At 73.1% G+C, this 51,770-nt stretch carries 54 protein-coding genes; 31 read left to right on the plus strand and 23 right to left on the minus strand.

The window, feature by feature from the left end:
• Positions 1 to 135 precede the first annotated feature (135 nt).
• On the minus strand, positions 136 to 357 hold the full coding sequence (locus tag ACZ3IL_RS21780) for a hypothetical protein (protein ID WP_467392380.1): 222 nt from the start codon (positions 355 to 357) through the stop codon (positions 136 to 138).
• 12 nt (positions 358 to 369) lie between these two features.
• Entirely contained in the window at positions 370 to 1,638 is a 1,269-nt protein-coding gene (locus tag ACZ3IL_RS21785) for an inorganic phosphate transporter (RefSeq protein ID WP_467392382.1), read from the minus strand.
• Between the two features lie 304 nt (positions 1,639 to 1,942).
• Between ACZ3IL_RS21785 and ACZ3IL_RS21790 the strand changes: the two genes are divergently transcribed.
• Together ACZ3IL_RS21790 and ACZ3IL_RS21795 are read left to right on the plus strand one after the other, a co-directional pair.
• Positions 1,943 to 3,070 carry an alpha/beta hydrolase gene (locus tag ACZ3IL_RS21790; RefSeq protein ID WP_467392384.1) on the plus strand — a complete coding sequence of 376 codons (1,128 nt, stop codon included), beginning with the start codon at positions 1,943 to 1,945 and terminating at the stop codon, positions 3,068 to 3,070.
• Between the two features lie 121 nt (positions 3,071 to 3,191).
• On the plus strand, positions 3,192 to 4,595 hold the full coding sequence (locus ACZ3IL_RS21795) for a hypothetical protein (RefSeq protein ID WP_467392386.1): 1,404 nt from the start codon (positions 3,192 to 3,194) through the stop codon (positions 4,593 to 4,595).
• 67 nt (positions 4,596 to 4,662) lie between these two features.
• On the opposite strand, the gene ypfJ is transcribed toward ACZ3IL_RS21795, so the two are convergent.
• Positions 4,663 to 5,553 (minus strand): KPN_02809 family neutral zinc metallopeptidase, encoded by an 891-nt coding sequence (ypfJ, locus tag ACZ3IL_RS21800; protein WP_467392388.1) that lies wholly within the window; start codon positions 5,551 to 5,553, stop codon positions 4,663 to 4,665.
• Between the two features lie 273 nt (positions 5,554 to 5,826).
• On the opposite strand from ypfJ, the gene ACZ3IL_RS21805 reads away from it, so the two are divergent.
• The 3 genes from ACZ3IL_RS21805 to ACZ3IL_RS21815 all read left to right on the plus strand — a co-directional run bounded on the left by ACZ3IL_RS21805 (position 5,827) and on the right by ACZ3IL_RS21815 (position 8,964).
• Positions 5,827 to 7,425, plus strand: a complete 1,599-nt coding sequence (locus tag ACZ3IL_RS21805) for an ABC-F family ATP-binding cassette domain-containing protein (RefSeq protein ID WP_467392390.1) — start codon at positions 5,827 to 5,829, stop codon at positions 7,423 to 7,425.
• Positions 7,426 to 7,812: 387 nt separating this feature from the next.
• Entirely contained in the window at positions 7,813 to 8,034 is a 222-nt protein-coding gene (locus tag ACZ3IL_RS21810) for a helix-turn-helix domain-containing protein (RefSeq protein ID WP_006123601.1), read from the plus strand.
• Between the two features lie 129 nt (positions 8,035 to 8,163).
• Entirely contained in the window at positions 8,164 to 8,964 is an 801-nt protein-coding gene (locus ACZ3IL_RS21815; RefSeq protein ID WP_467392391.1) for an enoyl-CoA hydratase/isomerase family protein, read from the plus strand.
• Between the two features lie 66 nt (positions 8,965 to 9,030).
• Here the strand turns inward: ACZ3IL_RS21815 and ACZ3IL_RS21820 are convergent, their stop codons facing one another.
• A complete protein-coding gene (locus ACZ3IL_RS21820) occupies positions 9,031 to 9,705 on the minus strand; it encodes a hypothetical protein (protein ID WP_467392393.1) in 675 nt (224 codons plus the stop codon).
• A gap of 92 nt (positions 9,706 to 9,797) precedes the next feature.
• Here ACZ3IL_RS21820 and ACZ3IL_RS21825 point away from each other — a divergent pair, with 92 nt between their 5' ends.
• From ACZ3IL_RS21825 to amaP, 5 genes are all read left to right on the plus strand, one after another.
• Complete coding sequence (locus tag ACZ3IL_RS21825) at positions 9,798 to 10,283, plus strand: Asp23/Gls24 family envelope stress response protein (RefSeq protein WP_467392395.1); 486 nt, start codon at positions 9,798 to 9,800, stop codon at positions 10,281 to 10,283.
• An 84-nt stretch (positions 10,284 to 10,367) separates the two neighbouring features.
• On the plus strand, positions 10,368 to 10,553 hold the full coding sequence (locus tag ACZ3IL_RS21830; RefSeq protein WP_467392397.1) for a hypothetical protein: 186 nt from the start codon (positions 10,368 to 10,370) through the stop codon (positions 10,551 to 10,553).
• Between the two features lie 6 nt (positions 10,554 to 10,559).
• Positions 10,560 to 10,940: an Asp23/Gls24 family envelope stress response protein gene (locus tag ACZ3IL_RS21835; protein WP_467392399.1), complete on the plus strand. Its 381-nt coding sequence runs from the start codon at positions 10,560 to 10,562 to the stop codon at positions 10,938 to 10,940.
• A complete protein-coding gene (locus tag ACZ3IL_RS21840; RefSeq protein ID WP_467392401.1) occupies positions 10,937 to 11,557 on the plus strand; it encodes a DUF6286 domain-containing protein in 621 nt (206 codons plus the stop codon). The genes ACZ3IL_RS21835 and ACZ3IL_RS21840 overlap by 4 nt, the downstream gene beginning before the upstream one ends.
• Before the next feature lie 51 nt (positions 11,558 to 11,608).
• On the plus strand, positions 11,609 to 12,196 hold the full coding sequence (amaP, locus tag ACZ3IL_RS21845) for an alkaline shock response membrane anchor protein AmaP (RefSeq protein ID WP_467392403.1): 588 nt from the start codon (positions 11,609 to 11,611) through the stop codon (positions 12,194 to 12,196).
• 103 nt (positions 12,197 to 12,299) lie between these two features.
• Here the strand turns inward: amaP and ACZ3IL_RS21850 are convergent, their stop codons facing one another.
• From ACZ3IL_RS21850 to ACZ3IL_RS21870, 5 genes are all read right to left on the minus strand, one after another.
• A complete protein-coding gene (locus ACZ3IL_RS21850) occupies positions 12,300 to 13,055 on the minus strand; it encodes an SDR family oxidoreductase (protein ID WP_467392405.1) in 756 nt (251 codons plus the stop codon).
• 4 nt (positions 13,056 to 13,059) lie between these two features.
• Positions 13,060 to 14,850, minus strand: coding sequence for a glycoside hydrolase family 15 protein (locus ACZ3IL_RS21855; protein WP_467392407.1), 1,791 nt, complete (start codon positions 14,848 to 14,850; stop codon positions 13,060 to 13,062).
• Between the two features lie 113 nt (positions 14,851 to 14,963).
• Entirely contained in the window at positions 14,964 to 15,788 is an 825-nt protein-coding gene (locus ACZ3IL_RS21860; RefSeq protein WP_467392409.1) for an SURF1 family cytochrome oxidase biogenesis protein, read from the minus strand.
• Positions 15,789 to 15,869: 81 nt separating this feature from the next.
• Complete coding sequence (locus tag ACZ3IL_RS21865) at positions 15,870 to 16,103, minus strand: hypothetical protein (RefSeq protein WP_467392411.1); 234 nt, start codon at positions 16,101 to 16,103, stop codon at positions 15,870 to 15,872.
• A gap of 63 nt (positions 16,104 to 16,166) precedes the next feature.
• Positions 16,167 to 17,132 (minus strand): DEDDh family exonuclease, encoded by a 966-nt coding sequence (locus ACZ3IL_RS21870; RefSeq protein ID WP_467392413.1) that lies wholly within the window; start codon positions 17,130 to 17,132, stop codon positions 16,167 to 16,169.
• Between the two features lie 182 nt (positions 17,133 to 17,314).
• On the opposite strand from ACZ3IL_RS21870, the gene ACZ3IL_RS21875 reads away from it, so the two are divergent.
• Together ACZ3IL_RS21875 and ACZ3IL_RS21880 are read left to right on the plus strand one after the other, a co-directional pair.
• Complete coding sequence (locus ACZ3IL_RS21875) at positions 17,315 to 18,205, plus strand: sterol desaturase family protein (protein ID WP_467392415.1); 891 nt, start codon at positions 17,315 to 17,317, stop codon at positions 18,203 to 18,205.
• A complete protein-coding gene (locus tag ACZ3IL_RS21880; RefSeq protein WP_467392417.1) occupies positions 18,202 to 18,858 on the plus strand; it encodes a lysoplasmalogenase in 657 nt (218 codons plus the stop codon). The genes ACZ3IL_RS21875 and ACZ3IL_RS21880 overlap by 4 nt, the downstream gene beginning before the upstream one ends.
• Positions 18,859 to 19,011: 153 nt before the next feature.
• On the opposite strand, the gene ACZ3IL_RS21885 is transcribed toward ACZ3IL_RS21880, so the two are convergent.
• Both ACZ3IL_RS21885 and ACZ3IL_RS21890 read right to left on the minus strand, forming a co-directional pair.
• Complete coding sequence (locus ACZ3IL_RS21885; protein ID WP_467392419.1) at positions 19,012 to 20,307, minus strand: CoA transferase; 1,296 nt, start codon at positions 20,305 to 20,307, stop codon at positions 19,012 to 19,014.
• Positions 20,308 to 20,382: 75 nt separating this feature from the next.
• On the minus strand, positions 20,383 to 21,924 hold the full coding sequence (locus tag ACZ3IL_RS21890) for a S8 family peptidase (protein ID WP_467392421.1): 1,542 nt from the start codon (positions 21,922 to 21,924) through the stop codon (positions 20,383 to 20,385).
• A gap of 271 nt (positions 21,925 to 22,195) precedes the next feature.
• Between ACZ3IL_RS21890 and ACZ3IL_RS21895 the strand changes: the two genes are divergently transcribed.
• From ACZ3IL_RS21895 to moaA, 3 genes are all read left to right on the plus strand, one after another.
• Positions 22,196 to 22,570, plus strand: a complete 375-nt coding sequence (locus ACZ3IL_RS21895; protein ID WP_467392423.1) for a DUF485 domain-containing protein — start codon at positions 22,196 to 22,198, stop codon at positions 22,568 to 22,570.
• Entirely contained in the window at positions 22,567 to 24,192 is a 1,626-nt protein-coding gene (locus tag ACZ3IL_RS21900; protein ID WP_467392425.1) for a solute symporter family protein, read from the plus strand. The genes ACZ3IL_RS21895 and ACZ3IL_RS21900 overlap by 4 nt, the downstream gene beginning before the upstream one ends.
• A gap of 164 nt (positions 24,193 to 24,356) precedes the next feature.
• Positions 24,357 to 25,346: a GTP 3',8-cyclase MoaA gene (moaA, locus tag ACZ3IL_RS21905; RefSeq protein ID WP_467392427.1), complete on the plus strand. Its 990-nt coding sequence runs from the start codon at positions 24,357 to 24,359 to the stop codon at positions 25,344 to 25,346.
• Between the two features lie 85 nt (positions 25,347 to 25,431).
• On the opposite strand, the gene ACZ3IL_RS21910 is transcribed toward moaA, so the two are convergent.
• Both ACZ3IL_RS21910 and ACZ3IL_RS21915 read right to left on the minus strand, forming a co-directional pair.
• Positions 25,432 to 25,668 carry a hypothetical protein gene (locus ACZ3IL_RS21910; protein ID WP_467392429.1) on the minus strand — a complete coding sequence of 79 codons (237 nt, stop codon included), beginning with the start codon at positions 25,666 to 25,668 and terminating at the stop codon, positions 25,432 to 25,434.
• 174 nt (positions 25,669 to 25,842) lie between these two features.
• Positions 25,843 to 26,193 (minus strand): DUF3099 domain-containing protein, encoded by a 351-nt coding sequence (locus ACZ3IL_RS21915; protein WP_467392431.1) that lies wholly within the window; start codon positions 26,191 to 26,193, stop codon positions 25,843 to 25,845.
• A gap of 169 nt (positions 26,194 to 26,362) precedes the next feature.
• Between ACZ3IL_RS21915 and ACZ3IL_RS21920 the strand changes: the two genes are divergently transcribed.
• Positions 26,363 to 26,638, plus strand: a complete 276-nt coding sequence (locus tag ACZ3IL_RS21920) for a GlsB/YeaQ/YmgE family stress response membrane protein (RefSeq protein WP_467392433.1) — start codon at positions 26,363 to 26,365, stop codon at positions 26,636 to 26,638.
• Between the two features lie 87 nt (positions 26,639 to 26,725).
• On the opposite strand, the gene tyrS is transcribed toward ACZ3IL_RS21920, so the two are convergent.
• The 3 genes from tyrS to ACZ3IL_RS21935 form a co-directional block, all read right to left on the minus strand.
• Complete coding sequence (gene tyrS / locus ACZ3IL_RS21925; RefSeq protein WP_467392435.1) at positions 26,726 to 27,994, minus strand: tyrosine--tRNA ligase; 1,269 nt, start codon at positions 27,992 to 27,994, stop codon at positions 26,726 to 26,728.
• Positions 27,995 to 28,049: 55 nt separating this feature from the next.
• Positions 28,050 to 29,441, minus strand: a complete 1,392-nt coding sequence (locus ACZ3IL_RS21930; RefSeq protein WP_467392437.1) for a metallopeptidase TldD-related protein — start codon at positions 29,439 to 29,441, stop codon at positions 28,050 to 28,052.
• A gap of 91 nt (positions 29,442 to 29,532) precedes the next feature.
• Positions 29,533 to 31,056 carry a TldD/PmbA family protein gene (locus ACZ3IL_RS21935; RefSeq protein ID WP_467392439.1) on the minus strand — a complete coding sequence of 508 codons (1,524 nt, stop codon included), beginning with the start codon at positions 31,054 to 31,056 and terminating at the stop codon, positions 29,533 to 29,535.
• A 441-nt stretch (positions 31,057 to 31,497) separates the two neighbouring features.
• Here ACZ3IL_RS21935 and fabG point away from each other — a divergent pair, with 441 nt between their 5' ends.
• The 3 genes from fabG (at position 31,498) to ACZ3IL_RS21950 (ending at position 33,588) form a co-directional block, all read left to right on the plus strand.
• Positions 31,498 to 32,217: a 3-oxoacyl-[acyl-carrier-protein] reductase gene (gene fabG, locus ACZ3IL_RS21940; RefSeq protein WP_467392441.1), complete on the plus strand. Its 720-nt coding sequence runs from the start codon at positions 31,498 to 31,500 to the stop codon at positions 32,215 to 32,217.
• A gap of 5 nt (positions 32,218 to 32,222) precedes the next feature.
• Positions 32,223 to 32,999, plus strand: a complete 777-nt coding sequence (gene fabI / locus ACZ3IL_RS21945; RefSeq protein ID WP_467392443.1) for an enoyl-ACP reductase FabI — start codon at positions 32,223 to 32,225, stop codon at positions 32,997 to 32,999.
• A gap of 175 nt (positions 33,000 to 33,174) precedes the next feature.
• A complete protein-coding gene (locus ACZ3IL_RS21950) occupies positions 33,175 to 33,588 on the plus strand; it encodes a hypothetical protein (RefSeq protein ID WP_467392445.1) in 414 nt (137 codons plus the stop codon).
• Here ACZ3IL_RS21950 and ACZ3IL_RS21955 read toward each other — a convergent pair.
• Positions 33,503 to 34,246 (minus strand): FadR/GntR family transcriptional regulator, encoded by a 744-nt coding sequence (locus tag ACZ3IL_RS21955; RefSeq protein ID WP_467392447.1) that lies wholly within the window; start codon positions 34,244 to 34,246, stop codon positions 33,503 to 33,505. The genes ACZ3IL_RS21950 and ACZ3IL_RS21955 overlap by 86 nt on opposite strands.
• Before the next feature lie 63 nt (positions 34,247 to 34,309).
• Here ACZ3IL_RS21955 and ACZ3IL_RS21960 point away from each other — a divergent pair, with 63 nt between their 5' ends.
• From ACZ3IL_RS21960 to ACZ3IL_RS21975, 4 genes are all read left to right on the plus strand, one after another.
• The gene (locus tag ACZ3IL_RS21960) at positions 34,310 to 35,722 is read left to right on the plus strand and encodes a CynX/NimT family MFS transporter (RefSeq protein ID WP_467392449.1); all 1,413 of its coding nucleotides are present in this window, start codon (positions 34,310 to 34,312) and stop codon (positions 35,720 to 35,722) included.
• A 48-nt stretch (positions 35,723 to 35,770) separates the two neighbouring features.
• On the plus strand, positions 35,771 to 35,887 hold the full coding sequence (locus ACZ3IL_RS21965; RefSeq protein WP_467392451.1) for an SGM_5486 family transporter-associated protein: 117 nt from the start codon (positions 35,771 to 35,773) through the stop codon (positions 35,885 to 35,887).
• A 304-nt stretch (positions 35,888 to 36,191) separates the two neighbouring features.
• Positions 36,192 to 36,398 carry a hypothetical protein gene (locus ACZ3IL_RS21970; protein ID WP_467392453.1) on the plus strand — a complete coding sequence of 69 codons (207 nt, stop codon included), beginning with the start codon at positions 36,192 to 36,194 and terminating at the stop codon, positions 36,396 to 36,398.
• Between the two features lie 35 nt (positions 36,399 to 36,433).
• Positions 36,434 to 36,952 carry a SixA phosphatase family protein gene (locus ACZ3IL_RS21975; RefSeq protein WP_467392455.1) on the plus strand — a complete coding sequence of 173 codons (519 nt, stop codon included), beginning with the start codon at positions 36,434 to 36,436 and terminating at the stop codon, positions 36,950 to 36,952.
• A 223-nt stretch (positions 36,953 to 37,175) separates the two neighbouring features.
• On the opposite strand, the gene serB is transcribed toward ACZ3IL_RS21975, so the two are convergent.
• Entirely contained in the window at positions 37,176 to 38,390 is a 1,215-nt protein-coding gene (gene serB / locus ACZ3IL_RS21980) for a phosphoserine phosphatase SerB (protein WP_467392457.1), read from the minus strand.
• A 230-nt stretch (positions 38,391 to 38,620) separates the two neighbouring features.
• On the opposite strand from serB, the gene ACZ3IL_RS21985 reads away from it, so the two are divergent.
• Complete coding sequence (locus tag ACZ3IL_RS21985) at positions 38,621 to 41,266, plus strand: ABC transporter ATP-binding protein/permease (protein WP_467392459.1); 2,646 nt, start codon at positions 38,621 to 38,623, stop codon at positions 41,264 to 41,266.
• A 67-nt stretch (positions 41,267 to 41,333) separates the two neighbouring features.
• Here the strand turns inward: ACZ3IL_RS21985 and ACZ3IL_RS21990 are convergent, their stop codons facing one another.
• Positions 41,334 to 42,107, minus strand: a complete 774-nt coding sequence (locus ACZ3IL_RS21990) for a transglycosylase SLT domain-containing protein (protein WP_467392461.1) — start codon at positions 42,105 to 42,107, stop codon at positions 41,334 to 41,336.
• A gap of 436 nt (positions 42,108 to 42,543) precedes the next feature.
• Here ACZ3IL_RS21990 and ACZ3IL_RS21995 point away from each other — a divergent pair, with 436 nt between their 5' ends.
• Together ACZ3IL_RS21995 and ACZ3IL_RS22000 are read left to right on the plus strand one after the other, a co-directional pair.
• The gene (locus tag ACZ3IL_RS21995; protein ID WP_467392463.1) at positions 42,544 to 43,689 is read left to right on the plus strand and encodes a GAF domain-containing sensor histidine kinase; all 1,146 of its coding nucleotides are present in this window, start codon (positions 42,544 to 42,546) and stop codon (positions 43,687 to 43,689) included.
• Positions 43,682 to 44,326: a response regulator gene (locus ACZ3IL_RS22000; protein WP_467392465.1), complete on the plus strand. Its 645-nt coding sequence runs from the start codon at positions 43,682 to 43,684 to the stop codon at positions 44,324 to 44,326. The genes ACZ3IL_RS21995 and ACZ3IL_RS22000 overlap by 8 nt, the downstream gene beginning before the upstream one ends.
• 124 nt (positions 44,327 to 44,450) lie before the next feature.
• Here the strand turns inward: ACZ3IL_RS22000 and ACZ3IL_RS22005 are convergent, their stop codons facing one another.
• Complete coding sequence (locus ACZ3IL_RS22005) at positions 44,451 to 45,242, minus strand: hypothetical protein (protein WP_467392467.1); 792 nt, start codon at positions 45,240 to 45,242, stop codon at positions 44,451 to 44,453.
• 132 nt (positions 45,243 to 45,374) lie between these two features.
• Here ACZ3IL_RS22005 and ACZ3IL_RS22010 point away from each other — a divergent pair, with 132 nt between their 5' ends.
• The 4 genes from ACZ3IL_RS22010 to ACZ3IL_RS22025 all read left to right on the plus strand — a co-directional run bounded on the left by ACZ3IL_RS22010 (position 45,375) and on the right by ACZ3IL_RS22025 (position 48,605).
• Complete coding sequence (locus ACZ3IL_RS22010; protein WP_467392469.1) at positions 45,375 to 46,172, plus strand: ABC transporter ATP-binding protein; 798 nt, start codon at positions 45,375 to 45,377, stop codon at positions 46,170 to 46,172.
• Positions 46,173 to 46,275: 103 nt separating this feature from the next.
• Positions 46,276 to 46,707, plus strand: coding sequence for an NfeD family protein (locus ACZ3IL_RS22015; protein WP_467392471.1), 432 nt, complete (start codon positions 46,276 to 46,278; stop codon positions 46,705 to 46,707).
• Between the two features lie 93 nt (positions 46,708 to 46,800).
• Positions 46,801 to 47,739 carry an SPFH domain-containing protein gene (locus ACZ3IL_RS22020; protein ID WP_467392473.1) on the plus strand — a complete coding sequence of 313 codons (939 nt, stop codon included), beginning with the start codon at positions 46,801 to 46,803 and terminating at the stop codon, positions 47,737 to 47,739.
• Between the two features lie 98 nt (positions 47,740 to 47,837).
• The gene (locus tag ACZ3IL_RS22025) at positions 47,838 to 48,605 is read left to right on the plus strand and encodes a sulfite exporter TauE/SafE family protein (protein WP_467392475.1); all 768 of its coding nucleotides are present in this window, start codon (positions 47,838 to 47,840) and stop codon (positions 48,603 to 48,605) included.
• Between the two features lie 105 nt (positions 48,606 to 48,710).
• On the opposite strand, the gene ACZ3IL_RS22030 is transcribed toward ACZ3IL_RS22025, so the two are convergent.
• The 3 genes from ACZ3IL_RS22030 to ACZ3IL_RS22040 form a co-directional block, all read right to left on the minus strand.
• A complete protein-coding gene (locus ACZ3IL_RS22030) occupies positions 48,711 to 49,217 on the minus strand; it encodes an HNH endonuclease (RefSeq protein ID WP_467392477.1) in 507 nt (168 codons plus the stop codon).
• A gap of 154 nt (positions 49,218 to 49,371) precedes the next feature.
• Positions 49,372 to 49,911: a YbhB/YbcL family Raf kinase inhibitor-like protein gene (locus ACZ3IL_RS22035; RefSeq protein WP_467392479.1), complete on the minus strand. Its 540-nt coding sequence runs from the start codon at positions 49,909 to 49,911 to the stop codon at positions 49,372 to 49,374.
• Between the two features lie 68 nt (positions 49,912 to 49,979).
• Complete coding sequence (locus ACZ3IL_RS22040; RefSeq protein ID WP_467392481.1) at positions 49,980 to 50,762, minus strand: sporulation protein; 783 nt, start codon at positions 50,760 to 50,762, stop codon at positions 49,980 to 49,982.
• 87 nt (positions 50,763 to 50,849) lie between these two features.
• Between ACZ3IL_RS22040 and ACZ3IL_RS22045 the strand changes: the two genes are divergently transcribed.
• Positions 50,850 to 51,512 carry a DNA-3-methyladenine glycosylase gene (locus tag ACZ3IL_RS22045; RefSeq protein WP_467392483.1) on the plus strand — a complete coding sequence of 221 codons (663 nt, stop codon included), beginning with the start codon at positions 50,850 to 50,852 and terminating at the stop codon, positions 51,510 to 51,512.
• Positions 51,513 to 51,770: the final 258 nt, after the last annotated feature.

Below are 51,770 nucleotides of genomic sequence, written 5' to 3' on the forward strand. Positions count from 1 at the left end.
CCCACCCCGCCCCCGACACGGGCTCCCCCCCCCCCTTCCCCGTGGGGGGCCACTGTGGGGGCTCGCCCCCCACCCCGCAACCGGGGCGGTCCGCACCCGGAGGTGCGGACCGCCCGGCCGGCGGAGCGGGGAGCGTCAGGCGACGATCAGGTGGATGCCGTACGCCACGGCCGCGAGGCACAGTCCGAAACAGGCGTAGGCGCCGGTGCGGGCCAGGACGCCGGAGCCTCCCCGCGCGGCGGCCTCCTCCTGCTTGGCGAGGCCGACGACGCCGAGGGCGAAGAGGCCCACCAGGGCGACGGTGGCCACGAGGCTGACTCCGAAGACGGAGCCGAGGGCTGCCCAGTCGATCTTCATGTCGTTCGTTCCTTAGACCGTCGCGGCCGGGGCCGGGGGAGCGGTCGGGTCGGTGGGGGCCGGGGCGGGGATGGTGGCCTTGAGGTCCTCGTCGGTGACGGCGGCGACGGAGCCGGCCGGCGGCGGGACGACGGCCGCGATGGCGGTGGTCACCACGCCCGCGGGCTCGTCGGCGTCGAGGTCGTCGGCCGTGACGTTGTGCTGGTCGACCGGCTTGCGGCGGGAGAGCGACCAGATCACGGCCGATCCGGCGATCAGCAGGACCGCGACGGCGGCGATGCCCCAGGGGCCCTGCTGGGTGAGGAACTCGGCGCCGGCGCCGACCACGCCCGCGGCGGGCAGGGTCAGGCCCCAGGCGACGAACATCCGGGTCGCGGTCGACCAGCGGACGACACCGCCCTTGCGGCCGAGGCCCGCGCCCATCACGGCACCCGAGCAGGACTGGGTGGTGGAGAGGGAGAAGCCGAGGTGCGAGGAGGCCAGGATGACCGTGGCGGCGCCGGTCTGGGCGGCGAAGCCCTGCTGCGGCCGGAGGTCGGTGAGGCCCTTGCCCATGGTGCGGATGATGCGCCAGCCGCCGAGGTAGGTGCCGAGGGCGATCGCGACGCCGGCGGAGACGACGACCCAGAACGGCGGGTTGGAGCCGGGGGCGACGACGCCCTGGGTGACCAGGGCCAGGGTGATGATGCCCATGGTCTTCTGGGCGTCGTTGGTGCCGTGGGCGAGCGAGACGAGACCGGCGGAGGCGATCTGGCCGGCCCGGTAGCCCTTGGCGGTGTGCTTCTCGTCGGTCTTCGCGCCGATCCTGTACGTCAGCCTCGTGGCCAGCATCGCGGCGAGACCGGCGACGACGGGCGCGGCGACGGCGGGGATGAGGACCTTGGTGACGATGGTGGAGCCGTTCACGGCCGACCAGCCGGCCGACATGACCGCGGCGCCGATGAGGCCGCCGAAGAGGGCGTGGGAGGAGCTGGACGGGAGTCCGAGCAGCCAGGTCAGCAGGTTCCACAGGATGGCGCCGACCAGCGCGGCGAAGATGACCTCGGTGCGGATGCCCTCTTCGTTGATGATCCCGCCGGAGATCGTCTTGGCGACCTCCACCGACAGGAACGCGCCGACGAGGTTCAGCACGGCGGACATGGCCACCGCCGTCTTGGGCTTGAGCGCACCGGTCGAGATGGTCGTGGCCATCGCGTTGGCGGTGTCGTGGAAACCGTTCGTGAAATCGAACACGAGAGCTGTCACGACCACAATGGCGAGCAGCAGCGTGATGTGTTCCATTTACCCAGGCAATCGTTTGACGTCAGTGGCTCGTCGAACGTAAGCAACCTGGATGAACGGAAGATGAACTGGGGCGGGCGGCGTGGTGTCCCTATCCGGTGCCGGGAGATTCCGCTTACGGCCCGGAGGGGCCCCCGGGGCGCCTCCCGCGGCGCGGGCGCCCGCGCCTCCCGGGGGCGGCGGTCCCGCCCCCGGGGCCCGCGCCCCGCCCCGGGCGATCCGTCCGGGTCCGTACGGGTCGCCCTTTTCGTCCCGCTCCGCCCGTCGGGTGGCAGTCCGCCCCCTCCCTGCGGACACTGGGAGCGTGCGCCCGGTTACAGCGACGGCAACGGCCGTCACCACCCTCATCGGTGTCGGCGCGGCCGCGGTGGCGGCCGCCCGGTACGCCAGCGACCTCGCCCTCAAGGTGCCGTCCGAACGGCCCCTGCCCGGTGATCCGAGACTGACCGTGCACGCCACGGCCCCCGACCGGATCACCCTCACCCGCAGCCTCGCCTCGCTGCGGCCCGGCACGTACGGCATGGAGGCCCCCGGCCTGCACGCCGTCCTCGGCCCCGTCCTCGGCCACGCCCCGCACACCGCCGACACCGTCGTCCGGCGCCTGGAACGGGTCGAGCTGGGCACCCCCGGCCCCGGCGCCCGCGTCCGGCTCACCCCCGCCCTGCACCGGGGAACGCCGACGACCGCCCTCGGGCTCGCCCACGAGGACGTGGAGATCCCGGGCGAACTCGGCCCCCTGCCCGCCTGGCTCGTGCCCGCCCCGCGCTCCTTCTGGGTGATCGCCCTGCACGGCCTCGGCGCCACCCGCGAGCACCCGCTGAACGTCGTCCCCTTCTACCACCGGCGCCAGATCCCCGTCCTCGTCCCCACCTACCGCGGCGACGCGGGGGCGCCCGCCGCCCCCGGCGGCCTCAGCCACCTCGGCGACTCCGAGTGGCGCGACGCCGACGCCGCCCTCCGGTACGCCGTCCGCCGGGGCGCCGAGAAGATCGTCCTGCACGGCTGGGGGACCGGGGCGTGGATGGCCCTGCGCGCCGCCGCCGAGTCGGGGGTGCGCGACCGGATCGCCGGCCTCGTCCTCGACTCCCCCGTCCTGGACTGGGAGGTCACCCTCCGCACCCTCGCGGCGGCCCGCCACGTCCCCGGCCCCCTGGCCCCGTTCGCCGTCCGGGCCGCCGAGGGCAGGACCGGCCCGCACGGCGACCGCCTCCGCGCCGTCTCGGCGCCGGGCGCCCTGCTCGCCCCGGTCCTCCTCTTCCACGGCCCGGGGGACACCGTCGCCCCCTGGGAGCCGTCCGTCGACCTCGCGGCCCGCCACCCCGGCCCGATCAGCCTCCGGACCGTCCGGGACGCCCCGCACGCGGCCATGTGGAACCCCGACCCGTCCCGCTACGAGGAGTCCCTCCGCCGCTTCCTCACCCCCCTGCTCTGAGGCCGGCCCGCCCGGGGCGGCCCCGGCCCGGGACCCGCCCCGGGACGGGTCCCCGCCCCGGTTCCGGCAGGCCGGACGATTCCGATTGGGCTTTCGGGCCGTCAGCGGGAAGACTGCCCCCGTGACGTCTCGAAAGCCCGATGAACCATTGGCGCGCAACTCCAGACTCCGACTCGTCCGCCCTCGGGCGCTGGCCACCGCCCGACGGGCCGTGACGAACCGGCGCACCCGGCCGGCGCCGAGGCCGCCCGAGGGCACCCCGCCCCGCGCGGAACTCGCCCGCCAGGCCCGGCACGTCCTCGCCGACGCCGTACGGATCGCCCGCTGGGCCGCCGCCGAGTGCGCCACCGCGCCGGCCGCCGGCCCCGGGGCCGTCCCCGTCCGGGAACGGGCCGCCGCCGCACTGGACCTGACGCCCGGACAGGTCCGGGCGGGCTGGGACCGCGCCCGGCTCGCCGGACTCGTCGAACTCCACGGCGACACCGCCCGCCCCGGCTGGCGGCTGCGGGCCTGGGACCGCGACGACTCCGCCGTCCTGCGCGGCTGGGTCGCCCTCTTCGACGCCTGGTCCCTGGTGCACCCGGCCCCCGAGGGGGTCGCCCCGGGCTCCGTCGCCGAGGTCGTCGAGGCCCTTCCGCAGGTCCTCTCGCTGCTCCAGCTCTCCCAGGGCCCGGTCCCCTTCCCGGCCCTCCTCGACCTCCTCGGCCAGCGGGTCGTCGAACTGCGCGGGGAGCGCTGCGAGGTCCCGGCGCCCGAACAGGCGCCGGAGGACCCCGCCGAGGGGGACACCGACGGACTTCCCGCCCTCCTCGACTGGGCCCTGGAGGGCCTGGCCGCCGTCGGCGCCCTCACCCTGGACTCCGGCGCGGACGGGCGTCACGCCACCCTGACCCCGCTCGGCAACTGGGCCGTGTGGGTCAAGCTGGAGCAGATCTGCGTCGCCGCGCAGAGCCCCGCGGGCAACATCGAGCGGTCCGCCGAGGACATGCTGCGCGGTTGCGCCCGGCTCACCCCGGGCCCGGCCCGCGACGAGTACCGCGCCTGGCTCGCGGCCCGCACCCTCTCCAGTGCCGTGAGCGAGCTCCTCGCCGTCGCCCGGGGCGAGGACGCCCTGCTGCGCGGCCTCGCCTTCGAGGCACTCCGGGTCGTCGGGGCCCCCGCCGAGGCCGAGGTGCGGGCCGGCGCCGCCGAGCCCTCGCTGCGCCCGTACGCGCTGCTCTGGCTCGCCGAGTACGAGGGGGCCGACCCCGACGACGCCCAGGAGGTGCTGACCCGCGAGGAGGCGACCTGGCTCTGGGTGGACACCGCCGCGGCCGTCGCCGACCACGGGGAGAGCGCGCTGCTCGTCCGCCACCTCGACACCGCCGTGCAGGGCACCGTCCCCGCGCTGCTCGACGAGGTCAGGGCGGTCGGTCACCCCCGCACCGTCCAGGTCCTGGTCGCCCTCGCCGCCGCCCACCCGGACCCGGCCCTGGCCAAGGCGGTCCGCAGGGCCGCCTTCCAGGTCCACACCGGGGGAGCGTGAGGCGCGGCCGCCGGGGGACGGAAGGGGCCCGGCGCGGCCGCTCCGCCGCGCCGGGCCCCGCGTCCGGTCAGCGGAAGGTGTCGCAGCGGGCCATGTCGCCGCTCCGGTAGCCCTCGTAGAACCACTGCTGCCGCTGCGCCGCCGAACCGTGGGTCCAGCTCTCCGGCGTCACCCGGCCCTGGAACTTCTCCTGGATGCGGTCGTCGCCCACCGCGGCCGCCGCGTTCAGGCCGTCCTGGATGTCCTGGTCGGTGAGCTTCGTCAGCAGGGGCCTGCCCGTCTTCTCGTCGGGCGTGGTCGTCGCGTGCCGCGCCCACACGCCCGCGTAGCAGTCGGCCTGCAGCTCGACCCGGACGGAGTTGGAGTTCTCGCCGGTCCGGCCGTCCTGGGCCCGGTCCAGCGTCCCCATCAGGTTCTGGACGTGGTGGCCGTACTCGTGCGCCACCACGTACGCCTGGGCGAAGGGGCCGCCGCTCGCCCCGAACTTGGTGCGCAGCTCGTCGAAGAAGTCCAGGTCGAGGTAGACCTGCCGGTCGCCGGGGCAGTAGAACGGGCCCACCGCCGAGGTCGCGGTGCCGCACGCGGTCCCGACCCGCTGGGTGAACAGTTCGGTGGGGGCCGTGGTGTAGCGGCCGCCCCGGCGCGGGTACTCGCCCCGCCAGTAGTCCTGCACGCTGTTGACGACCGCCACGATCCGGCAGTCCTCGCGCGCGTTGGCGTCGGAGCCCTTCTTGCAGGTCCGGCTCACCTGCGCCGCCGAGGAGGAGGTCGCGGCCGGCTGGTCGCCCCCGTCGGAGAGTCCCAGCTGGTCCGGGCCCACGCCGAAGAACAGCCCCAGGACCAGCGCGACGAGGCCGACGATGCCGCCGCCGATGGTCGCCCCGCCGCCCGGGATGCGACTGCCCCGGACGTCGTTGACCTCCGAGGTGTCCAGATCGGCGTCGTCGTCGAACTGCACGGTCCACCACCCTCCACGTGTCCGCGGGGGCGGTGACCGCCCCCGCGCCGAGTATCGGACGCCCTTCTACCCCCCGCCCCTTCTGCGATGCGCCGGTGGGACCCCGGAAGACACCGGGCGCGCCCCCGGGCCCAGGGGGGCGCGCCCGCGCGGCCGAAAACCAGTTGCATGGGCCCGTTAGACTGGCCGTATGGCCATTCTCCCCGTGCATTAGCGGCGTCGAAGCCCTCCACCCCGTCCTTCCGCCGTTCCCCACCGCTCTGGAGTCTGTCCGTGATCACCGCTTCCGGCATCGAGCTGCGCGCCGGTGCCCGTGTCCTCATCGAGTCCGCTTCCTTCCGCGTCGCCAAGGGCGACCGCATCGGCCTGGTCGGCCGCAACGGAGCGGGCAAGACCACCCTCACCAAGTGCCTCGCGGGCGAGGGACAGCCCGCCGCGGGGACGATCACCCGCTCCGGTGAGGTCGGCTACCTGCCGCAGGACCCGCGCACCGGCGACCTCGACGTCCTGGCCCGCGACCGCATCCTCTCCGCCCGGGGTCTCGACACCCTCCTCAAGAAGATGCGGATGAACGAGGAGCGCATCGCCACCGGCTCCGGCGCCACCCGCGAGAAGGCCCTGCGCCAGTACGAACGCCAGGAGACCGAGTTCCTGACCAAGGGCGGGTACGCGGCCGAGGCCGAGGCCTCCACCATCGCCGCCGCCCTCGGCCTGCCGGACCGCGTCGTCGGCCAGCCGCTGCACACCCTCTCCGGTGGTCAGCGCCGCCGCGTCGAGCTCGCCCGCATCCTCTTCTCGGACGCCGACACGCTCCTCCTGGACGAGCCGACGAACCACCTCGACGCCGACTCCATCGTCTGGCTGCGCGACTACCTGAAGACCTACCGGGGCGGCTTCATCGTCATCTCCCACGACGTCGACCTGGTCGAGACCGTCGTCAACAAGGTCTTCTACCTGGACGCCAACCGCTCCGTGATCGACGTCTACAACATGGGCTGGAAGCTCTACCAGCAGCAGCGCGAGGCCGACGAGAAGCGGCGCAGGCGCGAACGCCAGAACGCCGAGAAGAAGGCGGCGGCCCTCAACTCGCAGGCCGACAAGATGCGCGCCAAGGCGACCAAGACCGTCGCCGCGCAGAACATGGCCAAGCGCGCCGAGCGGCTCCTCTCCGGCCTGGAGGCGGTGCGCGCCTCCGACAAGGTCGCCAAGCTCCGCTTCCCCGAGCCGGCGCCCTGCGGCAAGACCCCGCTGACGGCCGAGGGGCTCTCCAAGTCGTACGGCTCCCTGGAGATCTTCACCGACGTGAGCCTGGCGATCGACAAGGGCTCGCGCGTCGTCATCCTCGGCCTCAACGGTGCCGGCAAGACGACCCTGCTGCGCCTCCTCGGGGGCGTCGAGCAGCCCGACACCGGCGAGGTCACCCCGGGCCACGGCCTGAAGCTCGGCTACTACGCGCAGGAGCACGAGACGCTCGACCCCGACCGGACCGTCCTGGAGAACATGCGCTCGGCCGCGCCCGACCTGGACCTGGTCGAGGTGCGCAAGACGCTCGGCTCCTTCCTCTTCTCGGGCGACGACGTCGACAAGCCGGCCGGGGTGCTCTCCGGCGGCGAGAAGACCCGGCTGGCCCTGGCGACCCTGGTCGTCTCCTCGGCGAACGTGCTGCTCCTGGACGAGCCCACCAACAACCTGGACCCGGCCAGCCGCGAGGAGATCCTCGGCGCGCTGCGCACGTACAAGGGCGCCGTGGTCCTCGTCACCCACGACGAGGGCGCCGTCGAGGCGCTCGACCCGGAGCGGATCATCCTGCTCCCGGACGGCGTCGAGGACCTGTGGGGCGCGGACTACGCGGACCTGGTGGCCCTCGCCTGATTTTCCGGGAGGCCCGGGGGACGGCTCGACGGGCCTCCCGCCGGGTCCTCCGGAGCCGGAACGATCACCGGGGACTGGATCATTCGGCTCATGGACGGTCCTTCATCTGAGTGAGGACGTCTCGTACCCGCCGGCGCGGTGCCCTGCCGAATCCTTCCGGCGGGCCCGCGCCGTACGTGTGTCCCCGCCCCCGCGCTGACCTGGCACTTCCTCCCGCGTCCGGAGCGAGAAGGCCCGCTCGATCATGCGGAACGTGAGCTTCCGGTCGTGATGATGCCGTACTCGTCCGCCGACGAAGCGGCACGGACCTCGTCGAATGGGTGGCCAGGACGGACGCGAGGGGTGATCATGAGAAGTCCAGAGCGCACTTCCCATGAGGAGGCACGGGTGGCCGAGACTCTGAAGAAGGGCAGCCGGGTGACCGGCGCCGCGCGCGACAAGCTCGCGGCAGACCTGAAGAAGAAGTACGACTCCGGTGCGAGCATCCGGGCGCTGGCCGAGGAAACCGGCCGCTCCTACGGATTCGTCCACCGGATGCTCAGCGAGTCCGGAGTCACGCTGCGCGGACGCGGCGGAGCGACACGGGGCAAGAAGGCGGCCTCGGCCTGACGCCGGGGCGGCCCGACCGGGCCACCGGGTCCCCCGGTGGCCACCCGGTCGGCGCTGCCTCCGGCCAGGTGGTTACTGTGCAGTCACTTAGCATCTGACGCAGTGCTGCACCGGAACCGGAGGCGCTCCATGACCACGTTCGACGACTCTGAGCCCGTACTCGACAAGGACGGTGTGCGGCTCACCGTCGAAGACGCCGTTGCCACGGTGACCCTGACCAACCCGGCGAAGCGCAACGCCCAGTCTCCCGCTCTGTGGCGGGCGTTGACGGAAGCCGGACGGTCGCTGCCGGGCAGCGTGCGGGTCGTCGTCCTGCGCGGAGAGGGCGTGTCCTTCTCCGCGGGGCTCGACCGGCAGGCGTTCACGCCCGAGGGCTTCGACGGGGAGCCGTCCTTCCTCGACCTGGCCCGCGGTTCCGACGAGGACCTCGACGCGGTCATCGCCGAGTACCAGGAGGCGTTCACCTGGTGGCGCCGCGGCGACATCGTGTCGATCGCGGCCGTCCAGGGGCACGCCATCGGCGCGGGCTTCCAGCTCGCCCTCGCCTGCGACCTGCGGATCGTCGCCGAGGACGTGCGGTTCGCCATGCGCGAGACCAGCCTGGGCCTCGTCCCGGACCTCACCGGCACGCACCCGCTCGTCTCGCTCGTGGGCTACGCCCGCGCCCTCGAGATCTGCGCCACCGGCCGCTTCGTGGAGGCGGACGAGGCCGAGCGCATCGGCCTGGCCAACCTGGCCGTGCCCGCCGGTGAGCTCGACGCCGCCGTGCGGGACCTCTCCGCCGCCCTGCTCGCGGCGCCCCGTGACGCGGTCAACGAGACCAAGGCGCTCCTCCGGGGCGTCTCCGGCCGCTCCTACGAGGAGCAGCGCGCGGCCGAGCGCGCCGCCCAGGCCCGCCGTCTGCGCGACCTCGCGGGCCTCGGCGACTGACGACCCTCCGGGCCCGGCGCGCGGCCGGTGCCGCGCGCCGGGGCGCGGCACCGGCCGGCACGCCGCTCAGCGCAGTTCCGACACCAGCACCGTGACCGCGGCCGCCCCTTCGGCGGCCGCGGTCGCGGCGTTCCGGGCGGCACGGGCCACGTCCAGCGGGCGGCGGCCCGCCGTCACGGCCAGTTCGACCCGGAGCCCGTCCCCGCTCCGCCGCACGGGCGGACCCAGCGCGTCCGTCACGCCCGCCACGCCCTCGACCCGCAGGACCGCCAGGGCCACCGGGTCGTCCGTCGCGGGCGAGGGCCGGCCCGGCGGGGGAGCGGCCGGTTCCCCGCCCGGCGGCGCGTCGAGCAGGTCCGTCACCCGCAGGTCCACGGCGGTCACCGCGAGCCCGATTCCGTCCGCCGCCGCCCCGAGCAGGGCCGCCCGCAGTTCCTCGGTCAGCTCCGGAAGCGGCCGGCCCGACACCGCCCCGAAGTGCGCGGTGATCCGCAGCGCACCGGGCGGCACCGCGCCCGGTGGCACCGGAAGCGGTTCGGGACCCCGCTCCCCGTCGGGATCGGGGCCGACCCGGAGCGTGCCGGGCACCACCCCCCTCACCGTCGCGGCGGTCCGGTCGAGAACCTGCCGTACCGCGCGTTCCGTGATCCAGGCGCCGTCCTCCGCCGTTCCCAGCGGCAGCAGCCTGCCCGGTGCGAGGCGGTCCCGGACCGCCGCCGTCCAACCCTCAGCCGTCGTCATTCCCCCAGACTGCCGCATTACCCGAGCGAATCGGGGAAACCGGCCTTAATGTGAGCGAAGAACCCCGAAATAACCCAGAAGGGGCGAAACCCATGACGGACACCACGCACTCCGGCGGCTCCACGACCGACGAGACGCGCCGCTCTCCCCTGGTCAAGCGGAGCGGTTCCGCCGCCACCCGGGGCAAGACGACCATCGCCGACGGGGTGGTGGAGAAGATCGCCGGCCTCGCGGCCCGGGACGTCGACGGCGTCCACGACATGGGCAGCGGCTTCTCCCGCACCTTCGGCGCCGTACGCGACAAGGTCCCCGGGGGCGGCAGCAAGTCGAACGTCACCCGAGGCGTGAAGGCCGAGGTCGGCGAGGTGCAGACCGCGCTCGACCTGGAGATCGTGATCCAGTACGGCTACGCCATCTCCGACGTCGCGGGTGGTGTCCGGGAGAACGTCATCAACGCCGTGGAACGGATGACCGGCCTGGAGGTCGTGGAGGTCAACATCGCCGTCAGCGACGTGAAACTGCCCGACGACGACGATGACGACGACAGCGGCGACGAGGACCAGCGTCGTCTCCAGTGAGCGGCAACCTCCGGCGGACACCCCCGACAGCGCCTCCGGCGAACGCCGGAACCCGGTGATCAGGGCCAGGAAAGGGACTCGTACATGAGCATGGCGGTGGTCGGCCTGCTGGCCGGCATGGCTCTCGGCTTCGCCGGGTACTTCGGCGGCTTCGGAGCGTTTCTGCTGATCGCGGCCCTCGGAGCGATCGGCTTCGTGGCCGGTCGCTTCCTCGACGGGGACCTCGAACCCGGCGATCTGTTCCGGGCGCGCGGCGACCGGCGGCGGTGACTCGGGGTGTCGACGGAGCTGGCAGCGACCCCGGCGGCGGACGCGGCACGGGACCCGGTGCGTGACCGGGGAGCGACCGACGTCGCCGACCGGGTGGTCGCGAAGATCGCCGCCAGGGCGGCCCGGGAGGCCCTGGGCGCCGTTCCGAGGGGCGGCTCGAAGCCCCACGCCTCGGTCGACGTCCACCGGAACGCCGCCCGGATCGCGATCGACCTCGAACTCGACTACCCCTCCGACATCGGCCGCCGGTGCGGCGCCGTCCGGAGCAGGGTCCGCAGCCGGGTGGAACACCTGGCGGGCATGGAGGTCCACGAGGTGACCGTCCGCGTGGAGCGCCTCCACTCCGCGCTCACCCGCGACGACTCACCGAAGGGCCGCCTGTCATGACCACCACCCAGGAACGGGCCCCTTCCCCCGCCGGGTCCGAAGAGCCAGGCACCCCTCCTCCCGCCCCCGCGGCCCGCGCCCGCCGCTTCTGGTCGGTGCGGCGCGTCCCGGCGGCCCTGCTCGCCGCCGTCGTCCTCGGCGGGGCGGGCCTCCTCCTCTACGACGTGGCGGCCGTACGGGCCGACCACCCCGCCATGGCCTGGCGCAAGGCGACGGCCGACGGCCTCGCGACCCGCCCGCTCGACTCGGCGTGGGTCCTCGCGGGCGCCTCCGTCGCCGCGCTCCTCGGCCTCTGGCTCCTGCTCCTGGCCCTCACCCCCGGGCTGCGGTCCGTCCTCCCGATGCGCCGCGAGCACACCGACGTGCGGGCCGGGCTCGACCGCGACGCCGCCGCCCTCGCCCTGCGGGACCGCGCCATGGAGGTCTCCGGCGTCCGCTCCGCCCGGGTGCGCGTCCGCCGCTCCCGGGCCACCGTCCGGGCGGTCTCGCACTTCCGGGCCCTCGACGAGGTCCGCGCCGACCTGGAGCGGGCGGTGGGCGCCGGCATCCGCGACCTCGGCCTCGCCCGCCCGCCCGTGCCGAAGGTCCGGGTGACCCGGCCGCCCGAGAAGGGATGAGCCGATGACCCCCCGGGACAAGACGCCGACACCCCAGGAAAGGACCGCCAGGTGACCGTCGTCCTCCGCCGAGTCAACCGTGTCCTGCTCGGACTCGCCGGGCTGATCCTCGTCCTCCTCGGCGGGTCCGTCCTCGCGGCCGCCGCCCGGCTGTCCGTACCGTCCTGGTGGCCCTGGTCGGGCCCCTCCGACGTGCTGCTCACCACCGCCGACCGGCAGCGCTGGCGGGACGAGGGCTGGTGGTGGCCGGTGGTCATCGCCGTCCTCGGCGTGATCGTCCTGCTCGCCCTCTGGTGGCTGATCGCCCAGTTCCGCCGGGCCCGGCTCTCCGAGGTCGTCGTCGACAGCGGCGACGGCGAGGAGGCGAGCCTGCGCGGCCGGGCCCTGGAGGACGTCCTGGAGGCGGACACCGCCGACCAGGACGGCGTCGCCCGCGCCCGGTTCTCCCTCACCGGCCGCCGGGACGCCCCGCGCGCCCGGGCACGGCTCCAGCTCGAACCGCACGCCTCGCCGGGCGACGTGCTCACCACCCTCAGCACCCGGGCCCTCGCCCACGCCCGCACCGCGACGGGCCTGTCGTCCCTGCCCACCGAGGCGCGTCTGCGCGCGGTGAAGCACCGGGCCCGCCGGGTCTCCTGAGGCCGGCGGCGGACCGGCCGCCGGGCCCGCCGGGGCCGGGTGGGGAAGGGCCGGGCGGGGACGGACCGAAAAAGCCGGAGAGGGCCGGGAAGAACCGGGCGGTTCAGAAGCCGCTGCGGGCCCCGCCGTCCACCGGCAGCATCAGGCCCGTCAGGTACGAGGCGGCCGGCGACAGCAGGAACGCCGCCGTCCGCCCGAACTCCTCCGGCGTGCCGTACCGGCGCAGCGGGATCGCCGCCTCGTTCGCCGCGCGGGCCGCCTCCGCGTCCCCGGAGAGCGCGTCCAGGGAGCGCACCCGGTCCGTGTCGATCCGGCTCGGCAGCAGTCCGACCACCCGCACCCCGCGCGGCCCCAGGTCGTTGGCCAGGGACTTGGCGAAGCCGGCGAGCCCCGGGCGCAGCCCGTTGGAGAGGGCCAGGCCGGGGATCGGCTCGTGGACCGAGCCGGACAGGACGAAGCCGATCACCCCGCCCTCGCCGAGCGCCTCGGCCGCCGCGCGGGCCAGCCGGACCGCCCCCAGGAAGACGGTGTCGAAGGCGGCGGCCCACTGCTCGTCGGTGTTGTCCGCCGCGAAGCCGGGCGCCGGGCCGCCGACGCTGATCAGGACGCCGTCGAAGCCGCCGAACCGGGACCGCGCCTCCGCGATCAGCCGGGCCGGGGTCCCCGGGTCGGCGTTGTCGGCCGCGATCCCGGCCGCGCCCGGTCCCAGCGCCTCCACGGCCCCGGCGACCGTCTCCTCCTCGCGCCCGGTCACCAGCACCTTGGCGCCCTCCGCGAGCAGCGCTTCCGCCGAGGCCCGGCCGAGCCCCCGCGTCGCGCCGGTCACCACGTACACACGGTCCTTCAGTCCAAGATCCATGGCCCTATCCTGCCGGGTCCTCCTCCTCCCCGGCCAGCGCGAACGCCGTGCCCACCAGGCCGATGTGGCTGAAGGCCTGCGGGAAGTTGCCGAGCTGGCGCCCGGTCGCCGGGTCGTACTCCTCCGCGAGGAGACCCACGTCGTTGCCGAGCCCGACGAGCCGCTCGAACAGCTCGCGCGCCTCCTCGGTCCGCCCGGTCAGGCGCAGCGCGTCCGCCAGCCAGAACGAGCAGACCAGGAAGGTGCCCTCCTGTCCCGGCAGCCCGTCCACCGCCGTCGAGTCGGCGCTGTACCGCCGCACGTAGCCGTCGTGCGTCAGCTCCGCCCTGACCGCGTCCACCGTGCCCACCACCCGGGGGTCCTCCGGCGGCAGGAAGCCGACCTGGGGGATGAGCAGGGTGGCGGCGTCCAGCTCCCGCGAACCGTAGGACTGGGTGAAGGTGTTGCGCACCGGGTCGTACGCCTTGTCGCACACCTGGGCGTGGATGTCGTCCCGCATGGCCCGCCACCGCGCCGCGTCCCCCGGCAGCGAGGGGTCGGCCTCCAGGGTGCGCACGGCCCGGTCGGCGGCCACCCAGGCCATCACCTTGGAGTGGGTGAAGTGGCGGCGCGGCCCGCGCACCTCCCACAGGCCCTCGTCGGGCTCCCGCCAGGTCGACTCCAGGAACCCCAGCAGGCTCAGCTGGAGGTTCCAGGCGTGCCGCTCCGCCGGGATGCCGGCCTCCCGCGCGCGGTTGAGCGAGTCCATGACCTCGCCGTACACGTCGAGCTGGAACTGGTCCACGGCCGCGTTCCCGGTCCGCACCGGCGCCGAGCCGGCGTACCCCCGCAGCCACGGCAGGGTCGTCTCGGGCAGCCGTCTCTCCCCGGCCGGGCCGTACATGATCTGGAGGTCGGCCGGGTCGCCGGCGACCGAGCGCAGCAGCCAGTCCCGCCAGGCGGCCGCCTCCTCCACGTAGCCGGCGGCGAGCAGCGCGCCGAGGGTGAGGGAGGAGTCGCGCAGCCAGCAGGAGCGGTAGTCCCAGTTCCGCACGCCGCCGATCTCCTCCGGCAGGGAGGTGGTGGGGGCGGCGACGATCCCACCGGTGGGGGCGTAGGTCAGCGCCTTGAGGGTGATCAGGGAGCGCAGCACCGCCTCGCGGTGGGGGCCCCGGTAGGTGCAGCGGGCCGACCACTCCCGCCAGTCCGCGAGCGACTGCTCCAGGGCCTCGAAGGGGTCGACCAGAGGGGGGCGCGGCTTGTGCGAGGGGTGCCAGGTCAGGACGAACGCCACCTTCTGGCCGGCGGTGACGGTGAAGGCGGAGCAGGTGGAGAACTGCTGGCCCCAGGTCTTCACGTGCGGCTCGCTGCGCAGCCAGACCGCGTCCGGTCCGGCGACCGCCACCCGGTGCCCGTCGGACCGGCGCATCCAGGGCACGACCGAGCCGTAGTCGAAGCGGAGCCGCAGGACGGCGCTCATCTCGACGCTGCCGCTGATCCCCTCGACGATCCGCATCACGTCGGGGTACGTGTCCCGCTGCGGCATGAAGTCGACGACCTTGACGGTGCCGGTGCGGGTCTCCCAGTAGGTCTCCAGGACGAGGGAGTCCCCGGCGTACCGGCGGGAGGCGCAGGTGGTGGCGCCCTTGGGGGCGATCCGCCAGTGGCCGTTCTCCTCGTCGCCGAGGACGGCGGCGAAACAGGCGGCCGAATCGAACCGGGGCAGACACAGCCAGTCGATCGATCCGTCGCGGCCGACGAGGGCGGCGGTCTGGAGATCGCCGATGAGGGCGTAGTCGTCGATGTGTTGCGTCACGCTCGGGCTTTTCCCTGATGCGGCGACGGTCAATCAGCGGGGGCGCGGCGGCGTCCCACCGGTGGGCCGGCGGACGGACCGGCGGGTGGGGCGGCGGCGGGGAGCCGGTCCGGTCAGCGGGACGGAACGGCCCCGGCGGTGTCCGGCTCCGGTGCCCCGGAGGGGTCCGGTCCGGGGGCGTCCGGGGCGGCCGCCTCCTCCCGGTCGCGCTTCTCCCGGCGCACCAGGATCACCCAGCCGACGGGCACCCCGGCCGCGAAGAGCCACCACTGCACGGCGTACGCCATGTGGGAGCCGATGGAGTCGTGGTCGGGCGCGGGGACCGGCTCGATGGTGCCGCCGGCCGGTGCGGGCGCGATCTGCTCGACGTAGCCGCCCAGGACCTCGCGGCCGATCAGCCCGGCCTGCTGCCGGCTGTTGATCAGCATGACCTGCCGCTCGGGCAGGCCCTTCAGGTCCTTGATGCCGCTGGCGCCGGTCGTCTCGTCCGCCTTGAGGCGGCCGGTGATCGTGACCTCGCCCCGGGGGGCCGGCGGCACCGGCGGGTAGGAGCGCTGGTCGGCGGCGGCCGGCACCCAGCCGCGGTTGACCAGGAGGACCCGGCCGTCGCGCAGGACCAGGGGGGTCAGGACGTGCACGCCCACCCGGTCGTCGGAGGAGGTGCGGCGGCGGACGACCACCTCGTGGGCGGTGTCGAAGGTGCCGGTGGCGGTGACCGGGCGCCAGTAGACGGCGCGCGGGACGGTGCGGCCGGGAGAGGTGAGCTCCTCGACCGGGACGGGCTTCGCCGCGATGCTGTCCGCGATCAGGGCGTTCTGGGCGGTCCGGCGTTCGTGCCGGTGGAACTGCCAGAAACCCAGCTCGATCATCGTCGGGACGAGGACCAGAGCCACGAGGGTGAGGATCACCCACTGCCGGGACAACAGGAAGCGGTACACCCCATGACGGTACAACTCGGCCCACGGGGTGTACGCGCGGGGGGTTCGGCCCCGTCGGGGGCCGTCTCGGGAAACGTTTCCTCACACCTTGTCGACGATGCCCACCTTCCCCTCCGCGCGGGCGCAGTGGCCGCCGCAGTACCAGTTGCCCCCGACCTCGACGCCCTGTCCGATGATCTGGACCCGGCAGTGCTCGCAGATCGGCGCCATGCGGTGGATGGCGCAGGCGAAGCAGTCGAAGACGTGGACCGCGCCCTGGGCGTGGACCTCGAAGGACATCCCGTAGTCGTTTCCGCAGACCTCACAACGTGCCATGCGCCACAGGGTGGGGTCCCCGGCGGGCGGACGCGGTCCGGCGCGCCCGCCCGGGCGCGGACGTCACCCGTCTGCCGGGGCCACGTCCCGCAGGAGCTGGGTGTAGGCGGCCTCGTCCACGACGGGCGTGCCGAAGGACCTGGCCTTGAGGGTCTTGGAGGTGGCGGAGTCCGGGTCGTTGGTGACCAGCAGGCTCGTCAGCCGGGAGACGCTGCCGGACACGTGGAGGCCGGCCTCCGCGGTGCGGTCCTCCAGGAGCTCGCGGTCGATGGAGGTGTCCCCGGAGAACGCCACCCGCATGCCCTGCTTGAGCGGCTTGTCCGCCTCGTACCGGCCGGGGTTGGGGTACGGGCAGGCGGGCCGCTTCCGCGAGGGGCGCCAGCTGTTCGCCCGGGAGGGGTACGGGGCCGGGACCGCCGGGGAGGAGTTCCACTCCGTCAGCGGACGGCACTCCAGGAGCGGCAGCCGCACGCCCCGCTCCGCCGCCGCGTGCAGGCTCGGCCGGAACGCCTCGGCGAGCACCCGGGCGTCGTCGAGGGCGTGGTGCGCGCGCCGCTGCACGACGCCGAAGTGCGCGGCGAGCGACTCCAGCTTGTGGTTGGGCAGCGGCAGCGACAGCTCCTTGGCGAGCGCGATCGTGCACAGGCGCTGGCGCACGGGGGCGGTGGACCGCGCACGCGCGTACTCCCGGGCGATCATCTGCCAGTCGAAGATCGCGTTGTGCGCGACGAGCACCCGCCCGTCGAGCCGGGCCGCGAACTCGGGCGCGATCTCCGCGAAGAGCGGCGCGCCCTCCAGGGCGTCGCCGGTCAGCCCGTGGATCCACACCGGGCCGGGGTCGCGCTCGGGGTTGACGAGCGTGTACCAGTGGTCCTCGACGTTCCCCCGGGCGTCCAGCCGGTAGACGGCAGCCGACACTATCCGGTCGTCGCGGGCGAGGCCGGTGGTCTCCACGTCGACGACCGCGTACCCCTGCGGGTAGGCGGCCGGCCACGCTGCTGCTGTCGTGAGGTCGTCGGGCATGGTCATTGAGGATACGGGCCGGGACCGACACTCCTCTCCCCGGTGCCCCCGCGCACCCCCTTCCCCCGGCGGCGGTGGCCCGGATTCCCCTTGTCGGAAGGTGCCAAAGCCCGCTGACAACCCGTCTCACATACTTGTTGGTAACAACGTCTAGCCGCGCCCCGGCCCCCGCCTCTACCGTCGACGGCATGCCGAACCTGCCCGATGTCGTGCTCTGGTCCATACCGGCGTTCGTCCTGCTCACCGTCGTGGAGATGATCAGTCACCGCCTCCGTCCGGACGAGGAGGCCGCCGGGTACGAGGCCAAGGACGCCGCCACCAGCGTCGGCATGGGCCTGGGGAGCCTGGCCTTCGACGCCCTGTGGAAGATCCCCGTGGTGGCGATCTACACCGCCGTCTACGAGCTGACCCCGCTCCGCGTGCCCGTCCTCTGGTGGACCCTCCCGCTCATGCTGCTCGCGCAGGACTTCTTCTACTACTGGCAGCACCGTGGACACCACGTCGTCCGCGTCCTCTGGGCCTGCCACGTCGTCCACCACAGCAGCCGCAGGTTCAACCTCACCACCGCCCTGCGCCAGCCCTGGACCAGCGTGACCTCCTGGCCGTTCTACCTGCCGATGATCGCCCTCGGCGTGCACCCGGCGGCCGTCGCCTTCTGCTACTCGGTCAACCTCGTCTACCAGTTCTGGATCCACACCGAGCGCGTCGGCACGCTGCCCCGGCCCTTCGAGTACGTCTTCAACACCCCCTCCCACCACCGCGTCCACCACGCCTCCCAGGGCGGCTACCTGGACCGGAACTTCGGCGGCATCCTGATCGTCTGGGACCGGATGTTCGGCTCCTGGGTCGGCGAGACCGAGCGGCCCGTCTACGGCCTCACCAAGAACATCGAGACCTACAACCCGCTCCGGGTCGCCACCCACGAGTACGCGGCGATCGCCCGCGACCTGCGGGCCGCGAGCGACTGGCGCGAACGGGCCGGGAGGCTCTTCCGGGGTCCCGGCTGGCAGCCCGGGCCGCCCCCGGCCCCGAAGCCCGGCCCCGCCGCCGGGGAGCCCGCCCCGGAGGCCGCCGCGTGAGCGCCCCCGTCACCGCGCCGCCCGCCGCGCGCGCCGGCGTCCTCCCCCGCGCGCTGCTCGCCGCCCTCGGGCTCGCGACCGCCGTCGACCTGATCTCCCTGCTGGCCGGCGCCGAGCAGGGGCACCAGATCGCCAAGCCGCTCCTGATGCCCCTGCTCGCCGCGTACGCCGCCGTCCGGGGCGCCCCGAAGCTCCTGCTCGCCGCGCTCCTGTTCGGCTGGGGCGGCGACGTCCTCCTGCTCTCCGACGCCGACGGGGCCTTCCTCGCCGGCATGGGTTCCTTCGCCGCCGGGCACGTCTGCTACCTGGCCCTCTTCGGCCGCCGGCGCACGGCCCCGGCGCTCGGCGCCCTGTACGCGGCCGCCCTCGCCGGCACCGTCGTGCTCCTCTGGCCGGGCCTCCCGGCCGAGCTGCGGATTCCCGTCTGCGGGTACGCGCTGCTGCTCACCGCCACGGCCTACCGCGCGAGCGCCCTCGGCCTCCTCGCCGGCGCCGGCGGCGCCCTGTTCCTGCTCTCGGACACCCTCATCGCCACCGGCGTCGCCGCGTGGCCGCAGCCGCCGGTGCCCGACTTCTGGATCATGCTGACCTACACCGCCGCCCAGTGCCTCCTGACCGCGGGGGTCCTCCGCGCCTCCCGGAGCGGGAGGTAGGCGGAGGGGGGAGAGGCGGGGGCCCCGGGCGGGCCCGCCGCCCCCTTTCCCGGGCGGACGGCGACCGCCCCGGGACGCGTCCTCCAGCCACACCGGCGCGACCGCCCCGGGCAGGTCCTCCAGCCACACCGGCGCGACCGCCCCGGGCAGGTCCTACAGCCACACCGGCGCGTCCGCCCCGGGCAGGCCCGGCGGACGCGACCAGCCCGTCGGGCCGCCCTCGTACGCGACGGGCGACAGCGCGTGCCGCAGCCGTCCCAGCGGGCCCTCCGACTCGGTGAGGTGGTCCCCGGGTTCGTACCCCGGCAGCGCGTGCGTCAGCCAGTGGCCCGTCCGCGCGAGGGCGACCCGGACCAGCCGGGTGCCGCCCTCCCGGTCCTGCTCGGTCAGCGACCGCAGGACCGCCGCCGCCAGGAGGTAACCGGTGGCGTGGTCGAGCGCCTGCGCGGGCAGCGCGCCCGGCTCCTCCGCCGAACCCTCCACGACGGCGATCCCGGTCGCGGCCTGCACCAGGGAGTCGAAGCCGCGCCGCCCGCCCCACGGCCCGCGGTCGCCCCAGGCCGAGACCCGGGCCGTGACGAGCCCCGGACGGTGGAGGCCGAAGCGGTCGAGCGCGCCCGGCCGGTAACCGGTCACCAGCACGTCGGCCGCGTCGAGCAGTTCGCCGAAGGCGCGCCGGTCCGAAGGACGGTCCAGGTCGAGGGCGGCCGTCCGCTTGCCGACGTTCGCGTCCGCGTGCTGGTCCGGCAGCTCCGGACGGTCCGGCGGGTCGATCCGCAGCACGTCCGCGCCGAGCAGCGCCAGCGTCCGGGTCGCGACCGGCCCGGCGAGCACCCGGGTCAGGTCCAGGACCCGGAGCGGCCCCGTACGGCGCCGGGGCGGAGTCTCGTCGAGGCGTTCCCGGGTCAGCGGCGGCAGCGACGCCACCTCCCGGCCCTGCGGGTGCGCCGCCCACTCCCCGGGCGTGCGCAGGGCGACGGCCAGGCCCCCGGCCCCGTACACCGCCGTCTCGACCTCGGTGGCCCGCCGGTCGCCGATCGCCGCCGCCACCTCCTCGGCCGACCCGGACGGCACGCCGAGGGCGGCGAGCAGCACCGCCCGGTGGTGCGGGTAGTTGGCGTGGGTGCGGACCCAGCCGTCCGCGGCCCGCCAGAAGCGGGAGAGGGGCGCGAAGTTCACCGGGGCCCGCCCGTCGACCCGCAGGTGGCGCTCGCTCACGAAGGCCGTGGCCACGGCCCCGTCGTCCACCCGGACCGGGCCGGGGAGCCCCGCCCGCTCGATCGCCGCGAGCCCGGCGACCGCGACCGAGGCCCGTGCCAGGGCCATCACCGGCAGCCGGGCCGGCAGCAGTCCCGGGGGTCCCGTGAACGACACCCGGTCGACGAGGGCGGGTTCGCCGCCGAGCGCCGACCACAACAGATCCGTACCGGTGCGCGCCGTCGTGTCCATGCCCGCACTATGGCACCCGGTGCCACGCGAAGGGCCCCGGCGTGGCACACCACACCGGGGCCCGGCCGTTCCGGTTTACCGGCGGACGGCGTCGAGCGCGTCGATCAGACCGGCCCCGTAGAAGCCGTTCTTGTTCTTGCCGCCCTCGCAGACGGCGTCGACCTTCCCGTCGCCCTCGATGTCGTACGGGTTGGTGCAGGCGCGCTTGTCGGCCTGCGCGTACAGCAGCGCCTTGAGCGCCGCCGGGCTCGCGTGGGGGTGCGTCGACTTGATGAGCGCCAGGACGCCCGCCGCGTGCGGCGAGGCCATCGACGTACCGGCCTTGTAGTTGTACCCGCCGTTCACCGTCGTCGACAGGATGCGGCCGTTGACCGCCGGGGCGTCCGGGGTCTGGTACTCGGTGCGGTCACCGCCGGGGGCGGCGACGTCGATCACGCCGAGACCGTAGTTGGAGTAGGACGCCTTCAGGTCCTTGGCCCCGGTCGCGGAGACGGTGACGACGCCCGGCAGCATCGCCGGGTAGTCGAAGCACTCCTTCGGGTCGATGACCCGGTCGCCCGGCGTGGAGTCGTTCGGGCTGCTGTTGTCGAGGATCGAGTCGGCCGCCAGGTCGAACTTGGAGTTGCCGGCCGCCGCGACGTTGACCGTGCCCCTGCGCTCCGCGTAGCGGGTGGCGCGGGTGACGGCCTCGATGAGGGCCTTCTGGTCCGCGTCGTTCTTGCACGCGAACATCCACGGGTCGGTGTAGTAGCTGTTGTTCGTGATGTCGATGCCGTGCTCGGCCGCCCACACGAAGCCGCAGACCACGGCCTCCGTGTAGAAGAAGCCGTCCGGGGTGGACACCTTGATGCCGGCGAGCTTCACGCCCGGCGCGACACCGGTGACGCCGGTGCCGTTCTTGGCGGCGGCGATCGTGCCGGCGACGTGCGTGCCGTGGTCGCTCTCGCCCGGGTTCGGCCGCCAGGAGCCGGCGGTGGTGTCCGGCTTGCCGGACACGCAGTTGGCGGACTTCGCGGCGTTGAAGTTCGGCGCCAGGTCCGGGTGGGTGTCGTCCACGCCCGTGTCGATGACGCCGACGGTCACGCGCTTGCTGCCGAGCGTCCGCTGGTGGGCCTTGTCGGCCTTGATCGCCGGAAGGTCCCACTGGAGGGGCTCGAGCGCGTCCTGCTCGTCCGTCGCCCGGGCCGCGGCGGCCTCGGCCTCGGCGCGGGTCAGCGTCTGCGCGCCCTCGCCGACGGAGTCGTCGGTCTGTACGGAGAGCGGAGCGGTACGGGTCGCGCCGGCCGACACCACGCCGCGCGCCTTGCGTATCGTCTGCGCGAACTCCGGGTTCTGCGAGTGGACGACCACCACGCCTATCTGGTCGTACGAGACGACGATCGTGCCGCCCGCGGCGGCTATCGCCTTCTTCACCGACCTGGCGGCCGAGCGGCCCCCGTCGACGTTCACGACGTACGACAGGACCGGCCCGTTCGCCGCGGGGGTGGAGGCCGCCGGGGCGTCGCTCAGTTCCGCGGCGGTGGCGGCGCCGGTGGGAAGGAAGCCGAGCGAGGCCGTGAGCGCGAGACCAACGGGCAGAGCGAGAGCTCGGCCGCGCCTCGATCCCAGATGAGCCATGGGTTCTCCACATCATCCGTATGTACTGGCCGCGCGCGGGTTTACGCGCGGTCAGGTGCATGACGAGTGAAGCTATCGCCGTTCTTCCTTCCCGATCAATGAGTTGAGAAGACTTCATGAAGATCTGCCCGAGAAAATCCTCGGGGTGAACCGCTTCGCTTCCTCCTCCGTGCCGTTGTGCAGGGGAGGGCTCCACCCGGAACCCCGGCTCCCGCACCCCGGTGGAGCCCCCTCCGAGCAAGCCGTCCGCCCCGCGTCACGAGGAGAGTCCGTGGCTACCGAAGCACCGCCGCCAGCCCGCAACGGCACGGAGACCGAGCAGGGTCCCGCGTCGCCCACCACGGAGCAGTTCATCGAGGTGCAGGAAGGCGCGGAGTTCGGCGAACTGCGCCGCACGTACCGGTCGTTCGCCTTCCCCCTCACCCTCGCCTTCATCGCCTGGTACCTGCTGTACGTGCTGCTCTCCAACTACGCGGGCGGCTTCATGGGGACCAAGCTCTTCGGCAACGTCAACGTGGCGCTCGTCCTGGGCCTGGGCCAGTTCCTCACCACGTTCCTCATCGCCTGGCTCTACTCGCGGCACGCGGCGAACAAGCTCGACCCCCGGGCCGAGGCCATCAAGTCCCGTATGGAGGGCGACGCATGAGCACCCCCGTCCTGCTCGCGGCGGGCAACGCCACCAGCGAGCACCGGCCCCTGATCATCGCCCTGTTCGGCGCCTTCGTGATCGCGACCCTCGTCATCACCGTGTGGGCCGGCCGGCAGACCCGCAGCGCCGCCGACTTCTACGCCGGCGGACGCCAGTTCACCGGCTTCCAGAACGGCCTGGCGATCTCCGGCGACTACATGTCCGCCGCGTCCTTCCTCGGCATCGCCGGAGCCATCGCCCTCTTCGGCTACGACGGCTTCCTCTACTCGATCGGCTTCCTCGTCGCCTGGCTCGTCGCCCTGCTCCTGGTCGCCGAACCGCTGCGCAACTCCGGCCGGTTCACCATGGGCGACGTCCTCGCCTACCGGATGCGCCAGCGCCCGGTCCGCACCGCCGCCGGCACCTCCACCATCGTCGTCTCGATCTTCTACCTGCTCGCGCAGATGGCCGGAGCGGGCGTCCTCGTCTCGCTGCTGCTCGGCATCACCAGCGACGGCGGCAAGATCGCGATCGTCGCCCTCGTCGGCGTCCTGATGATCGTGTACGTGACCGTCGGCGGCATGAAGGGCACCACCTGGGTTCAGATGGTCAAGGCCGTCCTGCTCATCGCGGGCACGCTCCTGATCACCTTCCTCATCCTGCTGAAGTTCCACTTCAACCTGTCGGAACTGCTCGGCGCGGCCGCCTCCAACAGCGGCAAGGGGCAGGCGTTCCTGGAGCCCGGCCTCAAGTACGGCGTCAGCGCGACCTCGAAGCTCGACTTCCTCTCGCTCGGCATCGCGCTCGTCCTCGGCACGGCCGGCCTGCCCCACATCCTGATCCGCTTCTACACCGTCCCGACCGCCAAGGCCGCCCGCAAGTCGGTCAACTGGGCCATCGGCATCATCGGCGCCTTCTACCTGATGACGATCGTCCTGGGCTTCGGCGCCGCCGCCCTGCTCAAGAACGGCGACATCGTCGCCTCCAACAAGGCCGGCAACACGGCCGCCCCGCTCGCGGCCCTGGAGGTCGGCGGCGGAGCCGGTTCCACCGGCGGCGCGATCCTCCTCGCCGTCATCTCGGCGGTCGCCTTCGCCACCATCCTCGCCGTCGTCGCCGGACTGACCCTGGCCTCCTCGTCGTCCTTCGCCCACGACATCTACGCCAACGTCATCCGGCGCGGGAAGGCCACGGAGAAGGAGGAGATGAGGGCCGCCCGCTGGGCGACGGTCCTCATCGGCGTCGTCTCCATCGCGCTCGGCGCCCTGGCCCGCGACCTCAACGTCGCCGGTCTGGTGGCCCTCGCCTTCGCGGTCGCCGCCTCCGCCAACCTGCCGACGATCCTCTACTCGCTCTTCTGGAAGCGGTTCACCACCCGGGGCGCGCTCTGGTCGATCTACGGCGGTCTGGTCTCCGCCGTCGTCCTGGTCCTGTTCTCGCCCGTCGTCTCCGGCAAGCCGACCTCGATGTTCAAGGGCGCCGACTTCTACTGGTTCCCGCTGGAGAACCCCGGGCTCGTCTCCATCCCGCTCGGCTTCCTGCTCGGCTGGCTGGGCTCGGTCCTCTCCAAGGAGGAGCCGGACAAGGGCAAGTACGCGGAGCTGGAGGTCAAGTCCCTCACCGGCGTCGGAGCGCACTGAACCGTATACGTTCCGCCACGCACGGACGGCCGCGTCGTAGAGTTCTACGACGCGGCCTCGCCGTTCCTCGTGACAATCGGTCCTGACCGGCGCGGGACCGCTCGCGTAGGCTCGGAAGAGGCGATCGGAACGAACCGATCCACAGAACGGGGAGGGGGCCCACCGTGCTCATCGACACCTTCGGCCGGGTCGCCACCGACCTGCGCGTCTCGCTCACGGACCGGTGCAACCTGCGCTGCACCTACTGCATGCCGGAAGAGGGCCTCCAGTGGCTCGCCAAGCCGGACCTCCTCACGGACGACGAGATCGTCCGGCTGGTCCGCGTGGCCGTCACCGGCCTCGGCGTCACCGAGGTCCGCTTCACCGGCGGCGAACCGCTGCTCCGCCCCGGCCTCGCCGGGATCGTCGAGCGCTGCGCCGCCCTGGAACCCCGCCCCCGGATGTCCCTCACCACCAACGGCATCGGGCTCAAGCGCACCGCGGCCGCACTGAAGGCCGCCGGCCTCGACCGGGTCAACGTCTCCCTCGACACCCTGCGCCCCGACGTCTTCAAGACCCTCACCCGCCGCGACCGGCACCGGGACGTCCTCGACGGGATGGCCGCCGCCCGCGACGCCGGCCTCACCCCGGTCAAGGTCAACGCCGTCCTGATGCCCGGACTGAACGACGACGAGGCCCCCGACCTCCTCGCCTGGGCGATCGCGGAGGGGTACGAGCTCCGCTTCATCGAGCAGATGCCGCTCGACGCCCAGCACGGCTGGAAGCGCGACGGCATGATCACCGCGGAGGACATCCTGGAGTCCCTGCGCACCCGCTTCACCCTGATCCCGGAGGACGCGGACGAACGCGGCTCGGCCCCCGCCGAGCGCTGGACCGTCGACGGCGGGCCGCACGCGGTCGGCGTCATCGCCTCCGTCACCCGCCCGTTCTGCCGCGCCTGCGACCGGACCCGGCTCACCGCCGACGGCCAGGTCCGCACCTGCCTCTTCGCCACCGAGGAGACCGACCTGCGGGCCGCGCTCCGCTCGGGCGCGGAGGACGCCGAGATCGCGGAGATCTGGAAGAGGGCCATGTGGGGCAAGAAGGCCGGCTCCGGCCTCGACGCCCCGGACTTCCTCCAGCCCGACCGCCCGATGTCGGCGATCGGCGGCTGAGGCCCGCCCCGGCCAGCCGGACGGGCCCGGGGGACCCGCCCCGGGCACCAGCCCCGAACCTCGGCGGCCGCCCCGCGCGCGCCGGTCAGGCGCCGTCCGGCGGGGCCGCGGACTCCCAGTCGGCCAGCGGGACGACGTCCTTCAGGAAACCCCGTACGTCCAGGAACCGGGAGAGGTCCTCGCGGTGCTCGTCGCACGCGATCCAGGTCTTGCGGCGCTCGGGCGTGTGCGTCCGGGGGTTGTTCCACGCGAGCACCCAGACGGCGTCGGCGCGGCAGCCCTTGGCGGAGCAGATCGGCTTCTCTTCGTTCACCCGGCCCATTGTCCGGCAAAGGCGATGCCGAGCAGCCACGGGGGGAGCTGCCCGGCATCGGTCTCTCGCTCCGACGGGGGATGCGGAGCGCGTAGGAAGTATGTCACGGCACATGGGGTCGGGTGCACTGGAACCTCATGATTGATTTGAGCTTTTCTTGAGGTTTCCGGCCACGAATCGTGATCAGTTCCGGCCGTACGGGCGGCCCGGGTCCGGGTCCGCGTCCACCGCCGTCCCCCCGGCGCCGAGCGCGGGCCGCACCGGGGCCGGCATGAACGTGGACGGGAGGGAGGGCGCCGTCTCGCGCCCCGCGTTGGCGATCACCACGGCGACGTACGGCAGGAGGGCGCCCAGGGCGAGGGCCACGAAGGCCACGTGCCGTTCGACGTTCCAGAGCGCCGCGGCGGCGATCACGGAGAGCGTCCGGACCGTCATCGAGATGACGTACCTCCGCTGCCGCCCCCGGACGTCGTCGGCGAGCCCCTGCCGGGCCCCGGTGATCCGGAAGACCTCGGTTTCGCCACGCTTCGGCATCGCCGTTCACCACCCGCCGGTCGTGCCGGACCCACCCCGGTCCGGTCCTCGTTCCACGGTACGCCCGCCCTCCGGCGCGGACGAGACCGGGGCACGTATGGCGCTGTCCGACATGCGCCGGATGCCGGGAAGGCCGAGACTGGGTCCACATGCGTACAAGGAGGCGACTATGGGTTGGTTGTGGGCGATCATCGTGGGACTCGTCCTCGGTCTGATCGCGAAGGCGATCCTGCCGGGCAAGCAGCAGATCCCGCTGTGGCTGACGGTCGTGTTCGGCATCCTCGGCAGTGTCCTCGGCAACGCGGTCGCGACCTGGATCGGGGTGAACGACACCAAGGGCATCGACTGGATCCGCCATCTCCTCCAGCTGATCGGCGCGGTCGCCGTCGTCGGCGTGGGCGACACGTTGTGGGCCTCGCTCCGGGGCAACCGGCAGCGGACCTGAACACCCGGACGAAAACCGGGAGGCCCGGTACGGCACGTGGTGTGCCGTACCGGGCCTCCCGGTTTCCGCGCGGACCCGCCGGGTCCGTCAGGCGCCCGCGTACTCGATCGCCGCCAGGTTCTTCTTCCCGCGCCGCAGCACCAGCCAGCGGCCGTGCAGCAGGTCGTCCGCCGACACCTCGGCGTCCTCGGCGGTGACCTTCGCGTTGTTCACGTACGCCCCGCCCTCCTTCACCGTCCGGCGCGCCGCCGACTTGCTCGCCACCAGGCCGACCTCCGCGAACAGGTCCACCACCTGGCCCAGCTCCGACACGCGCGCGTGCGGCAGCTCGGACAGGGCCGCGGACAGGGTCGCCGGATCCAGCTCCGCCAGGTCGCCCTGGCCGAACAGCGCCCTGGAGGCGGCGATGACGGCCGCGCACTGCCCGGCGCCGTGCACCAGGGTGGTCAGCTCCTCCGCCAGCGCCCGCTGCGCGGCCCGCGCCTGCGGCCGCTCGGCGGTCTGCGCCTCCAGCTCCTCCAGCTCCTCGCGGGACTTGAAGGACAGGATGCGCATGTACGTCGAGATGTCCCGGTCGTCCACGTTCAGCCAGAACTGGTAGAACGCGTACGGCGTGGTCATCTCCGGGTCCAGCCAGACGGCCCCGCTCTCGGTCTTGCCGAACTTGGTGCCGTCCGCCTTGACCATCAGCGGGGTCGCGAGCGCGTGGACCTCGGCCCCCGGCTCCAGGCGGTGGATCAGGTCGAGCCCGGCCACCAGGTTGCCCCACTGGTCCGAGCCGCCCTGCTGGAGCGTGCAGCCGTAGCGGCGGTACAGCTCCAGGAAGTCCATGCCCTGGAGGAGCTGGTAGCTGAACTCGGTGTAGCTGATGCCCTGCTCGGACTCCAGGCGCCGGGCCACGGAGTCCTTGGTCAGCATCTTGTTGACCCGGAAGTGCTTGCCGATGTCCCGCAGGAACTCGATCGCGGAGAGCCCGGCGGTCCAGTCCAGGTTGTTCACCATGACCGCCGCGTTCTCCCCCTCGAAGGAGAGGAACGGCTCGATCTGGGTCCGCAGCCGGTTCACCCAGTTCGCGACCGTCTCGGGGTCGTTCAGGGTGCGCTCGGCCGTCGGCCGCGGGTCACCGATCTGCCCGGTGGCCCCGCCGACCAGCGCCAGCGGCCGGTGCCCGGCCCGCTGGAGCCGGCGGACGGTGAGGACCTGGACCAGGTGGCCGACGTGGAGACTGGCCGCGGTCGGGTCGAAACCGCAATAGAAGGTGACCGGACCGTCCGCGAGAGCCTTGCGCAGTGCGTCCTCGTCGGTGGACTGGGCGAAGAGCCCGCGCCACTTCAGCTCGTCGACGATGTCGGTCACGTCGTCCGTCTCCTTAGTGATGCTTAGTGGTTATGGTTGTCTCAGTCTAGGCGGGTCAGACCCCCTTGCTGACCGAGCTCATGTGGAAGTCCGGCACCCGCAGGGCGGGCATCGCGGCCCGGGTGAACCAGTCGCTCCACTCGCGCGGCAGCGTCTTCTCCGTACGGCCCGCCTCGGAGGCCCGCGACAGCAGGTCCACCGGCGACTCGTTGAACCGGAAGTTGTTCACCTCGCCGACCACCTCGCCGTCCTCGACGAGGTAGACGCCGTCCCGGGTCAGCCCGGTGAGCAGCAGCGTCGCCGGGTCGACCTCGCGGATGTACCAGAGGCAGGTCAGCAGCAGACCGCGCCCGGTGGAGGCCACCATCTCCTCCAGGGAGCGCTCCCCGCCGCCGTCCAGGATCAGGTTCCCCGCCCCGGGGGCCACGGGCAGCCGGGTGAGCTCCGCCGAGTGCCGGGTGGTGACCAGCCGCTCCAGCCTCCCGTCCCGCATCCAGTCGGTCGGACCCACCGGCAGGCCGTTGTCGAAGACGGACGAGTCGTCGCCGGAGGAGTGCGCGATCACGAACGGAGCGGACTCCAGGCCCGGCTCCTTCGGGTCGCTGCGCAGCGTCAGCGGCAGCGGCGAGAGCGTCTCGCCGAGCCGGGTGCCGCCGCCGGGCTTGGAGAAGACCGTGCGCCCCTCCACCGCGTCCCGGGCCGCGGCGTTCCACTGCTGGTAGATCAGCAGGTCGGCCACGGCGGTCGGCGGCAGCAGCGTCTCGTACCGCCCGGCGGGCAGCTCGATCCGCCGCTCCGCCCAGCCGAGCCGGACCGCCAGCTCGGCGTCGAGCGCCGCCGGGTCCACGTCCCCGAAGTCCCGCGTCGCGCGCCCGGCCCAGGCGGAGCGCGAGAGGTCGGGGGACTTGGCGTTCAGCTCCAGCGTCCCGTTCGGCTGGTCGTGGCGGAGCCGCAGCCCCGTCGACGTGCCCAGGTAGGTGGAGGTCAGCTGGTGGTGGGCGAAGCCGTACAGCTCCCGGCCGCCGGCCCGGGCCCGGGCGAAGGCCTCGCCGAGCGCGGGCGCGAAGTCGTCGAAGACGGCGGAGGAGGTCTCGGCCGGGGCGTCCGTGAAATCGGGGGAGACGGGCACGCCCTCCACCAGCGGCCGCGCGTCCTCGGCGGGCCCGGCGGAGCGGGCGGCCTCCTCGGCGGCCCGGACCAGGGGCTCCAGGTCGTCCGCGGTCACGGCGGACCGGGAGACGACGCCGGAGGCGGTGCCCCGGGCGCCGTCGACGGTCGCGATCACCGTGAGCGTGCGGCCCCGGGTCACGCCGTTCGTGGTGAGGGAGTTCCCCGCCCAGCGCAGGTTGGCCGAGGACTCCTCGTCCGCGATGACGACACACCCGTCGGCGCGGGACAGCTCCAGGGCCCGCTCGACGATCTCGTACGGCTTGCTGACGCGGCTCATCGACCGGCCTCCTGCGTCGTGTTCAGGCTGTGCTTACCCCGGGGGCGACCCCCGGACCCCCGGCGGGGGGTCCCGTGCGCCGTGGTCGCGCTCATCGACCGGCCTCCTGCGTCGTGTTCAGAATGTTGACGCCCCGGAAGAGGGCGGAGGGGCAGCCGTGGGACACCGCCGCGACCTGGCCGGGCTGGGCCTTGCCGCAGTTGAAGGCGCCGCCCAGGACGTACGTCTGCGGACCGCCGACCTGCTCCATCGAGCCCCAGAAGTCCGTGGTCGTCGCCTGGTACGCGACGTCCCGGAGCTGACCGGCGAGCCGCCCGTTCTCGATGCGGAAGAAGCGCTGGCCGGTGAACTGGAAGTTGTACCGCTGCATGTCGATCGACCAGGACCGGTCGCCGACCACGTAGATGCCCCGCTCCACGCCCCCGATCAGGTCCTCCGTCGACAGACCGCCCGGGTCCGGCCGGAGCGAGACGTTCGCCATCCGCTGCACCGGCACGTGCGCGGGGGAGTCCGCGAAGGCGCAGCCGTTCGACCGGCCGAGGCCGGTGAGCTTCGCGATCCGCCGGTCCGTCTGGTAGCCGACGAGCGTGCCGTCCTTCACCAGGTCCCAGGACTGCGCCTCGACGCCCTCGTCGTCGTAGCCGACGGTCGCGAGCCCGTGCTCGACGGTCCGGTCACCCGTCACGTTCATGACCGAGGAGCCGTACGCCAGCTTGCCCAGCCGGTCGAAGGTGGCGAAGGACGTGCCCGCGTACGCCGCCTCGTAGCCGAGGGCCCGGTCCAGCTCGGTGGCGTGCCCGATCGACTCGTGGATGGTCAACCACAGGTTGGACGGGTCCACGACCAGGTCGTACCGGCCCGCCTCCACGCTCGGCGCCCGCATCTTCTCGGCGAGCAGCTCCGGAATCCCGTCCAGCTCCTCGTCCCAGTCCCAGCCCGTGCCGGTCAGGTACTCCCAGCCGCGCCCGGCCGGCGGCGCGATCGTCCGCATCGAGTCGAACCCGCCGGTCGCCCCGTCCACGGCCACCGCCGTGAGCTGCGGGTGCAGCCGCACGCGCTGCTGGGTGGTCACGGTGCCGGCCGTGTCCGCGTAGAACTTGTTCTCGTGGACGGTGAGCAGCGAGGCGTCCACGTGCGCCACGCCCTCCGCGCGCAGCAGCCGCGCGCTCCAGTCGGCGAGCAGCGCGCTCTTTTCCTCGGCGGGCACCGAGAAGGGGTCGATCTCGTACGAGGAGATCCACACCTTGTCCTCGTGCACCGGCTCCGCCGCCAGCTCCACGCGCTCCTTCGAGCCGGCCGCCGCGATCACCTTCGCCGACAGCCTGGCCATGGCGACCGCCTGCGAGGCGACCCGCGCGGCCCCGTCCATGGTCAGGTCGACGCCGGAGGCGAACCCCCAGGCCCCGCCGTGCACCACCCGCACCGCGTAGCCGAGGTCCGTGGTGTCCGAGGAACCGGACGGTCTGGCGTCGCGCAACCGCCAGGAGGCGCTGCGCACCCGCTCCAGGCGGAAGTCCGCGTGCTCGGCGCCCAGCGCGCGCGCCCGGGCGAGCGCCGCGTCGGCGAGCGCCCGCAGGGGCAGCGCGGCGAACGAAGGGTCGATCTGATGGACCACGAGCGGCCTCGCTCTCGGTGATCGGAAGACGGCATGGAACTGTCCGGGAAGTCAATCACGGGAGGGGCGGCCGGGGCGCCGCATTGGAAGGGCGGCTCCGGCGGCCCCCGCCCAACGGGGCCCTCGGCGAAGGGCATTGGAGGAGCGGCACAACCCGCGCCCGTTCCCCCGGGGCGGCCCGCCGGTGCCCCCGCGCCGGTCCGCCGCCGTACCCGGCGCACCCCCGCCGGCGCCCCGGCCACCGGGCCCGCCCGGGAGGCGCGGACCGTCCCGCGCCTCCCGGGCGCCGGACCGGGCCCGCCGGGCACCCGTCCCCGGTGCCCGTGGTCTGTAGGGACCCGACAGCGCGGCCCGTACGCCACTGTCGGAGGTCGATTCCTCATGTCGGGAGCGGTACCGATAGGTTTTCGGCTACCAGACCGCTATCGAAAGGGTGATCCGTTGAGCCGCTCGGTTCTCGTCACCGGAGGAAACCGGGGCATCGGCCTCGCCATCGCCCGCGCGTTCGCCGAGGCCGGCGACAGGGTCGCGTACACCTACCGTTCCGGCGAGCCGCCGGCCGTCCTGGCCGGGCTCGGCTGCCTGGCCGTGAGGTGCGACATCACCGACGGCGAGCAGGTGGAGCGGGCGTACAAGGAGATCGAGGAGAAGCACGGTCCGGTGGAGGTCCTCGTGGCCAACGCCGGCGTGACGAAGGACCAGCTCCTCATGCGGATGTCCGAGGAGGACTTCACCTCCGTCGTCGACACCAACCTCACCGGCACCTTCCGGGTCGTCAAGCGCGCCAACCGGGGGATGCTGCGGGCCAAGAAGGGCCGCGTCGTCCTGATCTCCTCGGTCGTCGGACTGCTCGGCTCGGCGGGGCAGGCCAACTACGCCGCCTCCAAGGCCGGTCTGGTCGGCTTCGCCCGCTCGCTCGCGCGCGAGCTGGGCTCCCGCAACATCACCTTCAACGTCGTCGCCCCCGGCTTCGTCGACACCGACATGACCTCGGTGCTCACCGACGAGCAGCGCGCGGGCATCGTGTCCCAGGTGCCGCTGGGCCGTTACGCGCAGCCCGAGGAGATCGCCGCCGCGGTGAGGTTCCTCGCCTCCGACGACGCCGCGTACATCACTGGAGCCGTCATCCCGGTTGACGGCGGATTGGGCATGGGTCACTGATCACCATGAGTGGAATTCTCGAGGGCAAGCGCATCCTGATCACCGGTGTGCTGATGGAGTCCTCCATCGCCTTCCACGCCGCGAAGCTGGCCCAGGAGCAGGGCGCGGAGATCATCCTCACCGCCTGGCCCCGGCCCACGCTCACCGAGCGCATCGCCAAGAAGCTCCCCCGCCCCGACGACGTCAAGGTCCTGGAGCTCGACGTCTCCAACGACGAGCACCTCGCGCGCCTGGAGGGCCAGGTCCGCGAGCACCTCGGCGACCGCCTCGACGGCGTCGTGCACTCCATCGGCTTCGCCCCGCAGGACGCGCTCGGCGGCAACTTCCTCAACACGCCGTTCGAGTCCGTCGCCACCGCCATGCACGTCTCGGCCTTCTCCCTGAAGTCCCTGACGGTGGCGCTGCTGCCGCTGATGAACGAGGGCGGCTCCGTCGTCGGCCTCACCTTCGACGCGCAGTACGCCTGGCCGCAGTACGACTGGATGGGCCCGGCCAAGGCCGCACTGGAGGCCACCAGCCGCTACATGGCCCGTGACCTGGGCAAGCGGGACATCCGCTGCAACCTGATCTCGGCGGGCCCGCTCGGGTCGATGGCCGCCAAGTCCATCCCGGGCTTCAGCGACCTCGCCGCCGTCTGGGACGACCGCTCCCCGCTGGCGTGGGACCTCACCGACCCGGAGCCGGCCGGCCGCGGCATCGTGGCGCTGCTCTCCGACTGGTTCCCGAAGACGACGGGCGAGATCATCCACGTCGACGGCGGCCTGCACGCGATCGGCGCCTGACGCCCGCCGTACGGCCAGGGGCCGTGCGCCCGCCCCCCTCCGGGGGCGGCGCGCACGGCCCCTTTCCCGTCCCGCCTCCCGGGCCCCCGGACCGCTCGACTCGAAAAGTGGCCCGAACGGCCCCAGACTGGTGCGGAGCGTGAAGGTCCGCCGCTGACGGGGAGGAGGTACGGACATGCGGGTGATGCGCCACGGAATCGGGGCGTTCGTCTCGGTCGCCGTCCTGCTGACCGGAACCGTCGCCGAAGTGCGTGCGGCGACCGTCCCGGCCGTCGCGGCGGAGGAACCGGAGGACTTCGGCGCCTCCTGCCGCACCGACGTCGAGGGCTCCCGCGTCACCGCCCACTGCCAGAACCCGTACCCCCGCACCGACCGGGTCCGCCTCCACGTCGAGTGCGAACGCTGGTGGGACGTGGACACCGACAGCGCCCCCGTGGACGTCGCCCCCGCCGGCTACGCCCGGATCTCCGGCCGCTGCTGGAAGGAGGTCCGGTCCGCCTGGCTCACGCACCAGCCGGCGGACCCGGCTCCGGCTCCGGGGCCGGACCGCGGTCCCGTTCCCGCCGCTCCTCCCGCGCCGGGCTCCTGAGGCACAGGAAGGGGTAGCGGGCCGCCTCCGCGCCGGCGCGCTCGGCGTCGCCGTCCCGGATCGCGTCCACCAGGCGCGCGTGGTCCATGCGGTTCTCCGGCCGCAGCTCCCGGCCCACGTCGTCCCGCAGCCACTGCCGCAGCAGGTCGCCCAGGTCCGCGTAGAGCTCCGTCAGGACCTCGTTGCCGGCGGCGGAGACGACCGCCTGGTGGAAGGCCGCGTCCACGGTCACGAACCGTTCCGCGTCTCCCGAGTCCCACGCCTCCTCGCGCCGTACGAGCAGGGCTTCGAGCTGCTTCAGGTCCCGCTCCGAACGCCGCTCCGCCGCGAACCGCGCCGCGGCGGCCTCCAGGGTCGAGCGCAGCTCGGCGACGTGCCGGGGGTCGGAGCCCGTGAAGCGCCGGTGCATGACGCCCGCCAGCTCGCTGGTGGCGACGACGTACGTCCCGGAGCCCTGCCGGATGTCGAGCAGGCCGTTGTGCGCGAGGGCGCGGACCGCCTCGCGCACGGTGTTGCGGGCCACGCCCAGCTGTTCGACCAGCTCGGGTTCGGTCGGGATGCGCGATCCCACCGGCCACTCGCCGGAGGTGATCTGGTTGCGCAGCTCGGCGATCACCTGGTCGGAGAGACCCGTGCGCCGGGGATGGCCGAGGGCCATGGGACACCTTCCCGTTCGTTCGAGATTGGACAACCAATCATCCCATGATTCTATGATGGCCTCATGCCTGACGAGCCGAATCCCCTCGAACCCGCCGTGCGCACGGCCGCCCCGACCGCGACCGCGACCGGGGCCACGGCCGTCCGGAAGACCACCGGCGGTCCTCCCGCGACGGACCGCGCGGGCTCCTCCGGCGCGGCGGACCGGGCGCACCGCCGGCTCCTCGGCACGGTCGCCGTCGGACTCGTCCTGGCCGCGCTCAACCTGCGCCCCGCCATCACCAGCCTCGGCGCCCTCCTCGAAGAGGTCGGCGACGGGCTCCGCATGAGTGGCAGCGTCGCCGGCGTCCTCACCTCCGTACCGCCGCTCTGCTTCGCGGTCTTCGGCATCACCGCCCCGCGCCTCGCCCGCCGCTTCGGCCCCGCCGCCGTCGTCTGCGCGGGCATGGCCGCGATCTTCACCGGCCTCCTCCTCCGGCCCTTCGCCGGCGGCACCGCCGGCTTCCTCGCGGCCAGCGCCCTCGCCCTGATGGGCATCGCCGTCAGCAACGTCCTGATGCCCGTCGTCGTCAAGCGGTACTTCCCCGACCGCGTCGGCACCATGACCGGCCTCTACTCCATGGCGCTCGCCCTCGGCACCTCCGTCGCCGCGGCCGCGACCGTCCCGGTGACCGACGCCCTCGGCGGCGACTGGCGCCTCGGCCTCGGGGTCTGGGCCGTCCTCGCCGCGCTCGCCGTCCTGCCCTGGCTCCCGCTCGTGCGCGACCGCGACGGCCGTGACCGCGACGGCCGGGCCCACGGCGGCCGTGACCGCCGTACGGAGGAGGGGGGCGCGGCCGCGGCACGGACCCCGGCCGGGACCGCCGCCGCGGCACCGGCCGCCGGGCCCGCCGCCCCGCCGCGCGTCGCCCGCAGCCGTACCGCCTGGGCCCTCGGCGTCTTCTTCGGCCTCCAGGCCACCGGCGCCTACATCACCATGGGCTGGATGCCGCAGATCTTCCGTGACGCGGGCGTCCCCGCCTCCACCGCCGGCGTGCTCCTCGCCGTCACCATGGTCATGGGCGTCCCGCTGGCCTTCGTCATCCCCCGGCTCGCGAGCCGCATGAGGAACCAGGGCCCGATCGTCGTCGTCCTCGGCCTGTGCGGCCTCGGCGGCTACACCGGCCTCCTCCTCGCCCCGGCCGCCGGTGCCTGGGCCTGGGCCGTGCTGCTCGGCGTCTCCAACTGCGCCTTCCCGCTCGCCCTCACCATGATCGGCATGCGCTCGCGCACCGGCGCCGGCGTCGCCCGCCTCTCCGCCTTCGCCCAGAGCGTCGGCTACCTCATCTCGATCCCCGGCCCCCTCCTCGTCGGCGTGCTCTACCAGCACACCGGCGGCTGGGGACTGCCCGTCGCCCTCATGGGCGGACTGATGGTGCCGCAGATGATCGTCGGGACCCTGGCGGGCCGGGACCGGACGGTCGAGGACGAATGCTGAACGGGACCGGGCGGCCGGGAGCCGGCGCCGGGGTGCGAGACTGTCCCCATGCCAGTCCTCGAACCCAACCCCCCGAACGGGCAGAAGAAGCTGCTCGTCGTGCTCGGCGCGATGCTCGCCATCACGGTCGTCATCGCCGTCATCGCGTCGGTCGCCTCCCCGTGACGTGAGCCCCGGCGGCGCGCCGGCCCGGTCCTCGGGGCGGCGCGGCCCCCGGCCGGCGCGAGCCTCTCCAGACCGATGCGATCCCCCGGGGCGGTGCGGGTCTCTCCGGCCGGTGCGCCCCCGGGCGGGACCGGCTCCGGGCGGGACCGGCTCCGGTCCGGGCCCCGGTGGTGGGGACAGCCCCCGTATCCCCTAGGGGGCGGGTGTCAGGGTCATGTGGGTGGATCACCGGATGGGCCGCGGCCCCCGCGCTCCGTACGGTGGAGATCACGGCGGAAGCGAGATCACACCCCTGGAGGCGGCCATGCCGACCCGTACGCGCAGCGGCGTCCCGACGACCACGACGGCCGGCGTCGACAACCGTCTCTCCTGGTGGGCCCTCGCCCTTCCGGCGGCCGCGTTCGTCGCCCTGCTGCTCCTCGTGACCGGGCCGGGAGGGACCGGCGCGCCCGCGAGCGACGCGGCGGTGGGCCGGCTCCTGGAGCGGGTCCAGCAAACGCTCTCTCTCTGAGTCGGCGCGCCCCTTTTCATGCGAAGCTGTGGACCATGAGCGTCGACACACCCCGCAGGATCGTGCTGCTCCGGCACGCGAAGGCAGACTGGCCCCAGGTGTCCGACCACGAGCGGCCCCTCGCGGAACGAGGCCGCTCGGACGCCCCGGTCGCGGGCCGCAGGCTCGCCGAGTCCGGCATCGGCTTCGACCTGGCCCTCTGCTCGACCGCCGTCAGAACCAGGGAGACCTGGAAGCTGGCCGTGCAGGAACTGCCGGAGCGCCCCAGGACCGTGTACGAGGACCGGCTGTACGAGGCTTCGCTCGGCGAGCTCATCGCCCTGCTCAACGACGTCCCCGAAGAGGTCTCCGACCTCCTGGTCATCGGCCACAACCCCGGCATGCACGCCCTCGCCGACGCCCTGGCGGGCACGGCCGAGGGCGACACCGCGGCCCGGATGAACCGCAGCGGCTTCCCCACCTCCGCCTTCGCCGTCATCACCTTCGACGGCTCCTGGAAGTCGGTGGAGCACGGCGTGGGCCGCCTCGTCGAGTTCTGGACCCCGCACGACTGACGGTCCCGCGTCCCGGCCCGTGCACGACCGACGGTTCCGCGTCCTGCTCCGTGCGCGACCGACGGTTCTGCGTCCCGGCTCCTGCACGACCGACGGGACCCCGTCCCGGCCCGTGCACGACCTGACGGGACCCCGTCCCGATCCGTACGCACCGGGGCCCGGCCGTTCCCGACGGCCGGGCCCCGGTGCCGTCACGACCGGCCCCGGAGCCGGTCGTGACGGCTCAGTGCAGCAGGTCCTCGCCGCCGTCCGCCGCCTCGACCTCTTCGCGCGTGATCCCGAGGAGGTAGAGGACGGTGTCCAGGAACGGCACGTTCACCGCCGTGTCGGCCGCCTTGCGGACCACCGGCTTGGCGTTGAACGCCACCCCGAGCCCGGCCGCGTTCAGCATGTCCAGGTCGTTCGCCCCGTCCCCGACGGCCACGGTCTGCGCCAGCGGCACCCCCGCCTCCGCGGCGAACCGGCGCAGCAGCCGCGCCTTGCCCGCCCGGTCCACGATCTCCCCGGTCACCCGGCCGGTGAGCTTCCCGTCCACGATCTCCAGGGTGTTGGCGGAGGCGAAGTCGAGCCCGAGCCGCTCCTTCAGGTCGTCGGTGACCTGCGTGAACCCGCCGGAGACGACCCCCACCTGGTAGCCGAGCCGCTTGAGCGTACGGATCAGGGTCCGGGCCCCCGGAGTCAGCCGCACCTCGGTGCGGACCTTGTCCACCACCGAGGCGTCGAGACCGGCGAGCAGCGCCACCCGCGCGTGCAGGGACTGCTCGAAGTCCAGCTCGCCGCGCATCGCGGCCTCCGTCACCTCGGCGACCTTGTCCTCGCAGCCCGCGTGCGCCGCGAAGAGCTCGATGACCTCGTCCTGGATCAGGGTCGAGTCGACGTCCATGACGACGAGCCGCTGGGCACGCCGGTGCAGACCGGCGGAGACGACGGCCACGTCGACCCCGACGGTGTGCGCCTCGGTGGCGAGCGCGGTCCGCAGCGGTTCGGTCCCGCACCCCGAGACGGCGAACTCGACGGCCGTCACCGGATACTTCGCGAGGCGGAAGACCCGGTCGATGTTGCCGCCGGTCCCCGCGATCCTGGCCGCTATGGCCGCCGTCTGCTCGGCGGTGAGCGGGTTGCCGAGCACGGTGACGTGGGAGCGTCCCTCGCCCCGGGGACGGTTGTCGCCCGTACCCGAGATGATCTCGGCCTGGAGCCCCATCGACTCGGCCCAGCTGTGCACGGTGGCCCGGAGTTCGCCCTGCGGCACGACGGTCGGCTCGGTGACGAGCGCGCACAGGACGAGGCGGCCGCGGGAGACCACCTGCTCGATGTCCACGACGTCGACGGAGTAGGCGGCGAGGGTGTCGAAGAGTCCCGCGGTGATCCCGGGACGGTCCTTCCCGAAGATCTTGACGAGAAGGGTGGGAACGTCTGAGGTCTGCGATGCGCTCATGGTGGTTCCACCGTATCGGGCGCCGCCCGCGGCCCGGCCCCCCGTCCCGCGTACCGGACATCCGGGCGCTCCCGGGGCCCTCCCGCCCGGTCCGCCGCGGCGGTCGCGGGAGGCTTCCGCCCGGTGTTCACGCGGCCCGACTTTCGGAGAGGGGACCGGGCCTGAAATAGTTCCCCCCGATGTTCGCCACCCCAGACTCCCAGCGACGGGGGTACACCGGGGGACAAGTAGTGGGGCGTGGAGTGCCAGAACTCGTACTGGAATTGAATGGAAGGACCTGGGTCCTCGACCCGTCCAGGTCGTACACCCTGGGGCGCGACCCCCAGGGCGACCTGGTCATCGACGACGCCAGGGTCTCGTGGCGCCACGCCACGATCAGCTGGGACGGCCGGAGCTGGGTCATCGAGGACCACGGCTCCACCAACGGCACGTTCGTCCGGGGGCAGCGGGTCCACCAGCTGGAGATCGGCCCCGGCTCGGCCGTCCACCTGGGCAACGCGACCGACGGTCCGCGGCTGAACCTCACCGCCGGTGCCCAGGACGCGCGGGCCGGTCAGGCGGCCCACCAGGCCCACCTGCCGCCGGCGCACCACCAGCCGCCGGCGGCCCAGCCCGTCCCGGGCCACCGGCCCGCGGAACAGGCCGAGTGGGCCACGCACCAGGCACAGCACCAACCGCAGCACCAGCCGCCGCCGCAGCACCAGCCGCAGCCGCCGCAGCACCAGCCGCAGCCGCAGCAGCACCAGCCGCAGCAGCACCAGCCGCAGCCGGTGCAGAAGTCCGCGCAGCCGCAGGTCCCGCACCAGCAGCAGGGTTCCGGAAACGGTCACCCCGGCGCCGCCGCGGGGGCGTCGTCGGCCTACGCCGACCGCAGCCCCACCACGTTCCACCAGCTGGCCCTCGGCCACGTCATGCGCATCGGCCGTGCCCTGGAGAACGAGCTGGTCGTCTCCGACCTCCAGGTCTCCCGGCACCACGCCGAGTTCCACGCGACGCCCGACGGCCGCTTCGAGATCCGCGACCTCGGCTCGCACAACGGCACGTACGTCAACGGCCAGCCGATCCCCAAGGGCGGCACGGCCCTCCTGGGCCCGCAGGACATCGTCGGCGTCGGTCACTCGACCTTCCGGATCGTCGGCGGCCAGCTGGAAGAGTTCGTCGACACCGGCTCGGTCTCCTTCTCGGCCCGCCACCTCACCGTCACCGTCGACGGCGGCAAGCAGATCCTCAAGGACGTCACCTTCGGCGTCCCGGAGAAGTCGCTGATCGGCGTCATCGGCCCGTCCGGTTCCGGGAAGTCCACGCTCCTCAAGGCGCTGACCGGCTACCGCCCGGCCAACGAGGGCGACGTCCTCTACGACAACCGCAGCCTCTACAAGCAGTTCGCCGAGCTGCGCCAGCGCATCGGCCTGGTCCCGCAGGACGACATCCTGCACAAGGAGCTGACCGTCCAGAAGGCGCTGCGCTACGCGGCCAAGCTCCGCTTCCCCGGCGACACCGCCACCGCCGAGCGCGAGGCCCGCATCGACGAGGTGCTGCGCGAGCTCAAGCTCGACATCCACAAGGAGAAGAAGGTCACCTCCCTCTCCGGCGGCCAGCGCAAGCGCGTCTCCGTCGCCCTGGAGCTCCTCACCAAGCCCTCGCTGATCTTCCTGGACGAGCCGACCTCCGGCCTCGACCCGGGCATGGACCGCGACGTCATGCAGCTCCTGCGCGGCCTCGCGGACGACGGCCGCACGGTTCTCGTCGTCACCCACTCGGTGGCCGAGCTGGGGCTGTGCGACAAGCTGCTCGTCATGGCGCCCGGTGGTTCGGTGGCCTACTTCGGGCCGCCGGAGGAGGCGCTGAACTTCTTCGGCTACTCCACGTGGGCCGACGTCTTCTCCGCCTTCGAGAACTACCGCGACTACGACTGGGCGGGCCGCTGGAAGGGCTCGCAGCACTACCAGATGTACGCCGCGGACATCGACGCCGTCGCCGCCCAGCCCGTCCAGGTGCCGCAGCAGGCGATGGCCCGCCCGCCGAAGCCGCAGGGCTGGGGCTCCCAGCTGTGGACCCTGATCCGCCGCTACGTCTCGGTCATCGCCTCCGACAAGGGCTTCATGGGCCTGATGGTGATCCTGCCCGCCGTCCTCGGCGCGGTCTCGGTCGTCATCCCGGCCGACTTCGGCCTCGGTTCGCCGACCCCGCCATCCCGCTTCAACGGCGACGCCGGAACGATCATGCTGATCCTCGCGGTCGGCATGTGCTTCAGCGGCGCCGCCAACTCGGTCCGCGAACTGATCAAGGAGCGGGTCATCTACGAACGGGAGCGCGCCACCGGCCTCTCCCGCTCGGCGTACCTGATGTCCAAGGTCATCGTCCTCGGCCTGATCACGGCCTTCCAGGGCGTGATCATCTGCGGCATCGGCTTCTCCACCCGGGCGCTGCCGGCCGAGGGCCTCTTCATGCCGCCCGCCGTCGAGCTGTGCGTCCAGGTCATCGCCCTGGGCCTCACCTCGATGATGTTCGGCCTGGTCATCTCCGCGCTCGTGAAGACCGCCGAGAAGACCATGCCGCTCCTCGTGATGTTCGCGATCGTCCAGGTCGTCTTCACCGGCATCCTGTTCCAGGTGTACGGCTCGCCCGGCCTGGAGCAGTTCGCCTGGCTGATGCCCTCGCGCTGGGGCATCGCCGGCGCGGGCACCACCCTCGACCTGGGGCGCCTCATGCCGCCGTGGGACCCGAAGAACCCGACGGACACCGACCCCCTGTGGGAGCACTCGGCCGGCCAGTGGGGCATGGACCTCGGCATCCAGCTCCTGATGGCCGTCGTCTGCTGCGTCTTCGTGGCACGGCTGCTGCGCCGCCACGAGCCCGAGGTCATGCGCAAGTGACCGCGTGACCGACGCGCCGGAGGGCGGCACCCCGCACGGGGTGCCGCCCTCCGGCGTACCGGCGCGATCAGTACGCGCTGTTGACGTTGTCCATCGAGCCGTAGCGGTGGGCGGCGTAGTTGCAGGCCGCGACGATGTTGGCGACCGGGTCGTACAGGTCGAACTTGGTGCCCTTGACGTGGAACCGCGCGAAGGTCGGCTGGATGACCTGGAGCAGGCCCTTCGAGGGGATGCCGTTGATGGCGTTGATGTCCCAGTTGTTGATGGCCCGGGGGTTGCCGCTGGACTCCCGCATGATGTTGCGGTGGATGCCCGCGTAGGTGCCGGGAATGTCGTGCTTGTCCATGATGAACAGCGCCTCGCGGATCCAGCCGTCGAGGTTGTTCGCGAAGACCGGGGTGCGGGTGGCGGAGCGGCTGGCGGCCGCCTTCGCCGCGGCGCGCTTCTTCGCGGCGGCCTTCGCCTCGACCGCCCTGGCCCTGGCGGCGGCCTGGGCCTTGGCGACGGCCTTGGCCTTGGCGGCCTTCGCCTCGGCGGCGGCCTTCGCCTGCGCGGCGAGGTTCGCCTTCGCCCGCGCCTCCTGCCGGGCCTTCAGACCGATGGTGGTCTGCTGCTCGTTGAGGCTGGCGGCCAGGGCCTTGGCCTGGGGGCTGTGCGCGTCGTAGGACCACGCGACCCGCTGCGTGCCGGAGAGGGCCTGGGGCTCGGTCTCGGTGGAGCCGTTGCCGGGGACCAGGGAGAGCGTGACGGCCGCGGCGCCCAGGGCGGCGACGCCGGCGATCGTGGCCTTGTGGGTCCTCTTCAGACCACGACGACTGTGACCAGGGGTGTTCGCAGACATGCAGGACTACCTCTTCGAATCGCAGGGGGTCGCTCGGCCGGGGCGGCACTGCGCCTCACTGGGCGGCGACGGATGCAATTCTTAGCGGCGGCAAAATCCCTTGGCAAAGGTGTGACCTACGAAGCCGGGTAGTGGATCAGGGGGTCGGACCCGGAGGGCGGGACGGGTGTGATGACCCGTTTCCTCCGTCCTTATCCGCCCTTGAGGTCCCACTAGGGAGCTTCGTAAGTGACCTGGGTCCTATGCGCCGCCTCACACGGGAGGGGCGCCGTGGTCACCTCGCGTTGCTGGAGCAACGCATACGGTGAAGGTCCTGCCAGGGAAGGGGGAGACGGCCGGTACCGGGCCCCCGCCGGACGGCCTAGGACCGGAGACCCGCTCCGGTCTCGCCCCCGGACGGATACGGACCGTCACGCCCCGCCGGTACCGTGAACGCATGAGCCACCGACCGAGCTCCGGCCTGGCCGCCGTGAGCACCGCACTCCTGGCGATGAGCCGCCGCCTGGAGGTGCGCGACGTCCTCAAGACGATCGTGGCCTCCGCCCGCGAACTGCTCGACGCCGAGTACGCGGCCCTGGGCGTCCCCGACGACCACGGCGGTTTCGCCCAGTTCGTGGTCGACGGAGTCGACGACGCGCGGTGGAAGGCGATCGGCCCGCTGCCCCGCCAGCACGGCATCCTCGCCTCGATGCTCCACAAGGCCGAGCCCGAGCGGCTCGCGGACGTCCGCGAGGACCCCCGCTTCGGCGGGTGGCCCGACGCCCACCCCGAGATGTCCGACTTCCTCGGACTGCCCGTCCGGGACGGCGACGAGATCCTCGGCGCCCTCTTCCTCGCCAACAAGCGCTGCCCGGCGGAGGAGGGCGGCTGCGGCTTCACCGCCGAGGACGAGGAACTGCTCTCGATCCTCGCCCAGCACGCCGCCATCGCCCTCACCAACGCGCGCCTGTACGAACGCAGCCGCGAACTCACCATCGCCGAGGAACGCTCCCGCCTGGCCCACGAGCTGCACGACGCCGTCAGCCAGAAGCTCTTCTCGCTCCGGCTCACCGCCCAGGCCGCCGCGGCCCTGGTGGACCGGGACCCGGTCCGCGCCAAGGGCGAGCTCCAGCAGGTCGCCGCGCTCGCCGCGGAGGCCGCCGACGAGCTGCGCGCCGCCGTGGTCGAGCTGCGCCCCGCCGCCCTGGACGAGGACGGCCTCGTCCACACCCTCCGCACCCAGATCCAGGTCCTGGACCGCGCCCACTCCGCCCGGGTCACCTTCGAGAGCTCCGGCACCCGCGCCCTGCCGGCCGCCCAGGAGGAGGCCGTCCTCCGGGTCGCCCAGGAGGCCCTGCACAACGCCCTGCGGCACGCGGACGCGCGCCTGGTCCGCGTCTCCCTCACCCGCAGCGGCCAGGGCGCGCGGCTCACCGTCACCGACGACGGCGGGGGATTCGACCCGCGCGCGGTCCGCAGCGCCGGCCGCCACCTCGGTCTGGTCTCCATGCGGGACCGGGCGGGCGGCGTCGGCGGACGGCTCACCGTGACCTCGGCCCGGGGCCAGGGCACCACGATCGAGATGGAGGTTCCCGGTGGCTGAGAAACCGATCCGCGTCCTGCTGGTGGACGACCACCAGGTCGTCCGCCGCGGCCTGCGCACCTTCCTGGAGGTGCAGGACGACATAGAGGTCGTGGGGGAGGCCGCCGACGGCGACGAGGGCGTCGCCCGCGCCGAGGAGCTGCGCCCCGACGTGGTCCTCATGGACGTGAAGATGCCCGGAACGGACGGGATCGAGGCCCTGAAACGGCTCCGCGAGCTGGCCAACCCGGCCAGGGTCCTGATCGTCACCAGCTTCACCGAGCAGCGCACGGTCGTCCCCGCCCTCCGCGCCGGGGCCTCCGGATACGTCTACAAGGACATCGACCCCGACGCCCTGGCCGGCGCCATCCGCTCCGTCCACGCCGGGCACGTCCTCCTCCAGCCCGAGGTCGCCGGCGCGCTCCTCTCCCAGGAGGACTCCCACGGCGGTACGGGACGGGGTCCCTCCCTCACGGAACGCGAGCGCGAGGTCCTCGGCCTGATCGCCGACGGACGGTCCAACCGCGAGATCGCCCGCGCCCTCGTCCTCTCCGAGAAGACGGTCAAGACGCACGTCTCCAACATCCTGATGAAGCTCGACCTCGCGGACCGCACCCAGGCCGCACTCTGGGCGGTCCGCCACGGCCTCACCCGCTGACGCGCCCCGCCTCCGGAGACCCGGGCGGCCCGGGGCCTCCGCGAAGCCGCCCGCCCCGGCCGCGGTCCCGCGCGGCGGTCCCGGCCGGCACACCCGCCCCGGGCGCCACCGGGGGAGCGGACCCTCAGAACCCCCGCTCCCGCTCCCTCTCCTCCACGTACGCGTTGTACGCGGCGACCCGCGCCCGCCGGGCCACCCGCTCCACCGGCCGCAGCGCCTCGCCCCGCGCCGCCATCTCCGAGGCGCTGACCGCGCCCCCGTGACCGTGGCCGTGCGCCAGGTCCATCAGGAGACCGATCCGCCGCGCCAGCTCCAGGACCCGCACCGCGCGCGGCGGATAGCCCGGCGCCAGGACCTCGCGCCCCGCCTCCGCCCGCGCCCGGTACGCCTCCCGCGCCGCGTCCGCCGCCGGCCCCGAGGCCGCCACGTCGAGCCGGGTCAGCGCCGCCGTCGCGTCCCGCAGCGCCTCCGCCAGCTCCCGCTCCGCCTCGCCGAGCGACGGCACGTCCGCGGGCGGCGCCTCCCGCACCCCGAGGCAGTGCCAGACCACCTCCACGCGCACGTCGCCCGCCGGCCCCGCCTCCGAGACCTCCGGCACCAGGCCGTACGGCGCGCCGAAACCGACCGCCGCCTCCTCCGCCTCCAACGCGCGCGCGTTGAAGTCCGGCGGCCCGCTCAGGCCCAGCGGGTGTCCCGGCGCGGGCAGCGCCACCCGCCATCCGGTCACCCCCAGCCGCCGCAGCCGGCCGAGCGCCAGCGTCAGCCCCACCGGCCCCGTCTCACCCGGCAGCCCCTCCACGCGGTGCACCGCGTCCTCACCGACAATGGCCGACGCCGCCTCGTCCGGCGACACCGCCCCGGCCAGCAGGGCATTGCCCCAGGCGGCCAGGCGTCCTGAGCGTGGTTCCGAAAGCATCCCCCCAGATTAAGGACTCGAAGGAAGCCCTAGGGACCGGCCCGCTCCGCCGATAACGTAGGTTTTCCCCTGGACGCCGCGCCCACCGGCGCAAGGCGACGACACTCGACCGCAAGGGGAGACAACGCGCTCATGAGCGATGTACTGGAGCTGGTGGACGTATCCGTGGTCCGCGACGGACGGGCTCTGGTGGACGAGGTCTCCTGGTCGGTCAAGGAGGGCGAGCGCTGGGTGATCCTCGGACCCAACGGCGCCGGCAAGACCACCCTCCTGAACATCGCCTCCAGCTACCTCTTCCCCACCAGGGGCAGCGCCCGCGTCCTGGGCGAGCGGCTCGGCGGCGTCGGCACCGACGTCTTCGACCTCCGCCCCCGCATCGGCATGGCCGGCATCGCCATGGCGGAGAAGCTCCCCAAGCGCCAGACCGTCCTCCAGACCGTCCTCACCGCCGCGTACGGCATGACCGCCACCTGGAACGAGGACTACGACCCGGTCGACGAGGAGCGCGCCAAGGCCTTCCTCGACCGCCTCGGCATGAACGACTACCTGGACCGCAGGTTCGGGACGCTCTCCGAGGGCGAGCGCAAGCGCACCCTCATCGCCCGCGCGATGATGACCGACCCCGAGCTGCTCCTCCTGGACGAGCCCGCCGCCGGCCTCGACCTCGGCGGGCGCGAGGACCTGGTCCGTCGTCTCGGCCGTCTCGCCCGCGACCCGTACGCCCCCTCGATGATCATGGTCACCCATCACGTCGAGGAGATCGCCCCGGGCTTCACCCACGTCCTGATGATCCGTCAGGGCCGGGTGCTCGCCGCCGGCCCCGTCGAGACCGAGCTCTCCTCCCGCAACCTCTCGCTCTGCTTCGGCCTCCCGCTCGTGGTCGAGCGCGTCGGCGAGCGCTGGACCGCGCACGGCCTGCCCCTGAAGTGACCCCGCCGGGCGCCGTGACCGCACAGCACCGCGCCCGCCCCGGAGGCTCACCCGCCGCTCCCGCGCCCTGTCCCGGGAGGTCCCGCCGCCCTACCATGGCCCTGTGGATTTCGACGCGTGGGTCTGGTGGCTGATCGGCGCGGTGGGACTCGGCATTCCGCTGGTCCTCACCGCCATGCCGGAGTTCGGCATGTTCTCCGTGGGAGCGGTCGCGGGGGCGGTGACCGCCGCCCTCGGCTTCGGCGTCGTTCCCCAGGTGCTCGTCTTCGTCGTCGTCTCGGTGGCGCTCGTCGCGGTGGTGCGCCCGATCGCCGCCCGCCACCGCGGTGACGCCCCCGGCCTCTCCAGCGGGATCGACGCCCTGAGGGGCCGTCAGGCCGTCGTCCTGGAACGGGTCGACGGCGGCGGAGGAGGCCGCGTCAAGCTCGCCGGGGAGGTCTGGTCCGCCCGCGCGCTCGACGCCGGGCAGACCTTCGAACCGGGCGAACAGGTCGACGTGGTCGAGATCGACGGGGCGACCGCCGTGGTCATGTGACCGAACCCCGCCCATGACGTTCCGACGTCTGCGAGACTTGATCACCGATAGCAACCCGGCAGTCAACCGGCAGCGAAGGGCACGGGGAACACGATGTCAGCAGTCATCATCGTCCTGATCATTCTGGTGGTGCTCGTCTTCATCGCCCTGATCAAGACGATCCAGGTCATCCCGCAGGCGAGTGCGGCGATCGTGGAGCGCTTCGGCCGCTACACCCGCACGCTCAACGCCGGGCTGAACATCGTCGTCCCGTTCATCGACTCGATCCGCAACCGGATCGACCTCCGCGAACAGGTCGTCCCGTTCCCCCCGCAGCCGGTGATCACCCAGGACAACCTGGTCGTCAACATCGACACGGTCATCTACTACCAGGTCACCGACGCCCGGGCCGCGACCTACGAGGTCGCCAGCTACATCCAGGCGATCGAGCAGCTCACCGTCACCACCCTCCGCAACATCATCGGCGGCATGGACCTGGAGCGGACCCTCACCTCCCGCGAGGAGATCAACGCCGCCCTGCGCGGCGTCCTGGACGAGGCCACCGGCAAGTGGGGCATCCGCGTCAACCGCGTCGAGCTCAAGGCGATCGAGCCGCCGACCTCCATCCAGGACTCGATGGAGAAGCAGATGCGCGCCGAGCGCGACAAGCGCGCCGCGATCCTCACCGCCGAGGGAACCCGCCAGTCCGCGATCCTCACCGCCGAGGGCGAGAAGCAGTCGCAGATCCTCCGCGCCGAGGGCGACGCCAAGGCCGCCGCCCTGCGCGCCGAGGGCGAGGCCCAGGCCGTGCGCACGGTCTTCGAGGCCATCCACGCCGGCGACCCCGACCAGAAGCTCCTCTCGTACCAGTACCTCCAGATGCTCCCGAAGATCGCCGAGGGCGACGCCAACAAGCTCTGGATCGTCCCCAGCGAGATCGGCGACGCCCTCAAGGGCCTCTCCGGGGCCTTCGGCAACATCGGCGGCGGCGCCTCCGGCTTCAACACCAGGTCCGGCGGGACCGAACGGCGAGACGAACCCCCGGTTGACTGACACGTACACGTAACTCTCGTGCATGATCGGTACGAGCCCCTCGACCCCGGCGGACCCGGAGCGGGGAGGCGACTCACCGACCCTGTAAGGAGAGGGCGTTGTCCATCTGGGAAGCCCTGGCTGTCTTCGCCGCCGGCATCGGCGCCGGCACCATCAACACGATCGTGGGATCGGGAACGCTGATCACGTTCCCGGTCCTCCTCGCGACCGGACTGCCGCCGATCACCGCGAACGTCTCCAACGCCCTCGGGCTCGTCCCCGGTTCCGTCAGCGGAGCCATCGGCTACCGCCGCGAACTCAAGGGCCAGAAGAAGCGCGTCCTCCGCCTCGGCTCCGCCGCCCTCCTCGGCGGTCTCCTCGGCGCGATCCTGCTCCTCGCCCTCCCGTCCGACGCCTTCGACGCGATCGTCCCCGTCCTCATCGGACTCGCGCTGGTCCTGGTCCTCGTCCAGCCCCGCATCGCGGCGGCCGTGAAGCGCCGGCGCGAACGGACCGGCACCGAGGCCCACCCGGACGGCGGCCCCGCCCTCCTCACCGGCCTCTTCCTCGCCAGCGCGTACGGCGGGTACTTCGGCGCCGCGCAGGGCGTGCTCTACCTCTCCCTCATGGGCCTGCTGCTCCACGACGACATCCAGCGGATCAACGCCGTCAAGAACATCCTCGGGGCGCTCGTCAACGGCGTCGCAGCCGTCTTCTTCCTCTTCGTCGCCGACTTCGACTGGACGGCGGTCCTGCTCATCGCGGTCGGCTCCACCCTCGGAGGCCAGCTCGGGGCCAAGGTCGGCCGCAGACTGCCGCCCGCCGTCCTGCGCGGGGTGATCATCGCCGTCGGCGTCGTCGCGATCCTCCAGCTGACGCTCACGTAGCGGCGCGCACGACGGGCACGGCGAGGGGCCCGCCCCCACCGGGGAGACGGGCCCCTCGCCCATCCGCCGCACCCGCGGATGAGCGCCGCGTTCGCGGGTACGTGTCTACGCGGCCGAGCCCGCCAGCCACTCCGGCAGCGAGGACCGCTCGCTGGCCCGCATCGAGAGCAGCATCGCGTCGGCCGGAGTCGGCTCGAAGGGCTGGTGCAGCAGCGGCATCCCCGCCTGCTCCGGAGTCCGGTCGGCCTTGCGGTGGTTGTCCTCGGCGCAGGAGGCCACCGTGTTCAGCCAGGTGTCCTCGCCGCCCTGGGCCCTCGGTACGACGTGGTCGACCGTCGTCGCCCTCCTCCCGCAGTACGCGCACCGGTGCTGGTCCCGGACCAGCACCCCCCGCCGTGACCACGGGGCCTGTCTTCGGAAGGGCACCCGGACGTACCGGCAGAGTCTGATCACCCGCGGCACCGGCAGATCGACGGCGGCCCCGCGCACCCGCAGTTCGGGATGGGCCTGCTCGACGACGGCCTTGGCCTGCAGGACGAGCACCACCGCACGGTTGAGCGTGATCGTCGAAAGCGGTTCGAAGCTCGCGTTGAGTACCAGCGTGTCCCGCATGTTGCCCACCTCCCGTATGCCGGCCCACTCCCCGGCGGGCTTGGATCAACGATGGCCGGGCCGGCCGGGTCGGACAACGCAATTTCTCGCGAAACAAAAGGTGCCCGCTTCTGATCTCTCCAAGACCAGAAGCGGGCAAACAACAAACGAACGATCAGCCCGCCGCGGGAGCGGCGTACTCACCGATCAGCTGCGCGCGGCCCAGCGTGTGGAACCGCAGGTTGAACCCGACGGCCGCCGGCGAGGCGTCGGCGTCCGGCCCGAGCCTCTCGCTGTCCACCGCGTACACGGTGAAGACGTAGCGGTGCGCCGGGTCCCCCGCCGGGGGAGCCGCGCCGCCGAACTCCTTCGACCCGTAGTCGTTCCGCGCGTGCACGGCACCGGCCGGCAGCCCCTCGAACGAACCCGATCCGGCACCGGCCGGCAGCTCCGTCACCGACGCCGGGATGTCGAACAGCACCCAGTGCCAGAACCCGCTGCCCGTCGGGGCGTCCGGGTCGAAGCAGGTGACGGCGAAGCTCTTGGTCTCCGCCGGGAACCCCTCCCACCGCAGCTGCGGCGAGGTGTTCCCCTCCGCGTACACCTGCGCGTCCTTCAGGACCCCGCCCGGCGCGATGTCGTCGCTCACCACGGTGAACGCCGCCACCGGCGGATGGAAGTCGTGGGGGAGCGGCGCCCTCTTGGACTCGGACACGTCGAAACCCTCCGTATCGCCCGTCGCCGCCTCGGCAGCCCTGCTCCGGCGGCCTTACGGGTGCGAGCCTAGAGCCAGTTGCGACGGCCGCCGACCTCGGCGAGCCACTGGTTCAGGTAAGCCGCCCAGTCGGTGGTGTGGAAGTCGTGCAGCCCCACGGTGAAGGACCGGAAGGAGTCGCTGCCCTCGCTGAAGAGCCCCGGCTTCTTGTCCATCTCCAGGACGACGTCCATCTCGCGGTCGTCGGCGACGAAACTGACCTCGACCTGGTTCAGGCCGCGGTACTGCTGCGGCGCGAAGAACTCGATCTCCTGGTAGAAGGGCAGCCTCTGCCGCGTCCCCCGGATGTGCCCGCGCTCCATGTCCGCGCTCTTGAAGCGGAAGCCCAGCTGGAGGAAGGCGTCCAGGATCGCCTGCTGCGCCGGCAGCGGGTGCACGTTGATCGGGTCCAGGTCACCGGAGTCCACGGCGCGCGCGATCTCCAGCTCCGTCGTCACGCCGATGTGCATGCCGCGCAGCTGCTGGCCGGACACGGCGGTGACCGGCGTCTCCCACGGGATGTCCAGGCCGAACGGCACCACGTGCACCGCGCCGGCCTTCACCTCGAAGGCCCCGCCCAGGCGCACCTTCACGAACTCGATGTCCTGCTTGTGCTCCTGGTCGCCGCCCTCGACCTCCACCCGCGCCTGGAGACCGACGGAGAGCCCCTCGATCCGCTGGTCGACGCTGCCGCCCTGAATGCGCACCTCGCCCTGGACGACCCCGCCGGGAACCACGTTCTCCTCGGTGAGCACCGTCTCCACCGTGGCCCCGCCGGCACCCAGGCTCGCGAGCAGCTTCTTGAATCCCATGGTCTTCACTCCTTGTCGTTCCTGACCCCTACATACGCGCGACGACCGTAACCGGTTCCCCGCCGCTCCCCGCTACGCTCGGACGGCATGAACGAAAGCCCCGACCGTACGCCGCTCCCGCGCTCCTTCTTCGACCGCCCCGTCCTGGAGGTCGCGCCCGACCTCCTGGGCCGCACCCTGGTCCGCACCACGGAAGAGGGACGGATCGAGCTGCGCCTCACGGAGGTGGAGGCGTACGCCGGGGCGATCGACCCCGGTTCGCACGCCTTCCGGGGGCGGACGGCACGCAACGCCGTCATGTTCGGCCCGCCCGGACACGCGTACGTCTACTTCACCTACGGCATGTGGCACTGCCTCAATCTGGTGTGCGGTTCCGAGGGCACCGCGAGCGGGGTCCTGCTGCGCGCGGGGGAGATCGTGAGCGGTGCCGAGCAGGCCCGTCCCCGCCGCCGCTCGGCCCGCAACGACAACGAGCTGGCCAAGGGCCCGGCGCGTCTGGCCACCGCTCTCGACGTCGCCCTCACCCTGAACGGGGAGGACGCCTGTGGCGGCCCGGACGCCCCGCTCACCGTCCTCACCGGCACCCCGCCGGCCCCGGACCGCGTCCTCGCCGGACCCCGTACGGGCGTCGGCGGTGACGGCGCCCCCCATCCCTGGCGCTTCTGGATCGAGGGGGACCCGACGGTCAGCCCGTACCGCGCCCACGCGCCCCGGAAGAGGCGCCTTGACTCGCGCCGTCCTGGTGCGTAATGTAGTCCGAGCCGTTGGAGACGGGTCCGCTTGCTCAAGCACCCCGAGACGGCCACCCACTACTCAAGATGACTCCCCGGCGGGGGCGTATTTCGGTATGCCGAAATTCGTTTCGAATGGCTCGATTATGAGCCGCCGGAGAAATCAGCTAACGTAGTGAACACGCCGGAAGGGCCCGGAGCGAAAGCGAAACGGGGCCGGAAAGCACCGCCGAAATCGGGCCGGAAACGGTCTGGTAGAGTCGGAAACGCAAGACCG

The sequence above is a fragment of the Streptomyces sp. NPDC014907 genome (assembly GCF_055562975.1).

Bases quoted from the DNA above. Each gene is read 5' to 3' on its own strand.
- ACZ3IL_RS21900 (WP_467392425.1), top strand. From the start codon at position 22,567: ATGAGCACCCCCGTCCTGCTCGCGGCGGGCAACGCCACCAGCGAGCAC.
- ACZ3IL_RS22020 (WP_467392473.1), top strand. From the start codon at position 46,801: ATGTCAGCAGTCATCATCGTCCTGATCATTCTGGTGGTGCTCGTCTTC.
- ACZ3IL_RS21990 (WP_467392461.1), bottom strand. From the start codon at position 42,107: ATGTCTGCGAACACCCCTGGTCACAGTCGTCGTGGTCTGAAGAGGACC.
- ACZ3IL_RS21950 (WP_467392445.1), top strand. From the start codon at position 33,175: ATGCGGGTGATGCGCCACGGAATCGGGGCGTTCGTCTCGGTCGCCGTC.
- ACZ3IL_RS21995 (WP_467392463.1), top strand. From the start codon at position 42,544: ATGAGCCACCGACCGAGCTCCGGCCTGGCCGCCGTGAGCACCGCACTC.
- ACZ3IL_RS21815 (WP_467392391.1), top strand. From the start codon at position 8,164: ATGACCACGTTCGACGACTCTGAGCCCGTACTCGACAAGGACGGTGTG.
- ACZ3IL_RS22010 (WP_467392469.1), top strand. From the start codon at position 45,375: ATGAGCGATGTACTGGAGCTGGTGGACGTATCCGTGGTCCGCGACGGA.
- ACZ3IL_RS21825 (WP_467392395.1), top strand. From the start codon at position 9,798: ATGACGGACACCACGCACTCCGGCGGCTCCACGACCGACGAGACGCGC.
- ACZ3IL_RS21955 (WP_467392447.1), bottom strand. From the start codon at position 34,246: ATGGCCCTCGGCCATCCCCGGCGCACGGGTCTCTCCGACCAGGTGATC.
- ACZ3IL_RS21965 (WP_467392451.1), top strand. From the start codon at position 35,771: ATGCCAGTCCTCGAACCCAACCCCCCGAACGGGCAGAAGAAGCTGCTC.
- serB (WP_467392457.1), bottom strand. From the start codon at position 38,390: ATGAGCGCATCGCAGACCTCAGACGTTCCCACCCTTCTCGTCAAGATC.
- ACZ3IL_RS21850 (WP_467392405.1), bottom strand. From the start codon at position 13,055: ATGGATCTTGGACTGAAGGACCGTGTGTACGTGGTGACCGGCGCGACG.
- ACZ3IL_RS21915 (WP_467392431.1), bottom strand. From the start codon at position 26,193: ATGCCGAAGCGTGGCGAAACCGAGGTCTTCCGGATCACCGGGGCCCGG.
- ACZ3IL_RS21830 (WP_467392397.1), top strand. From the start codon at position 10,368: ATGAGCATGGCGGTGGTCGGCCTGCTGGCCGGCATGGCTCTCGGCTTC.
- ACZ3IL_RS21975 (WP_467392455.1), top strand. From the start codon at position 36,434: ATGAGCGTCGACACACCCCGCAGGATCGTGCTGCTCCGGCACGCGAAG.
- ACZ3IL_RS21780 (WP_467392380.1), bottom strand. From the start codon at position 357: ATGAAGATCGACTGGGCAGCCCTCGGCTCCGTCTTCGGAGTCAGCCTC.
- ACZ3IL_RS21910 (WP_467392429.1), bottom strand. From the start codon at position 25,668: ATGGGCCGGGTGAACGAAGAGAAGCCGATCTGCTCCGCCAAGGGCTGC.
- ACZ3IL_RS22030 (WP_467392477.1), bottom strand. From the start codon at position 49,217: ATGCGGGACACGCTGGTACTCAACGCGAGCTTCGAACCGCTTTCGACG.
- fabI (WP_467392443.1), top strand. From the start codon at position 32,223: ATGAGTGGAATTCTCGAGGGCAAGCGCATCCTGATCACCGGTGTGCTG.
- ACZ3IL_RS21920 (WP_467392433.1), top strand. From the start codon at position 26,363: ATGGGTTGGTTGTGGGCGATCATCGTGGGACTCGTCCTCGGTCTGATC.
- ACZ3IL_RS21785 (WP_467392382.1), bottom strand. From the start codon at position 1,638: ATGGAACACATCACGCTGCTGCTCGCCATTGTGGTCGTGACAGCTCTC.
- ACZ3IL_RS22045 (WP_467392483.1), top strand. From the start codon at position 50,850: ATGAACGAAAGCCCCGACCGTACGCCGCTCCCGCGCTCCTTCTTCGAC.
- ACZ3IL_RS21875 (WP_467392415.1), top strand. From the start codon at position 17,315: ATGCCGAACCTGCCCGATGTCGTGCTCTGGTCCATACCGGCGTTCGTC.
- ACZ3IL_RS21820 (WP_467392393.1), bottom strand. From the start codon at position 9,705: ATGACGACGGCTGAGGGTTGGACGGCGGCGGTCCGGGACCGCCTCGCA.
- ACZ3IL_RS22005 (WP_467392467.1), bottom strand. From the start codon at position 45,242: ATGCTTTCGGAACCACGCTCAGGACGCCTGGCCGCCTGGGGCAATGCC.
- ACZ3IL_RS21840 (WP_467392401.1), top strand. From the start codon at position 10,937: ATGACCACCACCCAGGAACGGGCCCCTTCCCCCGCCGGGTCCGAAGAG.
- ACZ3IL_RS21870 (WP_467392413.1), bottom strand. From the start codon at position 17,132: ATGACCATGCCCGACGACCTCACGACAGCAGCAGCGTGGCCGGCCGCC.
- ACZ3IL_RS21890 (WP_467392421.1), bottom strand. From the start codon at position 21,924: ATGGCTCATCTGGGATCGAGGCGCGGCCGAGCTCTCGCTCTGCCCGTT.
- ACZ3IL_RS22040 (WP_467392481.1), bottom strand. From the start codon at position 50,762: ATGGGATTCAAGAAGCTGCTCGCGAGCCTGGGTGCCGGCGGGGCCACG.
- ACZ3IL_RS21885 (WP_467392419.1), bottom strand. From the start codon at position 20,307: ATGGACACGACGGCGCGCACCGGTACGGATCTGTTGTGGTCGGCGCTC.
- ACZ3IL_RS21960 (WP_467392449.1), top strand. From the start codon at position 34,310: ATGCCTGACGAGCCGAATCCCCTCGAACCCGCCGTGCGCACGGCCGCC.
- ACZ3IL_RS21865 (WP_467392411.1), bottom strand. From the start codon at position 16,103: ATGGCACGTTGTGAGGTCTGCGGAAACGACTACGGGATGTCCTTCGAG.
- ACZ3IL_RS21970 (WP_467392453.1), top strand. From the start codon at position 36,192: ATGCCGACCCGTACGCGCAGCGGCGTCCCGACGACCACGACGGCCGGC.
- ACZ3IL_RS21930 (WP_467392437.1), bottom strand. From the start codon at position 29,441: ATGAGCCGCGTCAGCAAGCCGTACGAGATCGTCGAGCGGGCCCTGGAG.